Here is a 56628-nt window from a genome sequence, read left to right as displayed (position 1 = left end):
CTCCCTCGACCGCCACCGCACACGCGCCTTCGTCTCGCGCCGCTCTCGTCATGGGGGCGCTGGGCGTGGTGTACGGCGACATCGGCACCAGCCCGCTGTACACGTTGCGCGCCTGCCTGACGGGCCTGAGCGTGCACACCGACCTGGCGCCCCAGCACGTGCTGGGCGTGCTGTCCATCCTGTTCTGGATGCTGATGATCGTGGTGTCGTTCAAGTATGTGACGCTGGTGCTGCGCGCCGACAACCGCGGCGAGGGCGGCACGCTGGCCCTGCTGGAACTCGCGGTGCGCGGGCGGGAAGGCCGGCTGCGCTGGGTGCTGATCGTGCTGGGTATCTTCGGCGCCGCGCTCTTCTATGGCGACAGCATGATTACCCCGGCGATCTCCGTACTCTCGGCGCTGGAGGGCATCGGCATCGTCTCGCACCAGCTCGACCACTGGGTGGTGCCCATCGCGCTGGTGGTGCTGGTGGCGCTTTTCGCCATCCAGTCGCACGGCACGGGCGCCATGGGCAAGCTGTTCGGGCCGGTGATGGCCCTGTGGTTCGGCACCCTGGCGGCCCTGGGCGGCTGGCAGGTCTGGCAGACGCCCGAAGTCCTGGCCGCGCTGAATCCGATATGGGCCGTGCGCTTCGTGCTGGAATCCCCCCTGGTCAGTTTCGTGCTGCTGGGCGCGGTGGTGCTGGCGCTGACGGGCGCCGAGGCGCTGTACGCGGACATGGGGCATTTCGGGCGCGCAGCCATACGCCGCGCCTGGTTCAGCATGGTGCTGCCGGCGCTCACGCTCTGCTATTTCGGGCAGGGCGCGCTGCTGCTGCGCAACCCCGATGCCATCCGCAATCCCTTCTTCATGATGGCGCCGGACTGGGCGCTCGCGCCGCTGGTGGCCCTGGCTACCGTGGCCACCATCGTGGCCTCGCAGGCGGTGATCTCGGGGGCGTACTCGGTCACCCGGCAAGCGGTGCAGCTGGGCTTCTGGCCCCGTATGCAGATCCTGCACACCTCGGCCATCGAGAAAGGGCAGATCTACCTGCCGCAGGTCAATGCGCTGCTGCTGTGCGCGGTGCTGATCCTGGTGCTGATGTTCCGCAACTCCGACAACCTGGCTGCGGCCTACGGCTTTGCCGTCACGGGCACCATGTTCACGACCTCGGTGCTGGCTTTCGCGGTGCTGCCGCGCGGCAGCACGGGCGCCAGACGCCTGCTCTGGCTGGCCGTGCTGGGCCTGCTGCTGCTGTTCGACGTGCTGCTGTTCTCGGCCAACGTGTTCAAGATCCACGAGGGCGGGTGGCTGCCGCTGCTGGTGGCCATCGTGGTGTTCACGCTGATGATGACGTGGCGGCGCGGCCGCCGGCTGCTGGCCGACATGCAGCAGCGCGACCGCCAGCCGCTGGGCGAGTTCATGGAGCAGCTCGAGGCGTTCCCGCCCTCGCGCGTGCCCGGCACCGCGATTTTCATGACCATGAATGCCGGCAACGTGCCGCCGGCGCTGCTGCACAACCTCAAGCACAACAAGGTGCTGCACGAGCACGTGGTGTTTCTCTCGATCCGCGTGGCCGACGTGCCCTACGTATCGGAAGACGAGCGTTTCGAGGTCCACAAGCTCAGCGCGTCGAGCTGGCAGGCCGCCGTGAACTACGGCTTCAAGGAAGACCCCGACGTGCCGGACGCGCTGCGCCAGATCGCCGAGGCCTATCCCGAGATCGACCTGGAACCCATGCGCACCTCGTTCTTCCTGTCGCGCCAGACCGTGGTGGCGGCCAGGAAACCGGCCATGCTGCGCTGGCGCCGGGCGCTGTTCTCGTTCATGGCGCGCAACGCCACGCGCAGCACCAAGTTCTTCAAGATCCCGGCCAACCGCGTGGTGGAAATGGGCATGCAGGTGGAACTCTGAGGCGCGGGCAGAGGCGCTTGCCGCACCGGGCGTCCGGCCGGTTGCCTGCGGGAGCGGTTTCGTCTCCTTGGGGGCCCCAACGATAAAAAAACCCTCGGCGCTTTCGGCGCCGAGGGTTTTTTCGGGATGGCCGCGGGGCGGCTTACTTCTTTTCGTCCTTCAGTTGCGGCAACGAGGTGCCGGACGAGGCCAGCAGGCCCGTCTTCACGTAGGTGAAGAGCTTTTCGCGGGTGTCGGCGATATCGAGGTTGCGCATGGTGAGCTGGCCGATGCGGTCGGCCGGCGTGAACGGGGCGTTTTCGACCTTTTCCATGGACAGACGCTCGGGCGCGTACGTGAGGTTGGGCGACTCGGTGTTCAGCAGCGAGTAGTCGTTGCCGCGGCGCAGTTCGATCGTGACTTCGCCGGTGACGGCGCGCGCCACCCAGCGCTGGGCGGTTTCGCGCAGCATGATGGCCTGCGGGTCGAACCAGCGGCCCTGGTACAGCAGGCGGCCCAGCTTGCGGCCGTTTTCGCGGTACTGCTCGATGGTGTCTTCGTTGTGGATGCCGGTGACCAAGCGCTCATAGGCGATGAAGAGCAGGGCCATGCCCGGGGCTTCGTAGATGCCGCGGCTCTTGGCTTCGATGATGCGGTTTTCGATCTGGTCGCTCATGCCCAGGCCGTGGCGGCCGCCGATGCGGTTGGCTTCCAGCATGAGCTCGACGGGGTCGGAATACTCCACGCCGTTCAGGGCCACGGGCTGGCCTTCCTCGAAGCGCACGCGGACTTCCTCGGCCTTGACGGCCACGTCGTCGCGCCAGAATGCCACGCCCATGATGGGCTTGACGATGCGGATGCCGGAGCTGAGCTGTTCCAGGTCCTTGGCTTCGTGCGTGGCGCCGAGCAGGTTGGAGTCGGTGGAATAGGCCTTCTCGGCCGACATCTTGTAGTCGAAGCCCGCCTGGCGCATGTACTCGGACATTTCGGCGCGGCCGCCCAGCTCGTCGATGAAGCGCTGGTCCAGCCAGGGCTTGTAGATCTTGAGGTCGGGATTGGTGAGCAGGCCGTAGCGGTAGAAGCGCTCGATGTCGTTGCCCTTGAAGGTGCTGCCGTCGCCCCAGATGTTGACGTCGTCTTCCTTCATGGCGGCCACCAGCATGGTGCCGGTGACGGCGCGGCCGATGGGCGTGGTGTTGAAGTAGGTGATGCCGGCGGTCGAGACGTGGAAGGCGCCCGATTGCAGGGCGGCGATGCCCTCGGCCACAAGCTGCGCGCGGCAGTCGATCAGGCGGGCGTTCTCGGCGCCGTAGGCCATGGCCTTGCGGGGAATCTCGTCGTAGTCGGCTTCGTCGGGCTGGCCCAGGTTAGCGGTGTACGCATACGGGATGGCGCCGTTGTTGCGCATCCAGAGCAGCGCGGCGCTGGTGTCGAGGCCGCCGGAAAAGGCGATGCCCACCTTCTGGCCGGTGGGAAGGTTCGGGAGGATAGTGGTCATTGTTCGAGGTGAGACGCCAACAGGACTTTGACAGCGGACTTTGACAACAGCGAGCCGCCAAACAAGAAATGTGACCGGTTAGTTTAACTCTTTTGGCCGGGCGGGCGGCCCGGGCGCGGGCCGCCGCGAGCGCCCGCGGAAGCGGGCGGGGCAAGCAGCCCGGCGATGTCCAGGCCGCGGATCAGCGCGGCGGTGGCCGTGGCCAGGCGGGTGGCCGGCCGGTGGCGGGCGCTGGCCAGCACCAGGTCGTTCAGGATGCGCGGATTGCCGATTTCGCAGAGCGAGAGCGGATGCTCCGCCGCGGGGCCGCGTGCGGCCGAGCGGGGCAGGATGGCGTAGGCGTCGCCCTGGGCGGCCAGTTCCACGATGGTCTGCACGGCGTCGACCTCGGCGGCCACCTGCAGGCGCACGCCGCGGCGGCGGCAGACGCTTTCGACCAGGGTCCGGATGGCGTTGGGCAGGCTGGGCAGCACCAGCGGGTAGCGTCCCAGTTGGCCGACCTCGACCCGGGCGGGCAGGGGAGGCTGGCGGCCGGCCGCCGCCGCCAGCACCAGGTCTTCGCGGTACAGCGATTCGTAGGCGAGCTGCGGCGAGGGGGCCGGATCGTACAGCAGGGCCAGGTCCACCCGTCCGGCGAGCAGCCATTCGCGCACCTGCGCGCTCAGGCCCTCGGCCACGGCGATGGACGCCTCGGGAAAGCCGCGCCGGAACGCCTGCACCAGCGGCGGCGTGAGCACCCGGGCGATGCGGGGCGGCAGCCCCACCACCACCTTGCCGGCCGGCGTGGCGCGCAGGGTCTGCAGGTCTTCGCGGGCACGCTCGGCCAGGGCGAGCAGGGCGCGGGCGTGTTCCAGGAAGCGCAGCCCCGCTTCGGTGGGCTCGGCGCCCCGGCCGTTGCGGTACAGCAGATGCTGGCCCAGCTCGAGTTCCAGCAGCCGCACCTGGCGGCTGAGCGTGGGCTGGGCCACGTCCAGCATTTCGGCCGCGCGCGAAAAGCTGCGGCGCTCGGCCACGCGCACGAAGTACTCGATCTGTTTGAGATCCATGGAATTGATATAGAAAAAATGTATATCTGAAATCAAAGATATAGCATTGGTTGGTGGGCCGCAATCGGCCACCATGCGCTTTTAGCCATACAGGAATGCGCCGTGCCCGATTGCCGTCCTCCCCTCGAAACCCCGTCCCGGCCCCGGCACGGACTGCCGCCGGGCGCCTGCGATGCGCATTGCCACGTCTTCGGCCCGGCCGACCGCTTTCCCTACGCCGAGGGGCGCGCCTACACGCCGCCCGATGCGCCGTTCGAAAAGCTGGCCGCGCTGCATGCCCGCCTGGGCGTGGAACGGGCCGTGATCGTGCAGGCCAATTGCCATGGCGCGGATCACGCGGCGCTGCTCGATGCCCTGGCGCGCGGCCAGGGCCGCTACCGGGGCGTGGCGCTGCTGGGCGCCGACGCGACGTCCGGCGGGGTGCGCGCGCTGCACGAGGCGGGCGTGCGGGCCGCGCGTTTCAACTTCGTGCCGCACCTGGGCGGCGCGCCCGAGGCGGCCGTGTTCGACCACGTCGTGAGCCTGATCGCGCCGCTGGGCTGGCATCTCTGCCTGCACGTGGACGGCGCCATGCTGCCGGGGCTGCTGCCGCGTCTGCGCGCGCTGCCGCTGCCCTTCGTGGTGGACCACATGGGGCGCGTGCGGGCGGCGGAAGGCGTGAGCGCGCCCGCGTTCCGCGCCCTGCTCGACCTGGCCGCGGTGCCGCAGGCATGGGTGAAGGTGTCGGGCATCGACCGCATCGCGTCGGGCCGGCGACCCTACGCCGAGGGCCTGCCCTTCGTGCGGGCCCTGGTGGAGGCGTTGCCCGGGCGCACGCTGTGGGGCACGGACTGGCCGCATCCCAATGTGTCGGGCGACATGCCGGACGACGGCGAGCTGGCGGACCTGTTCTTCCAGTCCTGTCCCGACGCCGGCCTGCGCCGGCGCGTGCTGGTCGACAACCCGGCGCGCCTCTACGGTTTTGCGTAGCGGCTTTCCGAAGGCGGGGCCGGGAACCCGCCCGATTCCACCAGACGAATCATCAAAGCAAAGGAGACATTCATGTTGAGGAAACTGTTTTGCGCCGGGCTGCTGGGCCTGGCGGCGCTGGGAACGGCCCGCGCGGACGGGCCGGTGAGGCTGATCGTGGCCTTTCCGCCCGGCGGCCCGGTAGACCTGGTGGGCCGTGTGCTGGCCGAGCAACTGGGCAAGGAGCTGGGGCAGCAGGTCATCGTCGAGAACAAGGCGGGGGCCAACGGCAATATCGCGGCGGCCTACGTGGCCAAGGCGCCGGCGGACGGCTCGGTGCTGTTTCTGACCAGCGTGGGCGCGGTGTCCATCAGCCCGGCGCTGTACAAGGATCTGCCCTACGATCCGGCGCGCGATTTCGCGCCGGTGTCCCGGGTGGTGAACAACGCCACCGTATTCGTGGTGAACCCATCCAACCCGGCCTCCGACGCGGCGGATTTCGTCAAGCGCACGCAGGCCGCGCCGCAGGCGGTCGCCATCGGCTCCTCCGGCATCGGCAGCATCCCCCACCTGACGCTGGAGATGTTCGCCGACGCCAGCAAGGCCAAGGTGCTGCACGTGCCGTACAAGGGCGCCGCGCCCGTGATCAACGACGTCATGGGCAACCAGGTGGCGGGCTTCTTCGGCGACGTGCCCGGGCTCATCGGCCACATCCAGGGCGGCAAGCTGAAGGCGCTGGGCATAGCCGCCCCGGCGCGCCACCCCTTGCTGCCCGAGGTCCAGACCCTGGCCGAACAGGGCATCGCGGGCGTGGAGTCGAACAACTGGTACGGACTGGTCGCGCCGGCGGCCACGCCGCCCGCCGTCATCGACAGGCTCAACCGGGCCGTGCGCGCGGCGCTGGAAAACGCCACGGTCAAGGCGCGCCTGGAGAAGTTCGGCGCCCAGGCCGCGCCCACCTCGCCGCAGGAACTGGCGGCGCTCATCGCGGCCGACCGCCAGAAATGGACCGCGCTGATCCAGCGCAAGAACATCCGTCCGGAGTGAGCCATGAAGACCTGCCGGGTTTCTCCCGTCGAGCCGGGCACGCGCCCCGAGCTGGCCGGCCTCGAAAGCCGCATCGCCTCGGCCCGGGGGCGCATCTCGCCCCTGTATCAGGTGCTGCTCAACAGTGCGCCGGTGGCGCAGGGCTGGGAAGCCATGCTGACGGCCATCCGCCAGCAGACTTCGCTGCCGCCCCGGCTGCGCGAGCTGATCATCCTGCGCGTGGCCACGCTGAACGGCGCGCCCTATGAATTCGAGGCCCACGTACCGCATGCCCTGGCGGCCGGCATGCCGCGGGCCGTCGTCGAGCGGCTGCGCGCCGGCCCCGGGCCGGACGCGGTCGCGGGCCTGGAGCCGGGCGAAGCCGAGGTGCTGGCGTTCACCGACGCCATGACCCGCGATATCGAGGTGCCGGACGCTGTTTTCGCGCCGCTGCGCGAGCGCTGGAACGATGCGCAATTGGTGGAGCTGGCGGCGACGGCGGCCGCCTACAACATGGTGTCGCGCTTCCTGGTGGCGCTGCGCGTGGGACATTGAACGGAGGACGACGATGCGGCACGAAGCAGTATTGCTGATTTCCCTGGGCGAACGGTTCGACGCGGCGCGGGCCGCCGACCTGGCCGCCCGCCTGGGAGCGGGCCTTTCAGGCGTGACGTTCCGGGCCTATGCGGCGGTGGACGAGCCGCTTTGCTACCTCTATGCGCACGGCCCCGAGGCGGCGCTGCCGGAGGTGCGCGCGCGCGCCGCCGAGCAGCTGGCCGGCGCGCGCGTGCGCGTGCTGCACGCCACGATCGACCGGCCCGGCGCGTCGGCGGGGCAGGACGCGCCCTGGCACTACATCGTGGAAACCGACGTGTTGCCGCAGGCCGAAGCCGATTTCAATGCCTGGTACGACGAGGAGCATCTGCCCGGGCTGGCTGCCGTGCCCGGCACCGTGCGCGCGCGGCGCTACGAATGCCTGCACGAGCCGCCGCGCTATCTCGCGTGCTACGACCTGCGCACGCGCGAAACCTTCGGCAGTCCGCCCTGGCTTGCGGTGCGCGCCACCGACTGGAGCAGCCGGGTGCGGCCTTCGTTCCGGAACACGCGGCGCACCATGTTCGCGCGGATCCTGTAGCCGCAAATGCGAGGGCCGCACCGCGCGCGGCCCTGCGGCGGGCGCCGAGGGGCCGCAGGCGTGCCGGCCGGCCGCGGCTTATTCGATCCGGCCCAGCAGCAGGAACTCCATCAGCGCCTTCTGCACGTGCAGGCGGTTTTCGGCCTCGTCCCAGACCACGCTCTGCGGGCCGTCGATGACTTCGCCGGTGACTTCCTCGCCGCGGTGGGCCGGCAGGCAGTGCATGAAGACGGCCTGAGGGTCGGCGGCCGCCATCATGTCGGCGTCCACGCACCAGTCGGCGAAGGCGGCGCGGCGTTCTTCGTTTTCGGCTTCGTAGCCCATGCTGGTCCAGACGTCGGTGGTGACCAAGTGCGCGCCCTTGCACGCTTCCATGGGGTCCTTGAACTGGCGCAGCACGGCGGCCGGCGGCTGGCCGATGCGGGCGGGCTCGAGCTCGTAGCCGGCCGGCGTGGAAACGTGCAGCGTGAAACCCAGCATTTCAGCCGCCTGCAGCCAGGTGTAGGCCATGTTGTTGGCGTCGCCCACCCAGGCCACGGTCTTGCCCGCGATGGGGCCGCGGTGCTCGATGTAGGTGAAGATGTCGGCCAGGATCTGGCAGGGGTGGAATTCGTTGGTGAGGCCGTTGATGACGGGCACGCGCGAGTGCGAGGCGAAGCGTTCGATGCGGGTCTGCTCGAACGTGCGGATCATGACGATGTCGACCATGCGCGAGATGACGCGCGCCGTGTCTTCGATGGGCTCGGAGCGGCCGAGCTGCGAGTCGTTGGAGGTCAGGTTGATGACCGAGCCGCCCATCTGGTACATGCCCGCCTCGAACGAGACGCGGGTGCGCGTGCTGGCCTTTTCGAACACCATGGCCAGCGTGCGGTCGTGCAGCGGCATGTGGGGTTCGTAGCGCTTGAACTTTTCCTTGATGATGCGGGCGCGGTCCAGCACATAGGCGATCTCGGCGGAGGAGAAGTCCTTGAACTGGAGGAAATGCCGCAGGGGGCCGTTTTGAGTCGTGGGAGGTGTCATGGTTGTGTCGCAGGTCGTTGGGCCCGCCCAGGCTCGTGGCCCGGGCAGGCGTTGATTATGTTTCTTCGGCCAGGAACCGTTTGATGAGGGGCGCGAGCGTGCCGGCGATGAGGTCGGCCTGCGCCGCATCGAGGATGAGGGGCGGCAGCAGCCGGATGACGCGCTCGCGCGTGACGTTGATGAGCAGCCCCGCCTCGAGCGCGCGCAGGGCCAGCGCGCCGCAGGGGCGGGCGAGCTCGATGCCCAGCATCAGGCCGCGGCCGCGCACGTCGAGCACCCCGTTTACGCCGGCGAGCTCGCGGGCCAGGGCGCTCTTCAGGCGCTCGCCCACGGTGCGGGCGTTGTCGAGCAGGTTTTCGGATTCGAGCGCGTCCAGCACCGCCAGGCCGGCCGCGCAGACCAGCGGTCCGCCGCCGAAGGTGGTGCCGTGCGTGCCGGGCGTGAACACGCCCGCGGCCGGGCCGCCGGCCAGCATGGCGCCGATGGGCACGCCGCCCGCCAGGCCCTTGGCCAGCGTCATGACGTCGGGGCGGATGCCGGCCCACTGGTGGGCGAACCACTTGCCCGTGCGCCCGATGCCGGACTGCACCTCGTCGATCATGAGCAGCCAGCCGCGTTCGGTGCAGAGCTGGCGCAGCCCTTGCAGGAATTCGGCGTCGGACGGACGGATGCCGCCTTCGCCCTGCAGGGCTTCCAGCAGCACGGCGGCCACGCGCGGCTCGGCGTCGCCGGCCGCGCGCACGGCGGCCAGGTCGTTGTAGGGCACCTGGATGAAGCCGGTGGGCAGGGGCTCGAAGCCCTTGCGGGCCTTGTCGCTGCCGGTGGCCGCCAGCGTGGCCAGGGTGCGGCCATGCCAGGACGAATCCATGGTGATGATGTGCGCATGGCGGTTGCCGCACTGGTAGGCGTAGTAGCGGGCAAGCTTGATGGCGGCCTCGTTGGCTTCGGAGCCGCTGTTGCCGAAGGCCGCCTCCTGCAGGCCGGACAGCCGCGTCAGGCGCTCGGCCAGCGCGGTTTGCTGGGGAATCTCGTAGATGTTGGAGGTATGGATGACGCGCGCGGCCTGTTCGCTGATGGCGGACACCAGCCTCGGATGGGCATGGCCGAGGCACGACACGCCGATGCCCGACAGGGCGTCGAGATACTTGCGGCCCTGGGCATCCCAAAGCCAGACGCCCTGGCCGTGCGTGAACGATACCGGCAGCCGGGCATAGATGTTTGCCAGAGGCGAGGTCATCGTGGATTCTCCAGGGTGGCCCCCAATGGCGGCCGCGTCGCGAGGGGGCGCCTCGGGCCGCGAGCCGGCGAGTCCGTCCGCGCCAGGCCCGGCGCGCGGCGGCGCATGCGGGCGGGCCGGGAAAAGAAGCCCATTTCAGGCGGCGGACAGCCCTTGGGGAGAGACCAAAGGATCAATAATATACAATTCGCGGCGCAGGGCGCATGTTTGATAACGCCGACACTCCGGCTTTTCGTGGGAAGCGCCCTGTAGTGAAGAACACATGTCAACTCGCGTCAGACAATTCGTTATCCATGGCGTCACCGAAAGCGGCAGCCGTTTCCGCCCCAGCGACTGGGCGGAGCGCCTGGCCGGCGTCATGGCCCAGTTCCGCCCCGCCGGCAGCGCCGGCAACCATCTCACCTATTCCCCCTACGTGCTGCCCGTGGTGATCGACGGCGTGCGGGGCATCGTGGTCGATCAGCGCCTGCGCGAACTGGAACCGCTCGCCTACAAGTTCGTGGTGGATTTCGCCCGCGACAACCACCTCAAGACCGAAGAGCGCGAAGTCTAGCCTCCCTACAGAAGAAAAAGCCCCGCAAGGGGCTTTTTCTTATTTCACTTCGCGTAAACCAGGTCGCGCAGCCCCAGCGAGAGGCCGGGCCAGTAGGTGATGACCAGCAGGCAGAGCAGCACCACCCCCACGAAGGGAAGCAGGGGCCGGATCAGCCGTTCCAGCGGCAGCCTGGCCACGGCGCAGGCCGCGAACAGGTTCACGCCGAACGGCGGGGTGACCATGCCCAGCGCCAGGTTCACCACCATGATGAGGCCGAAGTGCACGGGGTCGACCCCGAACTGCAGCGCCACCGGCAGCAGCAGCGGGGCCAGCACCACGATGGAGGCGGAGGTCTCGACGAACATGCCGATGATGAAGAGCGCCACGTTCACGCCCAGCAGAAAGGTGATCTTGGTGTCGAACACGCCGGCCAGCCAGCTTCCCAGCGCGTCCGGCACGCCGGCCCGGTTGAGCAGGAAGCTGAAGACGCCCGCGTTGGCGATGACGAACATGATGACGGCGGTGGACACCACCGACTTGTGCAGGGTCTCGGAGAGCTGGCGCATGGCCAGCCGGCGGTAGACGAACTTGCCCACCACTACCGCGTAGACCACCGCCACCACCGAGGCCTCGGTGGGCGTGAAGATGCCGCCGTAGATGCCGCCCAGGATGATGACGGGCATCATCAGCGCCAGCGCAGCGCGCCGGAACGACTGCCACAGGGGCAGCCGGCCTTCGCCGTCGCGCGCGCCCAGCCCGTTGCGGCGGGCGTAGAACCACACATAGAGCATCAGCGCCAGGCCGATCAGGATGCCGGGCACCACGCCCGCGATGAACAGTTCGCCGGTGGAGGTGTCGGTGGACACGGCGAACAGGATCATGGGTATGGACGGCGGGATGATGACGCCGAGCTCGGCCGCGCTGGCCTGCAGCGCGGCCGCGAAGGGCGCCGGATAGCCATGGCGGACCATGGCGGGGATCAGGATGGCGCCCACGGCGAAAGTCGTGGCCACGCTGGAGCCCGCCACGGCGGCGAAGATCATGCAGGTCAGCACGCAGGCGCAGGCCAGGCCGCCCTGCACGCCGCCCACCACGCTCTTGGCGAAGTCCACCATGCGCTCGGAAATACCGCCGGCCTCCATGAGATTGCCCGCCAGGATGAAGAACGGAATGGCGACCAGGGGATACTTGTCCAGGGCCGCGAAAAGCTGTTGCGCCACCACCAGCCAGGGCAGGTGGGCCGCGCCGACTCCCGCCAGGCTGGCCAGTCCGATCGACACGGCGACCGGCACCGACAGTCCGAAGAAAATCAGCATCGAGACAATCATTAATTGGGACATGGTGATATCGGTATCTACGATGTTGAGGCAGTGTCGCGCCGAGCCCGCCGCATGAAGCCGCCGCCTCGCGGCGGCAGCCCGCGTTCAGCCCTGGGCGTCATTGCGCACCGGGGCGTCGTTTTCCTGGTGGGCGAACCAGCGAGCCAGCACGCCGATGGCCGCCAGCGTGGCGCCCACCGGGATGGCGAGGTAGATCCAGGAAATGGGAATGTCCAGGCTGGGCACGTTCTGGAAGCGCACGCGATACGTCATCTGGCCGCCGATCCAGGCCACGGCCAGCAGGAAGGCGGCGCACACCACCCCGATGCAGCCTTCCAGCACGCGGCGCGGGCGCCCGCCCAGCAGGTTGCGCAGCATTTCCACGCTGATCATGGCGCCATGGCGAAAGGCCAGGGCCACGCCCAGCAGGACGGTCCAGATGAGGAGGGCCCGGGTCAGCACCTCGCTCCAGTCGGCCGGGGACTGCAGCACGAAACGGGCGATGACCTGGTAGAAGGCGGCGGCGGCCGAGGCCACGAGCAGCAATTGGGCAATGACCGAAACCAGCCTGAAAAGGCCCCGGTCGAAGGCGCAGAGCAAACGCATGATGGAATGGATTCCGCAGAGGGAAAACGCAGGGATGCGCGCATGCGCGGCCCCGCGAAGGGGCCGCGCCGGGCGCTTCTTACTTGGTGTTGCGGATGGCCTCGATGAGATCCTTGCCGAACTTCTTGTTGTATTCGGCGTAGGCGGGCTCCACGGCGGCGGCGAAGGCGGCGCGGTCCACTTCGCTGACCTGCATGCCTTCCTTCTTGAGCTGCTCGACGCCGGTTTTCTCGATGTTGTCCACGTAGGCGCGCATGGCCTGGGCGGACGCCTTGCCGGCCTTGTCGAAGTTGGCCTTGTCCTCTTTCGAGAGTCCTTCGTAGGCGCTGGCCGACATCAGCACCAGGGCCGGGCCGTAGACGTGGCCGGTCAGCGACAGGTACTTCTGCATCTGCGAGAGCTTGGCGGAGGTGATGACCGACAGCGGGTTCTCCTGGCCGTCGATCGTGCCCTGCTGCAGGGCGGTGGCCACTTCCGGCCAGGCCATGGGGGTGGGCAGGATGCCGATCTGGCGGAACGCCGCGATGTGGATGGGGTTTTCCGTGGTGCGGATCTTCAGGCCCTTGGCGTCGGCCGGGGTCTTGACCGGGCGCACGTTGTTGGTCAGGTGGCGAAAGCCCTGTTCGCCCCAGGCCAGGGCCACGATGCCGCGGCTGGGAAACTTGGCCAGCATGTCCTGGCCGATCTTGCCGTCGAGCACCTTGCGGGCGTGGTCCAGGTCGCGCAGCAGGAAGGGAATGTCGAAGACCCCGGTTTCGGGCACGAAATTCAGCGTGGCGCCGGTGGAAACGATGGCCAGGTCGATGGTGCCGATCTGCAGGCCTTCGATGACTTCGCGCTCGCCGCCCAGGGCGCTGTTGGCGAATTGCTGTATTTTGTACCTGCCCGCCGTGGACGCCTCGATGGACTGCGCCATGGCCTGGGCGCCCGCGCCGTAGTGCGAGGACGTGGACAGCGCATAAGCCATCTTGAGCGTGGTTTCGGCCGCGGCGGGCAGGGAGGCGGTGGCGGCGCAAGTGGCCAGGAGGGCTGCGGCGAGCCAGGATTTACGCATTGTCTTCTCCGGTTTTTGGGTATCTTTGACGGCGGCGCTGCGCCGCACTGCGCGCATGATAGCGGGATTCGGCCCCCATTCCGGCCGTTGGACAGGATTGCAGACTGATGGATTTCCCTGATGCCGCCCGGGCTCGCCGCCCCGGCTTGCGGGCCGCGCTGAGGCTCGGCGCCGCCATGAGCGTGCGCGATTGGCGCGCCGGCGAACTGCGTCTGCTGGCGCTGGCGCTGGTGCTGGCGGTGGCCGCGGTGACCAGCGTGGGCTTCCTGGCCGACCGCGTGGGCCGCGCGCTGGAACGCGATGCCGGCCAGATGCTGGGCGCCGACCTTGTGCTGGACGCCGACGAGCCCATTCCCGCGGCCTTCCTGGAAGAAGCCCGCGCGCGGGGCCTGGAAGTCTCGCGCACCTGGCAGTTTCCTTCCATGGCCGGCGGCGCGGGCGGCAGCGCCCAGCTCGCCTCCGTCAAGGCGGTGGAGCCGGGCTACCCCCTGCGCGGCGCGCTGCGAGTGGCCAGCGCGCCGTTCGCCCCCGACGAGCCGGCGCGCGGCGTGCCGCCCAAAGGCACGGTGTGGGTGGATGCGCAATTGCTGGCGCTGCTGGGCCTGCAGGTGGGCGACGCGCTCGCGCTGGGCGATGCGAGTCTGCGTGTGGACCGGATCATTACCTACGAACCCGACCGCGGCATGCAGTTCGTCAACGTCGCGCCCCGCGTGATGCTGCGCGCCAGCGACCTGCCGGCCACGGGCCTGATCGCGCCGGGCAGCCGCATCGGCTATGCGCTGCTGGCCGCCGGCGAGCCGCGCGCGGTGGCGGGCTACGAAACCTGGCTGCGCGAGCGGCTGGGCCGCGGCCAGAAGATCGCCACCCTGGAGTCCGGGCGTCCCGAGGTGCGGCGCACGCTGGACCGGGCGCAGCGCTTCCTGGCGCTCGTGGCGCTGTTGGCCGTGCTGATCTCCGCCGTGGCGGTGGCGCTGGCGGCCGGCCGCTACCTGGACCGTCATCGCGACGGGGTGGCGGTGATGCGCTGCCTGGGCGCGCCGCAGGCGCTGGTGTCGCGCATGCTGGCGGCGGAATTCGCGCTGGTGGGCCTGGCGGCCTGCGGGGCCGGATGCCTGCTGGGCTACGGTGCGCACCAGGCGCTGGTGCTGGCGCTGGGCTCGCTCATCGATACGGCCTTGCCCCCGCCCTCGGCCGTGCCCGCCGCGCAGGGGCTGCTGACGGGCATGCTGCTGCTCCTGGGGTTTGCGCTGCCTTCGCTGGCGCGCCTGCGCCACGTGCCGCCGGCGCGCGTGCTGCGCCGCGAGGCCGACGCGCTGGGGGCGCGCAGCGCCGCGGGCTATGGCCTGGGCGCGGCCGGCTTCGCCCTGCTGATCTGGTGGTTCGCGGGCGACGCGCGCCTGGGGGCGGTAGTGGCCGGCGGCTTCCTGGGCGCCTTCCTGGTCTTCGCCCTGGCGGCCTGGCTCTGCATCCTGGGCCTGGCGCGGCTGCGCGGGCTCGCGCGGCGGCAGCCCGCCCTGCGTTTCGCGCTGGCGGGCGTGGCGAGGCGGCGCGCGGCCACCATTACCCAGGTATGCGCGCTGGCGGTCGGGCTGATGGCGCTGCTGCTGCTCACCATGACGCGCACCGATCTCATCCAGGGCTGGCAGCGCACTTTGCCGCCGGACGCGCCCAACCGCTTTCTCATCAACGTGCAGACGGACCAGCGCGAGGCCGTGGCGCAGGCCCTGCGCCGCGCCGGCCTGGCGCAGGTCGAGCTGTCGCCCATGGTGCGCGGCCGGCTGGTGGCCATCAACGGCCGGCCCGTGGGGCCGGACGACTACGAAGAGCCGCGCGCCAAGCGCCTGGTCGACCGCGAATTCAACCTGTCCTATTCCGATACGCTGCCCGCATCCAACCGCATCGAGCAGGGACGCTGGCTGCGGCCGGGCGCGCCGGAAGTGTCGCTGGAGTCCGGCCTGGCCCGCACGCTGGGCGTCGCGGTGGGCGATACGCTGCGCTTCGACGTGGCCGGCCAGCAGGTCGAGGCCACGGTGTCAGGAACCCGCAGGGTGGATTGGGATACCATGCGCGTGAATTTCTTCGCCATCCTCACGCCCGAAGCGCTAGCCGGCATGCCGCAAAGCTGGATCACCTCGTTTCATCTGCCGCCCGGCAAAGAGGCGGTGCTGCCCGCGCTGGTGCGCGAGTTTCCCAACCTCACGGTCTTCGACGTGGGGGCCATCCTCCGCCAGCTTCAGTCGGTGCTGGACGAAGTGGGCCGCGCGGTGCAGCTGCTGTTCCTGTTCACGCTGGCGGCCGGGGTGCTGGTGCTGGCGGCCGCGCTCACGGCCACGCGCGACGAGCGCGTCCGCGAGGCGGCGGTGCTGCGCGCGCTGGGCGCCACGCGCCGCCAGCTCGCGCGCTCGCAGCGCATCGAACTCTGGGCCGTGGGCGGGCTGGCCGGGCTGCTCGCCGCCGCCGGCGCCAGCGCCGTGGCTTGGGCTTTATCAAGCCTGGTGTTCGATTTCAACATTACCCTCGGCCTTTGGCCGTGGCTGGCCGGCATGGGCGCGGGCGCGCTCGGCGCCTGGGCCGGCGGCGCCCTGGCCCTGCGCGGCGTGCTGCGCACACCGCCCCTGGTCACATTGAGAGAAACCTGATGAATACCCGCGTCCACACCATTTCCGAGCCGGCGCAGACGGCCCGCAGCATTTTCGACCTGCTGGGGGGCGAGCCGGGCGTGCGCGCCCTGGTCGACCGCTTCTACGATCTCATGGACATGGAAGACGACCTGAAGGAACTGCGCGCCGCCCACGGCCCCAGCCTGGACGAGGCGCGCGACAAGCTGTTCTGGTTCCTGTGCGGCTATTTCGGCGGCCCGGACCACTACATCCAGCGCTTCGGCCATCCCCGCCTGCGGGCCCGGCACCTGCCTTTTTCCATCGGCGAGGCCGAGCGCGACCAGTGGGTGGCCTGCATGGGCCGCGCGCTGCAGGACGCGGGAACGGAGCCGGCGCTGGTGGACCGGCTGCTGGAGTCGTTCTACGGCGTGGCCGACTGGATGCGCAACCGTGCGGGCTGAAGCCGGCGTTCTCCCGGCCCGGCGCCAGTCCTGGAACGGACCGGCCCCGGGCGCCATGTTGGCCGACGCGCAGCGCCTGGGCGACTGCGGCCCCGAGATATTCGACCCCGCGGCCTACGGCGCTCGCGCGCGGCCCGTGGACGCGGGCGGCAGGCAGGCGGCCTGGTTCGTCGAGGGCCCGGGCTGGCAGGGCGTGCTGCGCCGCTACCGGCGCGGGGGACTGGTCGCGCGCCTGAGCCGCGACGCCTATGTCTGGACCGGCGAGTCCGCCACGCGCAGCTTCCGCGAGTTCCGCCTGCTGGCGGCCATGCGGGCCTTGGGGCTGGCGGTGCCCGCGCCCCTGGGCGCGGCCTACTGGCGGCACGGGCTCGCTTACCGCGCGGCCATCCTGGTGGAGCGCATCCCCGACGTGCGGCCGCTGGCGCTCTCGCTGGGCGAGCCTCTCTGGGAGGACGTGGCCGGGGCCATCGTCGCCATGCACCGGGCCGGCGTCTGGCACGCCGACCTGAATGCCTACAACATCCTGGCCGGCGCGGACGGCAGGATCTGGCTCATCGACTTCGACCGCGGCGTCCAGGGCCGCCTGTCCGAACGGGGCCGGCGCGACAACCTGGAGCGCCTGCGGCGCTCGCTGCGCAAGGTCGCGGGCGAGGAGGGCGAGCGGTTCTGGATGAAGCTGCGCGACAGCTACTGGGCGGCCTGGGGCGTGGGCTCCCAGCCCTGACGGACGCGGGCCGGAAGCATCCGGCCCCAATTGCTTTCCGTGGGGCGCAAAACGGGCAGTCCCAGGCTAAAAGGCTTTATCATTCGCCCTTTTGGTATCCCTTCAACGCATCTTTCAAACACACGCCTGACGGCAAGGGGCTAGGCAATGAAATACAGGGCGGGAATGCGCTTCGCGATGGGCGCGCTGCTCGCGGCAGCGGCGGTATCGGCCGCGCAGGCGCAAAACAAGGTCGTCAACGTCTACAACTGGGCCGAATACACGGCGCCGGACACCATTCCCGGGTTCGAGAAAGAAACCGGCATCAAGGTGCGCTACGACGTCTACGACAGCAACGACACGCTGCAGGCCAAGCTGCTGGCCGGCAAGTCGGGCTACGACGTCGTCGTTCCGTCCACGCATTATGCCTCCCGCCAGATCGAAGCCGGCCTGTTCCAGAAGCTGGACAAATCCAAGATTCCCAACTGGAAATACCTGGACCCCGACCTGATGGCCCTGGTGGCCGAGGTCGATCCCGGCAACCAGTACGCCATCCCGTGGGGCTACGGCACCAACGGCCTGGGCTACAACGTCACCAAGGTCAAGCAGATCCTGGGCGAGCAGGCCGACCTGGGCAACTGGGACATGCTCTTCAAGCCCGAGAACGCCGCCAAGCTGAAGGAATGCGGCATCTCCATGCTGGACGAGGCCGCGCAGGTGTTTCCGGCCGTGCTCAAGTACCTGGGCAAGGATCCCAACAGCTCCAATCCCGACGACTACAAGGCGGCGCTGGACCTGCTCAAGCAGATCCGCCCCTACATCCGCCAGTTCAGTTCCTCGGGCTACATCGACGAGCTCGCGGTGGGCGACCTCTGCATGGTCTACGGTTTTTCCGGCGACGTGATGATCGCCCGCAAGCGCGCGCAGGAAGCCAAGAAGCCGTACGAAATCAACTACTTCATTCCGAAGGGCGGCGCGCCGGCCTGGTTCGACCTGATGGTCATTCCCAAGGACGCCCCGCATCCGGAAGAGGCCCTGGCGTTCATCAACTACATCGAGACGCCCCAGGTCCACGCCGCCATTACCAACACCATGTTCTATCCCAACGCCAACAAAGAGGCGCGCAAGTACGTGGTGAAAGACGTGGCCGACAACCCCATGATCTACCCGCCGGCCGACGTGGCCAAGACGCTGTACGTCATCAAGGCGCAACCCCTGAACATCCAGCGCATGCAGACCCGCATGTGGGCCGAGCTGAAGTCCGGACGATAAGCATCATGAGCGAAAGCCGTTACTCGGCGCAGCACGCGGCCGATCCGGACGAGTTCGTCCGGGTGGCCGACGTCGTGAAGATATTCGGCGACGTCGTCGCCGTGCGTTCCGTCAACCTCTCCGTGCGCCGCAACGAGATCTTCGCGTTGCTGGGCAGCTCCGGCAGCGGCAAGTCCACGCTGCTGCGCATGCTGGCCGGGTTCGAGGAAGCCACGTCGGGCCAGATCCTGCTCGATGGCGAGGACATCACCAACGTGCCGCCGTACCGGCGGCCGGTGAACATGATGTTCCAGTCGTACGCGCTCTTTCCCCACATGACGGTCGAGGCCAACGTGGCGTTCGGCCTCAAGCAGGAGGGCGTGGACCGCGCCGAGATCCACGACCGCGTCTTCGAGGCGCTGGACCTGGTGCAGATGGCCGGTTATTCGCGCCGCAAGCCGCACCAGCTCTCGGGCGGGCAGCAGCAGCGCGTGGCGCTGGCGCGCAGCCTGGTCAAGCGTCCCAAGCTGCTCCTGCTCGACGAGCCCATGTCGGCGCTGGACAAGCAGATCCGCCAGAAGACCCAGATCGAGCTGGTGAAGATCCTGGAGCAGGTGGGCGTCACCTGCATCATGGTCACGCACGACCAGGAAGAGGCCATGACCATGGCGCACCGGCTGGCCGTCATGACCGAGGGGCAGATCGTCCAGTGCGGCACGCCGCAAGACGTCTACGCGTTCCCCAATTCGCGTTTCGTGGCGAGCTTCATCGGCTCCACGAACCTGTTCACGGGCACTATCGTGGTGGACGAGCCCGACCACGTCGCCATCGAGAGCGCCGAGCTGTCGCGCCCGCTCTACGTGAGCCACGGCGTGAGCGAGCCGCTGGGCATGGAGGTGCACGTGTCGATCCGCCCCGAGCGCATGGTGGTTTCGCGCGGACAGCCGCAGTCCGAATACAACTGGGCGCACGGCATGGTGAGCCACATGGCCTGGATGGGCAGCTACGCGCTCTACCAGATCCGCCTGGATTCCGGAACCATGGTCGAGGCCAGCGTGCCCAGCCTGCAGCTCGCCCAGATGGACGCGCCCGGCATCGACGAGGAAATCTTCGTGAGCTGGGACGCCGACAGCGCCACGGTGCTCGCATCATGAGGCGCTTTCCGCTGCGCGACTGGCTGCCTTCCGGGCGGACGCTGGCCGTGGTGCCGCCGTACGCTTGGCTGGTGGCCTTTCTGCTGGTGCCGTTCCTGCTGGTGTTCAAGATCAGCTTCGCCGAGCTCAAGTTCGGCATTCCGCCTTACACCTCGCTGGCGGAATTCAAGGACGAGGCGGTGCAGTTCAGCCTGCACCTGCGCGGCTACATCCTGCTCTTCACCGACAGCCTGTACTTCGCCACCTACCTCAACTCCGTCAAGATCGCGGCCATCACCACGCTGTGCTGCATCCTGATCGGCTACCCCATCGCCTACTACATCGCGCGTTCATCGCCGTCGGTGCGCAACCTGCTGCTGCTGGGCGTGATCCTGCCTTTCTGGACTTCGCTGCTGCTGCGCGTCTACGCCTGGGTGGGCATCCTGCGCAACGACGGCCTGCTGAACAACCTGCTGCAGGGCCTGGGCATCATCTCCAGCCCGCTCGAGATCTACCGCACCGATCTGGCCGTGTACATCGGCATGGTCTACGCCTACCTGCCGTTTTTCATCCTGCCGCTCTACGCCACGCTGGTGAAAATGGACCTGCGCCTGCTCGAAGCCGCCTACGACCTGGGCGCGCGCCCGTGGCAGGCATTCTGGCAGATCACCGTGCCGCTCTCGCGTCCCGGCGTCATCGCGGGCGCCATGCTGGTGTTCATCCCGGCGGTGGGCGAGTACGTCATCCCCGAGATGCTGGGCGGCGCGAACACGCTCATGATGGGCCGCGTCATGTGGAACGAGTTCTTCAACAATACCGACTGGCCCATGGCTTCGGCCGTGACCTGCGTGATGGTGCTGCTGCTCCTGGTGCCGCTCGTCTACTTCCAGTACAGCCAGGTCAAGCAGCAGGAACAGGCGGGGGGAGGGCGCAAATGAACGGCCCCAACAAGACCCTGCGCGCGGTGGCCCTGGGACTGGGCTACCTGTTCCTGTACGTGCCCATCATCAGCCTGATGGTGTTCTCGTTCAACGCCTCGCCCGCCGTCACGTCCTGGACGGGCTTCTCGCTGCGCTGGTACGACTCGCTGCTGCAGGACGAGGCCCTGCTGCGAGCGGCCTGGCTGTCGTTCCGCATCGCCGCGCTCACGGCCACGGCGGCGGTCATCATCGGCACCTGGGCGGGCTACGTGCTGGCCCGCATGGGACGGTTCCGCGGCTTCGCCCTCTACGTGGGCATGCTGAGCGCGCCGCTCGTCATTCCCGAGGTGGTGCTGGGCATCTCGCTGCTGCTCATGTTCGTGGAGCTGCGCGGCCAGATCGGCTGGCCCGCCGAGAACGGCATGTTCACCATATGGGTGGGGCACGTGACGCTGTGCATGGCTTTCGTGGCCGTCATCATCCAGACCCGCATCCGCGACCTGGACCGCTCGCTGGAAGAGGCTGCGCTCGACCTCGGCGCCACGCCCATGACGGTGTTTTTCCGCATCACGCTGCCGCTGATCGCGCCGGCGCTGGCCTCGGCCTGGCTGCTGTCGTTCACCCTCTCGCTCGATGACGTGGTGCTGGCGTCGTTCCTGTCGGGGCCCAGCTCCAGCACGCTGCCCATGGAAGTCTTTTCGAGGGTGCGCCTGGGCCTCAAGCCCGAGATCAACGCGCTGGCCACCCTGTTCATCCTGGCGGTCGGCACCTGCGTGATCCTCGCCAACCGCCTGCAATGGCGCAAGGAGTCCGAATCCAAATGAAGCACACCACCTTGTACGGCCTGGCCAAATGCAGTACCTGCGTCAAGGCCCGGCAATGGCTCGCCGACCACGGCGTGGAGCACGAGTTCGTGGACTACCGCGACCATCCCGTGCCGGCCGCCACCCTGAAGTCGTGGGCGGGCAAGCTCGGCGGCTGGGAAAAACTGGTGAACCGCGCCTCCATGACCTGGCGCAACCTGCCCGAAGACCGCAAGACCGCCAGCACCGATGCCCAGTGGACGCAACTGATCGCGGAGTATCCCGCGCTGGTGCGCCGCCCCGTGACGGTCACCCCCGATGGCGAGGTCAGCGTTGGCTTTACCGAAAAGCGCTACGGCGAACGCTTCGCCTGAGGAGCAGGCCGGGCGCGCGCTGCCCGACGCCTTTTTCGACCGCGACGCCGCCCAGCTCGCCCGCGACCTGCTGGGCAAGGTGATCCGGCACCGGGTCGACGGTCTGTGGCTGTCGGCCCGCATTATCGAGACCGAAGCCTATTACCTGCACGAAAAGGGCAGCCACGCCTCGCTGGGCTACACCCACAAGCGGCGCGCGCTCTTCATGGACGGCGGCACCGTCTACATGTATTACGCGCGGGGCGGGGACTCGCTGAACTTCAGCGCGCAGGGACCGGGCAACGCGGTGCTCATCAAATCGGGCTACCCCTGGACCGACGCGCTGTCCGGCCCCGACGCGCTGGCGCTCATGCAGCGGCTGAACCCCGACGCGCGCGGCAATCCCCGCCCGCTGGCCGGCCTGTGCGCGGGCCAGACCCTGCTGTGCCGGGCGCTGGGCCTGAAAGTGCCCGACTGGGACGCGCAGCGGTTCGACCCCGGCGCGCTGTTCGTCGAAGATGTGGGCGAGCGGCCCGATCCGCTGGTCCGCACGACGCGGCTGGGCATTCCGGCCGGGCGCGACGAGCATCTCATGAACCGCTATGTGGATCCGGCCTATGCCGCGTTCTGCACGCGCAACCCGCTGCGGCGCGGCCAGATGGAAGGGCGCGACTACGTGTGGGTGAGCCGCCTCGGGGAACCGGCGCAGGCGCCGGGCTGAGGTTCAGCGCGAGGCCGCTTCGCGGGCGATCTCGGCCAGCGAGGCGCGCATGCGCTCGTACTTGCGCCGCATGCGCCGCCGGTTCAGGCGCTTGCTCCACGCATAGAGCGGAATCAGCGGCAGCACGCCGAAGCCGTCCACCAGGTACAGGCCGCGCTTGCCGTCGGCATTGAGGCCGCACACCACGTTGCTGGCCGACACGTCGTGCACTACCACGTGGGCCTCGGCCAGCTGCTCGAAGAACGCGTCCAGCTGCGCGCCGAGCGCGGCGTCGAACCGGCCCTGGCTGGCCAACTGCTTCACGGTGGGCGCCATGTTGCCCGCCTCGTCGGCGATCTTCTCCACCAGCAGGCCCAGGCCCAGCGTGGTCTGGGCCACGCCCACGATGCGCGCCATCGGCACTTGCCACACGCCGGAAGGACGCGTGGTGGTCGTAACGTATTCCGAGATCTCGTTCAGGTATACGCGGTAGGCGCTTTCGCGCTGGTACTGCTTGTACCAGCGCTTGAACGGCCGCGCGTCCAGGTAAACGGCCCGGGCCTCCATGTCCATCACTTTCACCAGCAGCGACGGCACCAGCGGATGCTGGAAGATGTGCCGGTCGCCCCCGGTGGTCAGGGGCTTTGCGGCAGTCAGGTCCAGCGGACCGAAGACGGTCTGGAAGGCGGGCACGGACGATGGGACGAAAGCGGGAGCGGCCAATGAAGGGGCAAACTATGACAATTTTGTAATTTACAGTTTAATGCCCTTCGCGGCGCGGCGTGAGGGAAATCCGCGCCGCGCCTACAATTCCGGGCTTTGGAGTTGCGACGCTTGCTCTACGATTACCTGCTCTGGTGCGCCGCCGGCGGCGCGGTCCTGGCCTTCGCGGCCGCCCTGCTGGCCTGGCTGAGGCCCGCCCCGCGCGATCCCCGGCTGGACGCGCTGCTCGAAGGACTGGAACGCACCGAGCGCGCGCTGCGCGCCGACATCGCCGACGGCCAGCGCGGATTGCGCGGCGAGGTGGCCGAATCGGCCCGGGCCCTGCGCGTCGAACTGGGGCAGGCGCACGGCGATCTGCGCACCGGCCTGGCGCGCGATGCCCAGGCGGCGCGCGCCGAGTCGGCCGATGCGCTGGCCCGGTTCGCCGCCGGCTTCGCCGAGCAGCTCCAGGGGCTCATCGAAATCAACGAACGCCGCCAGGCCGAGCTGCGCGCCACCGTGGACGCCCGGCTGCAGGCCCTGCAGGCCGACAACGGCGCCCGGCTCGAAGAAATGCGGCGCACGGTGGACGAGAAACTGCACGCCACGCTGGAGCAGCGCCTGGGCGAATCGTTCCGGCTGGTGTCCGACCGGCTCGAGGCCGTGCACAAGGGGCTGGGCGAGATGCAGGCGCTCGCCGCCGGCGTGGGCGACCTGAAACGCGTGCTCACCAACGTCAAGTCGCGCGGCACCTGGGGCGAGGTGCAGCTCGCGCGACTCATCGAAGACAACATGACGCCGGACCAGTACGCCGCCAATGTCCGTCCGGTGCCCGGCAGCGACGCGGTGGTGGAATTCGCGATCCGGCTGCCGGGGCGCGGCGAGGGCGGCGCGCCGGTGTGGCTGCCGATCGACGCCAAGTTTCCCAAAGAGGAATACGAGCGCCTGATGGACGCCCAGGACGCCGCCGACGCCGAGGCCGTCAAGGCCGCGGGCGCGGCGCTGGGGCGCGCCGTGGAGATACAGGCCCGCCAGATCGCCGCCAAGTATGTGGCCCCGCCTTACACCACCGACTTCGCCATCATGTTCCTGCCCACCGAGAGCCTGTACGCCGAGGTGCTGCGCCGTCCCGGCCTGCTGGAGCGGCTGCAGGGGCTGAGGGTCAACGTGGCCGGGCCCAGCAATCTCGCGGCGCTGCTCAACAGCCTGCAGATGGGGTTCCGCACCCTGGCCATCGAGCAGCGCTCGTCCGAGGTCTGGCAGGTGCTGCGCGCCGTCAAGACCGAGTTCGGCAAGTTCGGCGAGGCGCTGGCCAGCGTCAAGAAGACATTGGACACCGCCAGCAGCAAAATCGGCCAGACGGAAGTGCGCACCCGCGCCATGCTGCGCAACCTCAAGAACGTGGAGGCGCTGCCCGATTCGGACGCATCCCGCCTGCTGGGCGCGGACGAACCGGGCGAGGGCGCGGGCGCCGGGCCGGACGGGCAGACATCCTAGGAACGGCCCCCCGCCCGCGCGGCTTGGCGGGGGCGGGCCGACCCGATATGCTGGGGCTTGCGGCAATCCGCCGCCTCACGCAGGAGGTCAGACGCCATGAGCAACGCTCAGCGCCCCGGTCGCGCCCATCCCGATGCCACCGCGATGGCGCAGGCCATCATCCGGGGAGAATTCAGCGCGCTCGCCGCCATGGAGCAGGCGCTGGAGCGCGTGGCCCGCCTCAATCCGGAAATCAATGCCGCCTGCGGCGTGCAGGCGGAGCTGGGGTTGCGGCTGGCGCGGGAAACCGACCGGGCCCTGGCCGCCATGGATGCGCAGGCCCGGGCCGGGCTGGAACGCGAGCGCCCCTTCCTGGGCGTGCCCACTCTGCTCAAAGACCTGGGCACCGCCGCGCTGGGGCTGCCCAGCACCATGGGCTCCGTGCTGTACGGCCAGGTGGAATGGAAGCTCGATTGCGAACTGGTGGCGCGCTACCGGCGCGCTGGCCTGATCCCCTTCGGGCGCACCACCACCGCCGAGCTTGGCCTGAGCCCCACCACCGAATCCCCCGTCTACGGCAAGCCCACGCAAAACCCCTGGAAGCGGGGCCATAGCGCGGGCGGCTCCTCGGGCGGGGCCGGGGCGGCCCTGGCCAGCGGCATGGTGCTCATCGCCCACGGCAGCGACGGCGGCGGCTCGATTCGCATCCCGGCCTCGTGCTGCGGCGTGCTCGGGCTCAAGCCCTCGCGCGGTCTGATCCCGCTGGGACCGCTCAAGGGCGACGGCTGGGGCGGGCTGGGCACCGAAAACCTCATGACGCTGTCGGTGCGCGACTGCGCCGCCGCGCTGGACGTAAGCGCGGGGGAAGACATCGGGGCGCCGTACGCCGCGCCGGCGCGGCCGGCGTCCTACCGGGACGTGGCCGCGCGCGTGGCCGCCGACCCGCAGGCCGCGCCGCGGCGCCGCATCGCCTTCGTGTCGGCCACCTTCGAGGGCGATCCCATCCACCCCGAAGTGGCCGAGGTCGCGCGCGAAGCCGCGCGCTTTTTCGCGCGGCTGGGCCACGAACTCACCGAGGCCGCGCCGCCGGTGGGCTCCGAAGAAGTGCTGTCTCCCATGCTGCCGCTGATCGCCAGCGCGGCGGCCAACGCCATCGACAGCTTCGTGCAGGCGCGCGGCCGGCGCCTGGCTGCCGACGAACTGCAGCCCACCACGCTGGGCGCGCGCGAGTACGCGCGCGAGATTTCCGGGCCGCAGTACGTGGCCTGCATGGACACCTGCCACGCGATCACCCGCCGGGTCGGCCGCTTCCTCGACCCTGCCCAGGGCGGGCACCACGTGTTCCTGAGCCCGGTGCTGGCCCAGCCGCCCGCGCCCCTGGGCCGGTACGCCATGGACAACGCCGACTATCTGGCCTACCGTCTGGGCAAGAAAGGCGTGATCGCTTACTCGCCTTTCGCGCCGCTGGCCAATCTGGCCGGCATGCCCGCCATTTCCATTCCGTTCGGCCTGTCGTCGGATGGCCTGCCCATCGGCATCCAGCTCATGGGGCCGCTGGGCAGCGAGGCCATGCTCCTGGAGCTGGCCGCGCAGGTCGAGAGCCTGCGGCCCTGGCCTCCGGGGCCCACGGGCGGGTAGGCCGCGGGCCGCGCCGGCCGCAACCGCCGCATCCAGGGAGCCGCCATGCCTGCCTTCGAGACGCATATCGTGGTCAACCAGGTTCCGCCGCTGGAAGACTATTCGCTGTACGACACCGATCCGGCGCTGCGCGAGGCGGTGCGGCGCGAGGGCGCCGCGGCCTGGGAGGGCGACCTGGCCACGCACGGGGCCTGGCTGGGCCGCGCGGCCACGCTGCAATTGGGTGCGCAGGCCAACCGCAACCCGCCGCGCCTGCATGCCTACGATCCCGCCGGGCACCGCATCGACCGGGTGGAATTCCATCCCGCGTGGGGCGCGCTCATGGCCGGCATCATGGCGCGCGGGCTGCACAGCCGCGCCTGGATGCAGCCCGCGCCGGGGGCGCACGCCGCGCGCGCCGCCGCCTATCTCATGCAGGGACAGGTCGAAGCCGGCACGCTCTGTCCCACCACCATGACCTTCGCCGCCGTGCCCTTGCTGCAGCGCGAGCCGGCGGGCGCGGTCGATTTCGGCGGACAGTGGCTGCCCGCGCTCTACGCGCGCGAATTCGACGGCGCCGACGCGCCGCTGGCCGCCAAGCGCAGCGCGCTGATCGGCATGGGCCTGACCGAAAAGCAGGGCGGCTCCGATCTGCGCGCGGCCGCCACACGCGCCACGCCGCTGGGCGCGGCGGGCCAGGGCTGCGCCTACCGGCTGGTGGGTCACAAATGGTTTTTCTCGGTGCCGCAGGCCGATGCCCATCTCGTGCTGGCCCAGACCGATGAAGGGCCGGGCTGTTTTTTCGTGCCGCGCTGGATTCCCGACGGTCCGCGCAACGCCGTGCGCATCCGCCGCCTGAAGGAAAAGCTGGGCAATTGGAGCAACGCCAGCGCCGAAGTGGAATTCGAGGATGCCTGGGGCGTGCTCATGGGCGAACCCGGGCGCGGCATGGCGCTGCTGCTGGAGATGGCCGCGCTCACGCGCCTGGATTGCGTGCTGGGCAGCGCGGCGCTGCTGCGCCAGGCAGTGGCGCAGGCGGCGCACCATGCGCGCCACCGCCTGGCTTTCGGCAAGCCGCTGGTTGACCAGCCGCTCATGCGCAACGTGCTCGCGGACCTGGCGCTGGAAAGCGAGGCCGCCACCCTGCTGGCGATGCGGCTGGCGCGCGCGGTGGACGAACGCGCGGCGGCGTCCGCCCGCGCCCTGTTGCGGCTGGGCACGCCGGCCGCCAAACTGTGGGTATGCAAGCGCGCCATCGGGGCGGTGGCCGAGTGCATGGAGGTATGGGGCGGCAACGGTTATGTCGAGGAAGGCCCCATGCCCAGGCTTTACCGCGAAACGCCGGTCAACTCCATCTGGGAGGGCTCGGGCAACGTGATGGCGTTGGACGTGCTGCGCGCGCTGTCGCGCGAGCCCGCCGCCCTGCCGGCCCTGGAGGCGGAATTCGCGCCGGCCCGCGGCCGCCATGCGCGCTTCGACCAGGCGCTGGACGAATGGCGAGGGCTGGCCGGCGGGGGCGATGCGGCGGTGTTTCATGCCCGCCGCATCGCCTGCGGCCTGGCCCTGCTGTGGCAGGCCGCGCTCATGATCCGGCACGCGCCGCCGGAGGCCGCGCGCGCGTTCGTGGAGGGCCGCCTGGGCGGGGGCGCGCGCGGCTTCGGCGAGCTGGCGTCCGACGCGGCGGCGCCGGTCATCCTGGCGCGGGCCTGGCCCGCGCTGGAAGGGCGCTGAACCGCGCGATATCTGCTAAATTTCCCGCCTCCGAGACCCTTTTTCGCTTTGCCTACCGCCATGCTCTCCCAGCAAGAACTCAAGCAGCAGGCCGCCGACGCGGCCCTGGAATTCGTTGAACAGGTCGCCGGCCCGGACGTCGTCATCGGCGTGGGCACCGGATCCACCGCCGACCTCTTCATCGACGGGCTGGCCCGCTACAAGGGCCGCATCGGCGGCACGGTGGCCAGCTCCGAACGCAGCGCGGCCCGCCTGGCGAGCCACGGCCTGAAGGTGCTGGACCTGAACGACGTGGCGGGCATGCCCCTCTATGTGGACGGCGCCGACGAAATCGACGCCAACCTGCACATGATCAAGGGCGGGGGCGGCGCGCTCACGCGCGAGAAAATCGTGGCCTCGGTCGCAGAGCGCTTCATCTGCATCGCCGACGAATCCAAGCTCGTGCAGACCCTGGGCAGGTTTCCGCTGCCCGTCGAGGTGATTCCCATGGCGCGCGCCGCCGTGGCCCGGGCGCTGGCCGCGCTGGGCGGCGCGCCGCGCCTGCGCGAAGGGTTCGTCACCGATAACGGCAACATCATCCTGGACGTGGCGGGCCTGTCGATCTCCGACGCGCCCGCGCTCGAAGCCCGTATTAACAACCTGCCGGGCGTGGTCACCGTGGGCCTGTTCGCGCTGGCCGGCGCCGACGTCGCGCTGCTGGCCACGCAGAACGGCATCCGCCGCCTGGATCGCGGGGCCTGAAGCCCGCAGGGGGGGTTCAGGCCCCGGGTTTCCAGCCCGGGTTTCCAGCCCGGACTTCCCGTCCGGGACTGCCCGTCCGGGACTGCCCGTCCGGAACTTCCTTCATAATCCTGTCATACACGAGTCATACGCTTGCCGATTGAGCAAGCCCGCGCCGCAAAATCCACGCATCGGGGCAAAGCCATGAGACCAACCACGCAGGGAACCCGGATGACCGAGCATACAAACAAGCAATTCGACGCCGACCTGGAAAGCGTCCGTTCGCAATTCCTGCGCATGGGCGGCATCGTGGAAGCGATGATCCAGGAGGCCATCGATGCGCTGTCCAGCGGCGACATGTCGCTGGTCGAGAAGGTGCGCGAGCGCGAAAAGGAAGTCAATCGCCACGAGGTGGAGATCGACGACAGCATCAGCCGCATCCTGGCGCGGCACCAGCCCACGGCCATCGACCTGCGCATGCTGATGGCGGTGTCCAAGATGCTGACCGACATGGAGCGCTCGGGCGACGAGGCCGAGAAGGTCGCCGTCGTGGCCCGCCGCATCCACGAGTCGGAATTGCGCTATACCCCCGTCATCGAGCTGCGCCACATGGCGAACAACGTGCGCACCATGCTGCACCAGGCGCTGGACGCCTTCGCCCGCCTCGATCCCATCCAGGCCGCGGCCGTCGTGCGCAGCGACAAGGAAGTGGACAAGGAATGGAAGGGGGCGCTGCGCCACCTCATCACCTACATGATCGAAGACCCGCGCACCATCTCGCGCGCCATCGACATGATCTTCATCGCCCGCGCGCTGGAGCGCATCGGCGACCACGCCAAGAACATGTCCGAGCGGGTCATCTACATGGTCAAGGGCGCGGACGTGCGGCACACCGGGGTGAAGAACGCCGAGCGCCTGGCGCGCGGCGAAGAAGACGACGCCGGCGAAGAATGAGCCGCGGAGGTTTCGCGCGGCCGCTCGCCCGCGCGAAGCTCTTTGGCGTCGGCACGCCCTAGTCCAGCGCGCGGGCGTTGGCCTGCAGGCGTGGATCGGAGAGGCCGGGCCGGGCGCCGTCCAGGCGGCCGGCAAGCCGCCGCAGAAAGCCGCCGGCGCGCACCCGCACGTCGTACCAGCCTGCGAGGCCGGGATGCTCCACTTCCGCCTCGCCGCCGGCCGGCACCCGCACCGTCGCGCGCCAGCCGTCGCCCATTTCCGATTCCAGCTGCACCGTGCGGGGCCCGGCTCCGGGATTGACGAGCCGGATGCGCACCCCGTCCGGGGAAGGAAGGGCGGCGGCTTCCAGCGCGCCGGTTTCGTGCGCATTGCCGCGGAACCGGCGATGAAAGCCGTCGGGCCCCAGCAGCCAGAGGTCGTAATCGCCCCGCGCTCCGAGCCGCCAGGCATCGTCCAGGCGCGCGCCGGCGTCCAGCGTGTAGCGGCGCGGCGCGAGATCCAGGCGCAACAGGTCATAGACGTGCAGCGCCGCGCCCGCCGCACCCGTATTGCGCAGCGCGAGCCGGTAATGCGCGCCGTCGTCCGACAGGCGCCCCGCCGCGTCCAGCGCATAGGGCAGCGCACAGGCGGGGCGTCCCGGGCCGGCGGGCGCGGCGCGGGTTCCGGCGAAGTCGAAGGCCGAGGTCAGGTCGCCGCATACGGTGCGCCGCCAGGCGCTGATGTTCGGCTCGGCCACGCCGAAGCGCGTTTCCAGGAAACGCAGTACCGAGGTGTGGTCGAACACCTGCGAATTCACCCAGCCGCCGCGGCTCCACGGCGAAACGGCCAGCATGGGCACGCGCGGGCCCAGGCCGAATGCGCGTCCGTGCAGCGCCGGAGGATCGTCGACGGTGCCGGCGCTGGGGCCGGTGCGGGCATCGTGGTACTCGCCGTCCAGCTCCACGGTGGACAGCCCGCCCGGGCTGCCGTCGGCCTGGCGCGCGGGCGGCGCCGGGGGCGGCACGTGGTCGAAGAAGCAATCGTTTTCGTCGTAGGTGACGAACAGCACGCAGCGGCTCCACAGGGCCGGGTTGCGTGTCAGGATGTCCAGCACCCGTTCCGTATAGGCGCCGCCCTGGCGTGGGGACGACACCTCGGGATGCTCGGAATCCGCCGCCGGCGCGATGATCCAGGCCACCTGCGGCAGCGCGCCTTGCTCCACGTCGCGCGCAAGCGCGTCCAGGGTGCGGGTGCGCAGCGCCCGGTCGCGCAGCGCCGCCTGCGGGGCGGCGCTTTCGTATTCGCGGCGGTACTGGCGAAAGCCCGCCAGCGGGTTGTCGTGGTAGTTGTCTTCCATGTCCTGGTAGATGCGCCACTGCACGCCCGCGGCCGACAGGCGCTCGGGATAGGTGGTCCAGGCATAGCCTTCGGCGACGGGGCCGAGGCGGTCATGGGTGTTGACCAGCGCCGGCCCGCCCGCCTTGCCGAGCGGGTCCTGCGTGCCGGTCCAGAGAAACAGGCGGTTCGGGTTGGTGCCCGCCTGCATGGAGCAATGGTAGGCGTCGCAAAGCGTGAAAGCCTCGGCCAGCGCCGTCTGGAAAGGGATGTCGTCCGGCCGGTGCATGCCCATGGCGATCCGGCCCTTGGCGGGCAGCCACTGGTCCATGCGGCCGTCGTTCCAGGCGCGCTGCGCATCGTCCCAGGTGTGCGGCGTGAGATAGCCCAGGGGCGTGTCGCTCGGCTGTTCCGGCTGCAGCGGGTAGGGCGTTGTTTCGCCTTCGGGACCGCGCTGCGCCATGACGCTGCCGTCGGCGGTGGGCACGGCCAGCGGGTCGGCCAGCCCACGCACGCCCGGCAGCGCGCCGAAATAATGGTCGAACGAGCGGTTTTCCTGCATGAGGATCACCACGTGCTCCACGTCGCACAGGGTGCCGGTGCGTCGGTCGGGCTCGATGGACAGGGCGCGCCCGATGGCGGCGGGCCAGCGGCGGGGGGAGGTCATGGGAGTGCCTTCGTGCTGCGCTGCGGTATCCGCCCGCGGGCCGGCCTTGCGGGAGCATGCACGGAACGGGAAAGGCGGGAGCGCGGGCTCCCGCCGGGCGGGTCAGGCGGAGGGGGGGACGTAGCCCTGGGCTTCGACGCTGCCATCCTCGAAGAGGAAGCGTTCCATTTGCTGCTGCAGGTATTTGCGTGCGCGGGCGTCGGCCAGGTTGAGGCGGTTTTCGTTGACCAGGCGGGTCTGCACCTGTTTCCACTCCTCCCAGGCTTCCTTGGAGATGCTTTGCCAGATGCGGGTGCCGAGCTCGCCGGGATAGGGCGGGTAATCCAGCCCTTCGGCTTCGCGCTTGAGTTTCACACAGTTGACGGTACGGGCCATGATTCGCTGCCGGAAAATGAAAGAAAAACGTAGTTTACCGGGCTTGGCGCGGCGTGGGCGGCAAGCCCCCGCGCCGCGCAGGGGCGTGCCGGCCCGGGCCGTCTTCAAAGTTTCTTGATGAAGATCAGGCTGTTGCGCGAGCGGTTGTAGTTGGCCTGCTTTTCGCGCGGCAGGTCGGCAATGCCGCCGGGCACGAAGCCGCGCTTCATGAACCAGTGCGAGGTGCGCGTGGTGAGCACGAACAGCCGCTTGGCGCCCGCGGCGCGCGCGCGCGCCTCCATATGGCGCAGCAGGATCTCGCCTTCGCCCGAGCCCTGCCATTCGGGGTGCACGATGAGGCAGGCCATTTCGGCCATCTGCTCCTCGGGGAAATTGTGCAGCGTGGCGCAGCCGTAGATGACGCCGTCGTGCTCCAGCACGGTGAAGTTCTCCACGTCGCGTTCGACCACGCTGCGCGGGCGCGGCACCAGCGTGCCGTCGGCCTCCAGCGGCTCGATCAGGCTCAGGATGGCGCCCACGTCGTCCAGCGTGGCCGGCCGCAGGTCGTCGAGCGTGTCTTCGACCACCATGGTGCCCACGCCGTCGTGGGTGAAGATCTCCAGCAGCACGCTGCCGTCCAGCGCGAATGGCACGATATGCGCGCGCGCCACGCCGCGCTTGACGGCCAGCGAGGCGTATTGCAGGAAGGCCGCGGTTTCCTCGTCCAGCCCGCCCTTGGCGAGCAGGGCGTCGGCGTCGACCCGCGCCAGCTCGGTGTCCACCGAGCCGTCTTCCTGCAGCACGCCCTGCGAGCTGGAGAGAAAGATGAGCTTTTCCGCGCGCAGCGCCACGGCCACGCTGGTGGCCAGGTCTTCCATGGCCAGGTTGAACGCGTCGCCCGTGGGCGAGAAGCCCAGCGGCGAGAGCAGCACCATCGACGAGGCCTTCTCGATGGCGAACTTGAGCGCCTCGACGTCGATCTTGCGCACCAGGCCGGTGTGGCGGTAGTCCACGCCGTCGATCACGCCGGCCGGTCGCGCGGTGACGAAATTGCCCGAGATGACGCGGATGTGCGAATGCGACATCGGCGTGTTGGGCAGCCCCTGGCTGAAGGCGGCCTCGATGTCCAGGCGGATCTCTCCGGCGGCCTCTTTGGCGCATTCCAGCGCCGCCGCATCGGTGGGCGACATGCCGCGGTCGAATTGCTGGGTATAGCCCTTGAGCCGCAGCTGCTCGTTGACCTGGGGCCGCGAGCCGTGCACCAGCACCAGCCGGATGCCCAGCGAGGACAGCAGCGACAGGTCCTGCACCAGCGCGTTCAGCGCGCCCGCCTGCACCAGTTCGCCGCCGAACGCCACCACGAAGGTCTTGCCTCGGAACGCGTGCACGTAGGGCGCCACTTCGCGGAACCATCGGACGAATTGGGCGGGCGCGAATTCCGGGGCTTCCAGGGCGGAGACGGTGTCGGGTTCCAGGTCGGGCATGATGGAAAGAAGGATTCCTTGGAGTGGTCGAATGCGCGGCCGGCCGCGTTATCGCGCCGCGCCGCGTGGCGAAATTATAGGGCGGTCCGTCCCGCGGCACGGCGGAGAATCGGGGCCGCCGGGGGGGGCTTTTTCCACCCGTTGCCCGGCCGGGACGGCTCGCGGCCGCCCGAAAATTTATAATGCCCGGCTAACCGGATAATCGATACATGCCTGAATCCTCCCGTCCGCGCGCGCCATGCCGGGGCGCAGCCGCCGCGTCCCGAGCGCCCGATTCCCGCGGTCAGCTATCCCGAAGACCTGCCCGTCAGCGCGCGGCGCGAGGAGATCGCGCGCGCCATCTCGGCCAACCAGGTGGTCATCGTCAGCGGCGAGACGGGTTCGGGCAAGACCACGCAGCTGCCCAAGATCTGCCTGGAGCTGGGGCGGGGCCGTCAGCGCATGATCGGCCACACCCAGCCGCGCCGCCTGGCGGCGACTTCGGTGGCCAAGCGCATCGCCGAAGAGCTGCACACGCCTATGGGCGAGGTCGTGGGCTACCAGGTGCGCTTCAACGACCGCACCGGCCCGAATGCGTCCATCAAGCTGATGACCGACGGCATCTTGCTGGCCGAGTCCCAGCGCGATCCGCTGCTGCGCCGCTACGACACCATCATCATCGACGAGGCGCACGAGCGCAGCCTGAACATCGATTTCCTGCTGGGCTATCTCAAGCAGCTGCTGCCGCGCCGGCCCGACCTCAAGGTCATCATCACCTCGGCCACCATCGACGCGGAACGCTTCGCCCGGCATTTCGCGGCCGCCGACGGCCGTCCCGCGCCGGTGATTGAAGTGTCGGGCCGGCTTTATCCGGTGGAAATCCGCTACCGTCCCGTGCGCCAGGAGGCCCAGGGCGACGAGGCCGCGGCGGCCAGGCCCGGACGCGAGCGCATGTCCGGCGACGAGGAGCGCGATCTCATCGACGCCATCGTGGATGCCGTGGACGAGTGCGCGCGCCACGGCCCGGGCGACGTGCTGGTCTTCCTGCCCGGCGAGCGCGAGATCCGCGAGGCGGCCGAGGCACTGCGCAAGCATCATCCCGCGGCCACCGACGTGCTGCCGCTCTACGCCCGGCTGTCGCAGGCCGAGCAGGAGCAGATTTTCCACCCCCGCGGCAACGCGCGGCGCATCGTGCTGGCCACCAACGTGGCCGAAACCTCGCTCACGGTGCCGGGCATCCGCTTCGTGGTCGACAGCGGCCTGGCCCGCATTAAGCGGTATTCGTGGCGCAACAAGGTGGAGCAGCTGCGCATCGAGCCGATCAGCCGCGCCTCGGCCAACCAGCGCGCCGGCCGCTGCGGCCGCGTGGGGCCGGGCGTGTGCATCCGGCTGTACGACGAGCAGGACTTCAACGCCCGCGCCCCGTTCACCGATCCGGAAGTGCTGCGCTCCTCGCTGGCCTCGGTGATCCTGCGCATGAAGTCGCTCAAGCTGGACGACATCGAGCAGTTCCCCTTCGTGGAGGCGCCGCCCGGGCGCGCCGTGGCCGACGGCTACCACCTGCTGCAGGAACTGGGCGCCATCGAGCGGGCCGACGGCCACGAAGGCGAGGACGGCGGCCAGGGCGGCGCGGGCCTGGTGCTGACCCGCACCGGGCACGAACTGGCCAAGCTGCCGGTGGACCCGCGCATCGGCCGCATGATCCTCGCGGCGCGCGAACAGCAATGCCTGGCCGAAATGCTCGTCATCGCCTCGGCCCTGTCCGTGCAGGACCCGCGCGACCGCCCCATGCAGGAGCGCGAGGCGGCCGAGGCCGCGCACGCCAAGTTCGCCGATGACAAGTCCGAATTCATTTCTTTCCTGAAGCTGTGGCGCTGGTACGGCGAACAGGTGCAGCACAAGGCTTCGCAACGCAAGCTGGTGGCGCTGCTGCGCCAGAACTTCCTCTCTCCCGTCCGGCTGCGCGAATGGCACGACGTGCACTCCCAACTCGCCGCGCTGGTGGGCGAACAGGGCTGGCGGCTGAACCAGACCGAGGCCACCTACGAGCAGCTGCACATGGCGCTGCTGGCCGGCCTGCTGGGCAATATCGGTTTCAAGAGCGAGGAGGGCGGCCAGTACCAGGGCGCGCGCGACATCCGCTTCCACATCCATCCCGGTTCGCGCCTGGCCAAGAAAGCCGGACGCTGGATCGTGGCGGCCGAACTGGTCGAGACTACCCGCCTGTACGCCCGCTGCGTGGCGCGCATCGAGCCCGCCTGGCTGGAGCGGGCGGCCGCCCACCTGCTGCGGCGCAACTGGTCCGATCCCCGCTGGGAAAAGAAGGCGGGCCAAGTCGTGGCCAACGAGCGCGCCACCCTGTACGGCCTGACGGTCTATTCCGGCCGCCGCGTGCACTACGGCCGCGTCAATCCCGGGCATGCGCGCGAGCTGTTCATCCGCCAGGCGCTGGTGCCGGGCGAGATCGACACGCGCCTGCCCTTCGTGGCGCACAACCGCAAGCTCATCGCGGGCATCGAGAAGCTGGAGCACCAGACGCGCCGCCCGGACATCCTGGTCGACGACGAGCTGATCTACGCCTTCTACGACCGCCAGCTTCCGGCGGGCATTTCCCAGACCGCGACGCTGGAGAAGTGGGTGGGCGGGCTGGACAAGGCCGAGGCCGCCCGGCTGCTGCTCACCCGCGACGAGCTCATGCGGCATGAAGCGGCCGGCGTCACCACCGACGTTTTTCCCAAGAAGGTCGAGTGGCAGGGCGTCTCCATGGCGCTGGACTACCATTTCGAGCCCGGCTCGCCGCGCGACGGCGTGACTCTCTCGGTGCCGCTCTTCGCCCTCAACCAGATCGACCCGGCGCGCTGCGAATGGCTCGTGCCCGGCATGCTCAAAGAAAAGGTGCACCTGCTGTTGAAGTCGCTGCCGCAGAAGCTGCGCCGGCATTGCGTGCCGCTGCCGGACTACGCCGCCGGCTTCTACGACCGCTGGTTCGAGCGGCTGGCCGACCCCGGCCAGGGGCTGGTCGAGGCGATCATCGCAGACATGTGGGAACAGGTGCAGGTGCGCCCGGCGGCGGCCGACTTCAAGCTCGAAACCCTGCCGCCCCATCTTTTCATGAATTTCCGCGTGATCGACGAGCACGGCCGGATGCTGGCCGCCGGGCGCAACCTGGCGCAGTTGCGGGCCGAATTCGGCAAGCAGGCCCAGGCCACGTTCCAGCAACTGGCCGCGCGCGATGCCGACGTGGCGCAGGCGCTCGCGCACGAGAACCTCACCGGCTGGACGTTCGGCCCGCTGCCCGAAATCATGGAGATCAGGCGGGGCGGGCAGTCGGTGATCGGCTATCCCGCCCTGGTCGACCGCGGCGGCCATTGCGACCTGGACGTGTTCGACGATCCGGAAGAGGCGCGCAAGCACCACCGGGCCGGCCTGCTGCGGCTGTTCCGCCTGGGCCTGCGCGAGCAGGTCAAGTTCCTGGAAAAGAACCTGGCCGATCTCACCCGGATCAGCATGCTCTACATGACGCTGGGCACGCAAGAGGAACTGCGCGACCAGATCATCGACTGCGCGCTCGGCCAGGCTTGCCTGGCCGAGCCCTGGCCCGTGAACGAAACCGAATTCGAGGCGCGCCGCGCCGAGGGCAAGGGACGCCTGGGCCTGCTGGCGCAGGAAGTCGCGCGCCTGGCGGGCGCTATCCTCGCCGAATACGGGGCCGTGCAGCGCAAGCTGCCCCAGGCCAAGCCGCACGCGGCCGCGCATGCCGACATCCAGCAGCAGTTGGGCGCGCTCATGCCCAAGTGGTTCATCCGCGACACGCCCTACGCGCAGCTCGCGCATTTTCCGCGCTACCTGAAGGCGGTCGCCGCCCGCATCGACAAGCTGCGCGCCGACCCCGCGCGCGACGCCCGTCTGGTGGGCGAAATGGCCCCGCTGCTGACGCAGTACCAGCGCGCCCGGGCCGCCCTGAAGGGGGCGCCCGACCCGCGCCTGGACGAGTTCCGCTGGCTGCTGGAGGAGCTGCGCGTGGCGCTGTTCGCGCAGGAGCTGCGCACCCCCATGCCGGTGTCGGTCAAGCGGCTGATGAAAAGCTGGGAGTCGCTGCGGCGCTAGCCCCGGCGGCGCCGCGCCGGGGCCGGGCGCTTGCCGGGGCCGTCAGATCGCCAGGAATCCCGCGATCACCAGGATGATGAGGCCGAACTTGGTCGCCTTGTAGACGGTCTTGTTCCAGGCCTTGAAAGCCTTGCGCTTCTGGTCGATGACCCAGTGCGCATGCGTGAGCTTGTTGATGGCGCCGGTCTGGTCGCCGCCGTCGTTGGGCGAGCTGGCGGCCGACATGACCACGCGGCCGAACCAGCGGTTGAACGCCTCGGCCCAGCGCCACTTCAGCGGGCGCTCCACGTCGCAGAAGAGAATGATGCGGTTGCGGTCCGTGCGGTTGTAGGCTTCGTGCACGTAGGTTTCGTCGAAGACCACGCTTTCGCCGTCGCGCCAGCTGTAGGCGTCGCCGTCGACGATGATGTGGCAGCCGTCGTCGTTGGGGGTGGACAGCCCCAGGTGATAGCGCAGCGAACCGGCGAACGGGTCGCGGTGCGGGTTGAGCTTCCCGCCCGGCGGCAGCTCGGCGAACATGGCGGCCTTCACCTTGGGCAGCGTCTTCAGGATGGCGACGGTCTTGGGGCAGAGCTCTTCGGCCGAGGGGTGGCGGGCCTCATACCACTTGAGGTAGAAGCGCTTCCAGCCGTACTTGAAGAAGGAATTGAAGCCGATGTCGTTGTGCGCCTCGGCGGCCTTGATGCGCCGCATCTCCGCCATGCGCAGGGCTTCCTCGCGGATGGTTTCCCAGTTGTCGTCCAGCACCTTCAGCTCGGCGATTTCGCTGGTGGTCAGGTAGGGCGTGGTGGGCACGCGGGACGCGAGCACCATGAAGGCATTGACGGGCGCGAGCAGCACCGAATGATCCAGCAACTGCCTGCCCAGCGGCAGCCTGACGCGGCCGCGGAAGTGGGCGAAGAGGATGGCGGCCAGCCATATTCCGGGGATCAGCCATTTCATACGTCAATCTCGTGGTGCAGCGGGGTGGAGCCAGCGCATATTGTGGCACACGCCGTGCGGGCGGGCCCTGCTTGGAAAGCCGCCGACTGGGTACAATTCCAGCTATGTCCGAAGCCGTAACGAACCCGTCCCCCTTTGTCCACCTGCGCGTCCATTCCGAGTTCTCGGTGGTGGACGGCATCGTCCGGATTCCCGATCTCATCAAGCGGGTCGCCAGGCTGGGCCAGCCCGCCGTGGCGCTCACCGACCTCGCCAACCTGTTCGGGCTCATCAAGTTCTACAAGGGCGCCCGCGGCGCCGGCCTCAAGCCCATCGCCGGGTGCGACGTCTGGATCACCAACGACGAAGACCGCGAGAAGCCGTTCCGCCTGCTGCTGCTGGTGCGCAACCACCAGGGCTATCTGAACCTCTGCGAGCTGCTGACCCGGGCTTTCCTCACCAACCAGGGCAAGGGCCGGGCCGAGATCCGGCGCGAATGGCTGCAAGGCCAGGAGGGCCTGATCGTGCTGTCGGGCGCACGCGCCGGCGACGTGGGCCAGGCGCTGGACGCGGGCAATGCGGTGTCGGCGCTGGCCCTGGCGCGCCAATGGGCGCACATGTTCCCGGGCTGCTACTACATCGAGCTGCAGCGCGCCGGTTTCGACGGCGACGAAGCCTACACCCAGGCGGCCATGCGGCTGGCGGCCGAGGCCGGCCTGCCCGTGGTGGCCACGCATCCGGTGCAGTTCCTGGACCCGGAGGAATTCCAGGCCCACGAGGCCCGCGTCTGCATCGCCGAGGGCGAGATCCTGGCCAACCCCCGGCGGGTGCGCCGTTTCACCAAGGAGCAGTACCTGCTCAGTTCCGAGGAAATGGCGCGCCGCTTCGCCGACGTGCCGTCGGCGCTGGCCAACACGGTGGAGATCGCCAAGCGGTGCAACCTCAGCCTGGTGCTGGGCAAGCCGCGCCTGCCCAACTTTCCCACGCCCGACGGCGTCTCGCTGGACGACTACCTGGTGCAGCTCTCCGAGCAAGGGCTGGAAAAGCGCCTGGCGTTCCTGTTTCCCGACGAGACCGAGCGCGCCGCCCGGCGCGACCAGTACTACGAGCGGCTGCGCATGGAGTGCAAGACCATCATCCAGATGGGCTTTCCCGGCTACTTTCTCATCGTGCAGGACTTCATCAACTGGGGCAAGAAGAATGGCGTGCCCGTGGGCCCGGGCCGGGGCTCGGGCGCGGGCTCGCTGGTGGCCTACGCGCTGGGCATCACCGACCTGGACCCCATCCGCTACGACCTGCTGTTCGAACGCTTCCTGAATCCGGAGCGGGTGTCCATGCCCGACTTCGATATCGACTTCTGCCAGGACAACCGCGAACGCGTCATCGACTACGTCAAGTCGAAATACGGGCGCGACGCGGTGAGCCAGATCGCCACCTTCGGCACCCTGGGCGCCAAGGCCGTGGTGCGCGACGCCGGGCGGGTGCTGGACATGCCCTATATGTTCTGCGACGGCCTGTCCAAGCTGATCCCGTTCAACCCCATGGATCCGTGGTCGCTGGAGCGCACGCTGAAGGAAGAGCCCGCCTTCAAGGAGCGCTACGAGCAGGAAGAGGAAGTGCGCGCGCTGGTCGACCTGGCCAAGCCGCTCGAAGGACTGACCCGCAACATCGGCATGCACGCCGGCGGCGTGCTCATCGCCCCGGGCAAGCTCACCGACTTCTGCCCGCTGTACTGCCAGCCCGGCCAGGAGAACAGCGCCGTCTCGCAATTCGACAAAGACGACGTGGAAGCGGCTGGCCTGGTGAAGTTCGACTTCCTGGGGCTGCGCAACCTCACCATCCTGGACTGGGCCGTGCGCTACGTGCGCCAGTTCAATGCCGACAAGCGCGACTTCGACGTGATGGCGCTGCCGCTGGACGACCCGGCGGCCTACAAGATCCTGTGCGACGCGAACACCACGGCCGTGTTCCAGCTCGAATCGCGCGGCATGAAAGAGCTGCTCAAGAAGCTGCGCCCCAATACCTTCGAAGACATCATCGCCATGCTGGCCCTGTACCGCCCGGGGCCGCTCGAATCCGGCATGGTGGACGACTTCGTCAACCGCAAGCACGGCCGCGCGGCGGTGGACTACTTCCACCCCGACCTGGAAAGCACGCTCAAGAGCACCTACGGGGTCATCGTCTACCAGGAACAGGTGATGCTGATCTCGCAGATCATCGGCGGCTATTCGCTGGGCGGCGCCGACCTGCTGCGGCGGGCGATGGGCAAGAAAAAGCCCGAGGAAATGGCCAAGCACCGCGAGCTGTTCGAGAAGGGCGCCAAGGAGAAGGGGCACGACCCCGACCTCGCGGTCAAGCTCTTCGACCTCATGGAAAAGTTCGCGGGCTACGGCTTCAACAAGTCGCACTCGGCGGCCTATGCGCTCATTTCCTACCAGACCGCGTGGCTCAAGGCCTACCATCCCACCGAATTCCTGGCCGCCACCATGTCGTCCGACATGGACGACACCGACAAGGTGCAGACCTTCTGCCGCGACGCCCAGGAAAACGGCGTGGAGGTGCTGCCGCCCGACGTGAACCACTCCGGCTACCGCTTCGAGCCGGTGGCCGACAAGTACACCGAGCAGGGCAAGCCGCCGCGCACCATGCGCTACGGCCTGGGGGCGGTCAAGGGCACCGGCCAGGGCGCGGTCGAGGACATCCTGCGTGCGCGCAAGGAAGGCGGCCCCTTCCTCAACCTGTTCGATTTCTGCCGCCGGGTCAGCAAGCACGCCGTCAACCGGCGCACCATCGAGGCCCTCATCAAGGCTGGGGCATTCGATTCCATCGAGCCGAACCGCGCCGCCATGCTGGCTTCCGTGCCCACGGCCATGGAAGCCGCGGAGCAGGCCGCGCGCAGCGCCAACCAGGCTTCGCTCTTCGGCGACGACAGCGGCGACGTGGTGGCCCAGGAGCTGGCCAAGGTGCCGCCCTGGGACCTGCACGCCAAGCTCACCGAGGAAAAAGCCGCGCTGGGCTACTACTTCAGCGGCCACCTGTTCGACCACTGGCGCGACGAGGTGCGGCGCATCGTGCCCATGCAGCTCGCGCGCATCGAGCCGCAGCGCGACCTGCAATGGATGTGCGGCGTGCTGGCCAGCGTGCGCACCATGATGACGCGGCGCGGCAAGATGGTGTTCGCCGTGCTCGACGACGGCACCGCGCAGGTGGAAATCTCGGTTTTCAACGAACTGTACGAAAAACACCGCAACCGGCTGCGTGAAGACCAGCTCCTCATCGTGCAGGGCAAGGTCAGCAACGACGAGTATTCCGGCGGCATGCGCATCGTGGCCGAGCAGCTCTACGACCTGCAGCTCGCGCGCGAGGCCCGGGCCCGCTCGCTGCGCATCAAGCTCAACGGCACGGCCGACGCCGTCCGCCTGCGGCAGATGCTCAATCCCTTCCGCGCCGAGCCCGAGAACGGCATCCCCGGCGTGCCGGTGGACGTGGTCTACACGCGCGACAACTTTCTCTGCACGGTCCGGCTCGGCGAGGAATGGCGCGTGCGCATGGCCGACGCGCTGCTGGAGAACCTCAATGCCTGGACCCGGCCCGAGCTCGTGGAGGTCACTTACTGATGCATCCGCTGCGCATCGTGCATTCCGAGGCGGCCACCAGCTTCGGCGGCCAGGAAGGCCGCATTTTCAAGGAAATGACGGCCATGCGCGCGCGCGGCCATCACATGGAGGCCATTTGCCAGCCCCAGGCGCTGCTGGCCCAGCGCCTGTCCGACGCAGGCTTCACCGTGCACACCCTCGACATGGACGGCCCGCTCAACTATCTGCGCGGCGTGGCCGCCGTCCGGCGCATCCTCAGGCAAGGCCGTTTCGACGTGCTCAACACGCATAGCCGGCGCGACACCGTCATCGCGGCGGCGGCCGGGCGGCTGGCGGGCACCCCGCTCATCGTGCGCACGCGCCACCTGTCCAACAGAGTGGGCTCGCTCTGGTCATACACCTGGCTGCCGCATCGCATCACCACCGTGAGCGACCACGTGCGTCAGCATCTCATCGACCGCGGCGTTCCGCCCGACCGCGTCGCCACGGTGTATTCGCCGGTGGTGCTGCCCGCGCCCGTGGAGCATTCCACCCTGCGCCGGGAACTGGGGCTGTCGCCCGACGACGTGGTGGTGGGCTGCGTGGCCGTGATGCGCGCCACCAAGGGCCATAAAGACCTCATCGACGCCATCGCCCCGCTGATGGCCGAGCGCCCGCACCTGCACCTGGTGTTCGTGGGCGGGGGCTCGCCGGTGTTCGAGCAGACCCAGGCCTACGTGGCCCAGCGCGGCCTGGAAAACCGCATCCATCTGTTGGGCACGCGGCGCGACGTGCCCAACCTGCTGGCCGGCTTCGACCTGTTCGCGCTGGCCACGCAGCAGGAAGCCTCGGGCACCGTCTACGTCGAGGCGCAGGCCAGCGGCCTGCCGGTCATCGGCACCGACGTGGGCGGCGTGTCCGAAATGTTCCGCGACGGCGTCACGGGCATCCTGGTGCCGCCCCGGAATCCGGCGGCCCTGACCGACGCCCTGCGGCGCCTCATCGACGATCCCGGCCTGCGCCGGCGCATGGGCGAAGCGGGCCGCAAGAGGGTCTGGGAAGAGGGCGTGTTCTCGCCCGCCCGCCTGGCCGAAACCACCGAGGCCGTCTACCTCAAGTGGCTCGCGGAGCGGCGCGCATGAACGCCCCGAACATCCCGGTGCTGATGTACCACCACGTCACGCCCGCCGGCGGCATGATCGCGGCCACGCCCCAGGTTTTCGAAGACCAGATTGCCCGGCTCGCGCGCGCGGGCTACCAGTCATTGGGCACCGACGAGTTTTCCCTGTTCCTGGCAGGCGGCAGCGTGCCCGAGCGGTCCGTGCTCATCACCTTCGACGACGGCTACCTCAACAACTGGATATACGCGCATCCGGTCCTGCAGCGCTACGGCATGCGCGCCGTGCTGTTCACCATTACCGGGTGGATCGGCGACGGCCCGGCGCGCCCGCACGCGGGGCAGGGCGGCGTGCTGCCGCCCACGCCCGACCACCATGCCTGCAAGCAGCTCATTGCCGAGGGCCGCACCGACGAGGTGATGCTGCGCTGGAGCGAAATCGAGGCCATGCGCGCGGCGGGCACCTTCGAATTCCATTCGCACACGCATACCCACACGCGCTGGGACCGGGTCTGCGGCCAGGACGCGGCGGCCAAGCGCGGGCACATCGAAGAGGAGCTGCGCGTGTCGCGCGACACCCTGGCCAGGCGCCTGGGCCAGGCCAGCGACCACCTGTGCTGGCCCCAGGGCTATTTCGACGCCGACTACCTCGAGGCCGCCCGCGAAGCCGGGTTCCGCCACCTGTACACTACCGACCCTTTCGGCCAGAACCGGCCGGGGGCAGACCCGGAGCACATCTACCGCTTCGCGGTGCGCAACCAGGGCGGCGCGTGGCTGAACCGGCGCATCTGGCTTTCGCGCCATCCCTTCTGGGGGCCCCGTTATCACGCCTGGAAGGCATGGAAAAAGCGTCTTAGGAATCGCGGATGAAGCTATCGGTCATCATCATCACCAAGAACGAGGCGGCCAACATCGCCGAATGTCTGAAATCCGTGTCGTTCGCTGACGAATTCATCGTGGTGGACTCGGGCAGCACCGACGGCACCGTGGAGCTGGCGCGGGCGCTGGGCGCGCGCGTGGAAATCACCCCCGACTGGCCCGGGTTCGGCCCGCAGAAGAACCGCGCGCTCGACCTGGCCACCGGCGACTGGGTGCTGTCCATCGACGCCGACGAACGCGTCACGCCCGAACTGGCCCGCGAAATCCAGGACACGCTGCGCGCGCCCGCCGCCGATTGCTACGAGATCGCGCGCCTGTCGAACTTCTGCGGCCGCGACATCCGCCACAGCGGCTGGTGGCCCGACTACGTGCTGCGCCTCTTCAGGCGCGGGTCCGCCCGCTTCACCGATGCCGCCGTGCACGAGCGCGTGGTGCCGGCCCGCGGCCGGCCGCTGCGCCTTGCCGGCTATTTCCGCCACTATCCCTACGACAACCTCGACGCGCTCATCAACAAGGTCAACCGCTATTCGTCCGACGCCGCCGCCATGATGTACGCCAAGGGCCGGCGCACGGGTGTGCTGGGGGCGCTGGGCCACGGTTTCTGGACTTTCGTGCGTATCTACCTGATACGCCGCGGCTTCCTGGACGGCCGCCACGGGCTGGTGCTGGCCGTCACCGCGGCGGCCGGCAGTTTCTTCCGCTATGCCAAGCTGATGTTCCTGGCCGGAAAGAAGCCGTGAGAATCCTGTACACCAATTTCCATGGCCGCAACGGCGGCGGCCATGTGACCTACATCATCAACCTGGCCAAGGCGCTGGCGGGCAGCCACCAGATCACCGTCGCCACGCCCGAAACCAGCCGGCTCTACCGCTACGCCAAGGCCATTCCGGGCGTGACGGCGGTGCCCATGCAGTATTCGTCGCGTCCCGCCGCGCTGCTGGGCGAGCGCGCGCAACTGCGCCGGCTGATCCGCCAGGGCGGCTACGACCTCATTCACTGCAACGGCTCGGCCGACCACAAGCAGGTAATGTTCGCCACGCTGGCCCTGGCCGAGCGTCCGCGCATCGTCTTCACCAAGCACAACGACCACCCGGTGACCAGCCTGGGCAACTGGCTGCGCGCCCGCCTGGCCACCGACCACAGCATCGCGGTCAGCGATTACGTGCGCCGCCTGATGGAAAATTCGCCCTACAAGCGCCGCCCCATCACGACCATCCGCCACGGCATCGACACGAACTTCTTCGCGCCGCCGCCGCCCGAAAGCCTGGACAAGCTGCGCGAGATCTTCTTCGGCCCCGACTGGCGCGGCAAGCTGCTGCTGGGCAGCGCCGGCGGCACCGACTACGACAAGGGCTGGCTCGACCTGGTGGCCGCCGCGGCGGCGCTCCCCCCGGCGGACAAGGCGCGCGTGCGGCTGCTGGTGGCGGGCGACCCGCCCTCCGAGGCCAAGCTGGCCCGCGTGCGCGAGCTCGGCATGATCGACCAGGTCGTCTTTCCCGGGCTGCTCGACGACGTTCGCGCCGCGCTGGCGTCGTGCCATGCGGGCTTCGTGCTGTCCTACCGCGAGGCCCTGTCATTCGCATGCCGCGAGATCATGGGGCTGGGCCTGCCCGCCCTGGTGTCGGACGCGGGCGGCCTGCCCGAGAACGTCACCGACGGCGTGGACGGCTGGATCGTGCCGGCGCGCGACGTGGCCGCCATGACCGCCAGGCTGCGCAACATGCTGGACGATCCCGAGCGCGTCCGCCAGATGGGCATGCAGGCCCGCGCCACCGCGGTGCGCGATTTCAACCTCGAGCGTTTCGCCCGCGCCACGATGGAGGTGTACCAGCGTACGCTGGACGGACACTGAGCCCTTATAATTCGGGCCATGTCTATTCCTATCCTCATGTATCACCAGATCGGCGAGCCCAACCCCAAGGGCACGCCGTATCGGGGCCTGACGGTGCACCCGGACAGCTTCGCCCGCCAGATGCGCTGGATGCGCCGCCTGGGCTATCGAGGCCTGTCCATGCGCGACCTCATGCCGTACGTGCGGGGCGAACGCCAGGGGAGGGTCTTCGGCATCACCTTCGATGACGGCTACCGCAACGTGCACCGCAATGCCATGCCGATACTGAGCGAAATGGGCTTTACCGCCACCAATTATTTCGTGGCGCACCAGTTCGACGGCGGCAACGTCTGGGATCTGGAAAAAGGCATCCCGTTCTCGCCGCTCATGTCGGTGCAGGAAATGCGCGAATGGGCGCAGGCGGGCAACGAGGTAGGCTCGCACACGCTGGACCACGTCCACCTGCCGGAACTGCCGCCCGACGAGGCGCGCCGCCAGATCGCGCAGTCGAAAGACGAGCTCGAGCAGGCCCTCGGCGGACCCGTCACGGCTTTCTGCTATCCCTACGGCGATCACGGTCCCGAGCACCGCGTCATGGCCCGCGAGGCTGGCTACGACAACGCCACCCTCACCCGGCGCGGGCTGGCCGCCGCCACGGACGATCCCTACGGCCTGCCGCGGGTCACGGTGTCGCGTTCGACCAACATCGTCCGGTTCCTGCAGAAATGCCTCACCCGCTATGAAGACTCCCGCCGCAATGGTTGAGCGGCGGCTGCGCATCGCGCTGCTGGTGGACCGTTTCGGCAATCGTTTCGGCGGCGCCGAAGCCTATGGCGTCGAACTCATGCGCGTGCTGGGCGAGCGTCACGACATCACCGTCGTGGCGCGCGACTACGACAGCGATCTTCCCTTCGCCCGCCGGCTGCTCCGCTTTCCCGGCTGGCTGCCGAGCTGGATGCGGGTGGCCTGCTTCGCGTGGCGCGCCCATCGCCTCACCCGCGGCCGGTTCGACATCGTGCACTCGCACATGAACGGCTGGGCGGGCGAAATCCAGGTCATGCACGTCACGCCGGTGCGCTACGGCCGCGTCATCCGGGCCAAGCCCTTCAAGCGGCTGCGCGCCTGGGTCAACCCGCGCCTGCTCACCTACCTGCTGCTGGAACGGGCCCGGGTCCGCAGCGGCCCGGGGCGGCGCATCGTCGCCGTCTCCGGCCTCATCCAGGACCAGCTGCATCGCAGCTACGGCCCCGAGCTGCCGGTGGACATCATCGCGCCGGGCGTGAAGCTGCCCCCGCCTGTCGATCCGTCGCGCCGGCGCGAAGTGCGCGAATCCCTGGGCTGGAACGACGACACCATCGGCTGCCTGCTGGTGGCGCGCAATCCCCTGCGCAAAGGCCTGCCCGCCTTGCTGGACGCCCTGGCCCAGTTGCCCGACAACTACCGCCTGCTGGTGGTCGGCGCCGACGGGGCCGCGCGCGAGCGCGTGCGCGCCAAGGGCGCGCTGGCCGGCCGCGTCAGCCTGGTGGATCCCACCCCGGAGGTGGCGCGTTATTTCGGCGCCGCCGACCTCTACGCCCATCCCACGCTCAACGACAGCTACGGCATGGCGCCGCTCGAGGCCATGTCCCACGGGCTGCCCGTGGTGGTCAGCTCGCCCGACTATTGCGGCTTCGCCCAGTACCTGTCGGCCGGCCGCGACGCGCTCATCCTGCAAGACCCGCGCGACGGCAGCCAGCTGGCCCAGGCCCTGCTGCGCCTGGGTTCCGAGCCCGAACTGCGGGCCGCGCTGGCCGAACGCGGCCTGGCCATCGCCCGCGCCCAGAGCTGGGAAAACGTCGCCCTGCGCTACGAAGCGCTATACGGGGCCGTGCTGGCCGAGCGCGGCGCCTGAACCCGCGCGCGGCGCGTTCATGCTTGCGGCGCGGTGGCGCGCTCCAGCTCATCCAGCCAGGCTATCGCGTGTTCGCGGCTGTGCCCGCACATGTCGCGCTGCGGCCGGAGGCCGCCGCAGAAGTCCGGCCGCTCGGGGCGGCCGAACACCGCGCAGCGCATGTCCGGCAGCAGTTGCGCGCAGGGCACGCCGGCCGGCTTGCCTTGCGGCATGCCGGGCAGGGGCCGCGTAATGGAAGGGGCGATGCAGCAGGCTCCGCAGCCCGGCCGGCAGGAGACGGGCGCCGGCGGCGGACCGGCCGGATCGCCCGCGGGGCGGACCGCCGCGTTCATACCCACCCGCGCAGCCAGTAGACGAACAGGCCGGCGTACTCCTTGATGATGGAGCGGCTGGCGTCGAAGGCGCGCTGGTTGGGCAGCCAGGGCCAGAACGGGTCGCGGCTCTCGGCTTCGGGCACCACGATCTGCGGCGGCGTGGGCGCCGCGATGGCCTGCACGCCCTGCTTGGAAAACGCCGCCATCGCGCGCGGCATGTGCAGGGATGAGGTAACGAGCAGGATCGTGTGTATGCCGCGCGCCTTGAGCTTGTCTTCCGTCAGGGCGGCGTTTTCGTAGGTGGTGCGGCTGGAGTTCTCGAGGATCAGCGCGGCGTCGGGCACGCCCTGCTGGCGCAGCGTGTAGGCCATGCCCTTGGCTTCGCTCACGTCGCCCTCCAGCGCACCGCCGGACAGCAGCACCCGCGGCGCGCGACCGGCCCGGTAGAGCTCCATCGCGGTGTCCACGCGGACGACGGCGGTCTGCCTGTCGTAGGGCAGGAACCAGTTGGCGCGGCCGTTGGCCGTATTGCCGCCCAGCACCACGATGGCGTCGGCGGTGGGCGACTCCGCGGCCGGCAAGTGGGGATAGCGGTGTTCGAGCGCCCCGCCCAGCCAGAGCGAAGTGGCCGGCAGCGACCAGGCCAGGGCCCAGATCAGGCCGGCGGCCATCAGCGCCGCGCCCGTTTTGCGCAAGCGGAACAGACCCAGCACCAGACCGGCGACGACCAACGTGATACAGAGATTTAGCGGGATGATCAGATTCGTCAGGTAAGTGGCTATGGTCATGTCAAACAATCCGGTGACTGCCTCGCCTCGAGGCCTTGCCGGGGCCAGGAAGGCATATCCTGGGTTTACGCCGCGCCGAGCAGTTGCCGGGCCCGCGCGTCGACTTCCTGCACGGACGGCCAGGATCCGTCCGCGCCCATGCACACCGCCCGGGGCGACCATGGGCCGGTCCGCGACGGACTCGTCACGCCGAACAGGGTGAGTTCGGGCGCGAGCGCGGCGGCGGCCACATGGGAAACGCCGGAATCGTTGCAGATGACCAGCCGGGCGCGCGCGGTCAGGGCGGCGAAAGCCCCCAGGGACAGCGGCGGCAGCAGTTGCGCGCTGGGCGCGTTGCGGCGGGCCTCGTCGATTTCGGACGGCGGTGGGCACATTACCACGATATGGCCGGCAGACTGTAACGAACGGCTAAGGGCGTCGAATCCCGGCCACACCTTGATCCTGCCCTTGTGCAGCCCGGTGGCGGTAGGGGCGATCAGCACGAAGGGCCGGCCGGCCAGCCCGGCGTCGCGCAGCGCGTCTTCCGCAGCCTGCCGGTGCGCCGGCGTGAGGGGCAGGTCCAGCGTGGGGGAGGGGGCGGCCGGGCCGGCCGGCAGCCCCCAGCGCGCCAGCGCCTCGCGGGTAAGGCAATGCCAGGACTGTACGGCGTGCATGGGCCGGGAAGGCTTGGACACCGGCCAGCGCAGCAGGAAGCTGCGTCCGTCGTCGCGGTAGCCGGCCGAGGGCAGCCCCGCCAGCCGGAACACCAGGGCGCTGGACAGCGAGTCGGGCAGCAGCAGGCCGCGCGCGCGCCGGCCGGCCGCGCCCAGGCTGCGCCGGTGCGCCGCCACGGCGGCGCGGTCCGCACCCACCTTGCCCCGCATGGGAATGAAATCCTGCTTGGGCAGGCCGTCCAGCAGATCGCGCGCCCAGGGGCGGGCGCAGATCACCAGGGGCAGGCCGGCCGCCGCCAGGGCGCGCAGGCTGGGAAGACTCATGCAGACGTCGCCCACCCAGTTGGGCAGGCGCACATACAGGCAGCTGATTTCGGACATGAACGGGCGCGTGTCGCGCGGTAAGGGCCGGCGGCGAGCCGGGAAGGGCCGATGCGGCCCGCCAGGGGAAAAGGCGGCGGCGCGGACGCCGGTAGCCGGTACAATTCCGGGCACAATTGTATAAAAGCGAGTGTTCCCTTTGAATTCAGCCGCACGCAACACGCCCGCGGGCTCACAGCCCGTCAAAGCCGAACTCTGGAGCCGCATCTACAGCCGGGTGGGTTCCTACTGGAAGGGCCTGCTGCTTGCCATCCTGCTCATGGCGGGAGCGGCGGCCACCCAGCCCACGCTGGCGGTCATCATGAAGCCGCTGCTCGACGAGGGCTTCTCCGGCACCAAGCCTTATTACGTGTGGGCGCTCCCGCTGGCGGTGGTGGGCCTGATCCTGTTGCGCGGCATCTGCAATTTCTTCAGCGACTACCTGCTGGCCTGGGTCGCCAACAATGTGCTGCTGGGCATGCGGCGCGACATGTTCGAACGGCTGCTGGGCCTGCCCGATGCCGACTTCAAGCGCGGCGATACCGGCCGGCTGCTCAACCGCTTCACCATCGACGCCGGCAACGTCACGGGCTACGCCACCGACGTCATCACCGTGCTGGTGCGCGAAACCCTGGTGGTCATCGCGCTCATCTGCGTGCTGCTGTACATGTCCTGGGTGCTGACCCTCATCATCCTCATCATGCTGCCAGTCTCGGTCATGATCGCCCGGGTCTTCATCAAGCGCCTGCGGCGCATCAACCGCGAAACCGTCAACATGAACGCCGAGCTTACCCGGGTGGTCAGCGAAGGCATCGACGGCCAGCGGGTCATCAAGCTCTTCGACGGCTACGAGGCCGAGCGAGGCCGCTTCGCCTTCGTGAGCGGCAAGCTGCGCCGCTTCGCCATGCGCACCGCCACCGCCGACGCGGCGCTCACCCCGCTCACCCAGGTCTGCATTTCCATTTCGGTGGGTGCGGTCATCGCCGTGGCCCTCAGCCAGGCCAACAGCGGCTCGCTCACCGTGGGCAGCTTCGCCTCGTTCATGGCGGCGCTGGCCCAGATCTTCGATCCCATCAAGCGCCTGACCAACCTGGCCGCGCGCATGCAGAAGATGCTGGTTTCGGCCGAGAGCGTCTTCACCCTCATCGACCAGCCGTCCGAAACCGATACCGGCACGCGCCTGCTTCCCGAGCCGGTGCGCGGCAAGGTGGAGTTCCGCAACGTCAGCCACCGCTTCCACGACGCCGATTCCGACACCGTCAGCGACGTCTCCTTCATCGCCCAGCCCGGCCAGACGGTGGCGCTGGTGGGCCGCTCCGGCAGCGGCAAGACCACGCTGGTCAATATGCTGCCCCGCTTCGTGCTGCCCACCAGCGGCCAGATCCTGGTCGACGACGTGCCCGTCGAAGACCTCACGCTGCGCAGCCTGCGCTCGCACCTGTCGCTGGTCAGCCAGGACGTGGTGCTGTTCGACGACACCATCGCCGCCAACGTGGGCTACGGCGCCCTGGGCGAGGCCGACGAGCAGCAGGTGCGCGACGCCCTCGCGGCGGCCAACCTGCTCGATTTCGTCGAGAGCCTGCCGCAGGGCATCCATTCGCCCGTGGGCGAAAACGCCGCCCGTCTTTCCGGCGGCCAGCGCCAGCGCCTGGCCATCGCGCGCGCGCTCATCAAGAACGCGCCCATCCTCATCCTGGACGAGGCCACCTCGGCGCTGGACAACGAGTCCGAGCGCCAGGTGCAGGCCTCGCTGGAGCGTCTGATGCGCGGCCGCACCACGCTGGTCATCGCCCACCGCCTGTCCACCGTGCAGAACGCCGACCGCATCATCGTGCTGGATGCGGGCCGCATCATGGAAGAGGGCACCCACGCCGAACTGCTGGCCGCCAACGGCCTGTACGCGTCCCTCTACCGGATGCAGTTCCGCGAAGAATGAGCCTGCGTCCGCCGCCCCGGCGGACGGCTTGCCGCCAGCCCGGATCGCGCCGCCCGGGGCCGCACCGCCGGCTCCCGCCACGGAGCCGGCCCAGCTGAGGGAGAGTCCCATGTCCGTGCCCGCCGAAAGCCATCAACTCGTCAATGCCGTGGTGCTGCTCGGGGCCGCGGTCATCGGGGTACCGCTCTTCAAGCGCCTCGGCCTGGGCTCGGTCCTGGGCTATCTCGCGGGCGGACTGGCCATCGGGCCGTTCGGCCTGGGCTTTTTCTCCGATCCGCGAGCCATTCTCCACGTGGCCGAACTGGGCGTGGTGATGTTCCTCTTCATCATCGGGCTCGAAATGCAGCCCTCGCGCCTCTGGAAACTGCGCGGCGAGATCTTCGGCCTGGGCGTGGCGCAGGTGCTGGCCTGCGGCGCGCTGCTCACCGGCGTGGGCGTGCTGGCGGGGCTGGCGCCCGCGGCCGCTTTCATGGCCGCCATGGGCTTCGTGCTCTCGTCCACCGCCATCGTCATGCAGATCCTGGGCGAACGCGACGACACCGCCAGCGCCCAGGGACAGCGCATCGTTTCCATCCTGCTGCTCGAAGACCTGGCCATCGTGCCGCTGCTGGCCCTGGTCGCGCTGCTCGCTCCAGCCGGCGCGGGCAGGCATGGCGGCGATCCCTGGGCGCAGGCCGCGATCGCCGCGGGCTGCGTGCTGGCGCTGCTGGCCGCCGGCCGGTGGCTGCTCAACCCGCTGTTCCGGCTGCTGGCCGCGGCCCGCGCGCGCGAAGTCATGACCGCGGCGGCGCTGCTGGTCGTGCTCGGCGCCGCGCTGCTGATGGAGCTGGGCGGACTGTCCGCCGCCATGGGGGCGTTCCTGGCCGGCGTACTGCTGTCCGAATCCACGTTCCGGCACCAGCTCGAAGCCGAGATCGAGCCTTTTCGCGGCATTCTCCTGGGCCTGTTCTTCCTCGGCGTCGGCATGTCGCTGGACCTCTCGGCCGTGGCGCGCGAGTGGCCGCTCATCCTGGCCGGCGTGTTTGTCTTCATGGCGGTCAAGGCGGCGGGCGTCTACGGCATAGCCAGGCTGCTGCGGGCGCCCCGCCGCGAAGCCCTCACGCGCGCGGCCCTGCTGGCGCAAGGCGGCGAATTCGCCTTCGTGCTGTACTCGGCGGCGGCCGCCGCGGGCATCTTCGACGCGCACCTGGCGGCCGTCCTCACCGCCGTGGTCATCATTTCCATGGCGCTGACACCCGTCTGCGTGCTGGCGCTGCGGCTGCTGCCGCCGCCCGAACCCTCCATGGACGGCGTGGAAGCGGCGCAAGACCTGGATGGCTGCGCGCTCATCATCGGCTTCGGCCGTTTCGGCCAGATCGTCACCCAGGCCATGCTCGCGCGCGGCATGAACGTCTCCATACTCGACCTTGACACCGACGCCATCCGCGCCGCCGAAAAATGGGGAGTGAAGGTCTATTACGGCGACGGCACCCGGGCCGACATGCTGCGCAATGCCGGGGCGGAAACGGCCAAGGCCATCCTGATCTGCATCGACGATCCCAAGGACGCCACACGCATCGTCAGGCTGGCCAAGGCCGAGTTTCCGCTGGTGAAACTGGTGGTGCGCGCCTATGACCGCATCCACGCCCTGGCCCTGCTCAAGGAAGGCGTCGATTTCCAGGTGCGCGAAACCCTGGAGTCGGCGCTGGCCTTCAGCGCCGGCGCCCTGGCCGAAATGGGGGTGCCGGCGGAGGAGGCCGCCGATGTGGTGGCCGATGTGCGCAAGCGCGATCTGGTCCGTCTTGATCTCGAAGTGGCGGGCGGCCTGTTCGCGGGCCGGTCGCTGCTGTACGGCAACATGAAAGCGCCGGCGGACGGCCGCAACGACCGCGCCGACCGCGAAGCGCTGGACGAAGCCGCCGGCAATCCGCCCGGCGTCCCCGGATAGGACGAATTTTTCCTATCTTTTCATTGCTTTACGTATCATTTCACGCCAAAAACCGCCAGGCTGAGGTAGATTTATTCCTACGATCTCCGCGACATATCGGAGGCGAGTGCCAGGGGGTTGCCATGCTGCATCCGGAACGGAATTCCACCATGCCGCACGCCGTGGGCGTCGAATTGGCCAGGCGGCAGGCCGCGACGTTGGGCTGCGGGTTTTCCGCCGCCGTCACACGCCGCCTCGTGCAGAACATCCAGGGCGCGGGCGCGGCCTGGGCCATCAGCGCGCACCGCGAAACCGGCAAGGCGCGCGGCGCGCGGGCGTTTCCGTTCCGCATCGCCGCGATGGCTTCCTGAGCCCGGCCGCGCCGGGCAGCCGGATCAGCGGCCGATCATCACCGCCTGCAGGCGGGTCTGCGCCTGCTGCATGTTGCGCGCCTGGGCGTTCAGATCCTGCAAGAGCTGGTTCAACTGCTGTTGCACCGCCGGGTCGCTCACCTTCACGACCGGCCCGGACACGTCGATCTGCGCCTGGTGCGCGCTGACGTAATCGGCCACGTTCAGGCTCGCGTCCAGCGTCGCGCTCAGCTGGGGCAGCACGTCCGCGAAGGTGTCGGCGGGCAGGGTCACTGTCTTCTCGTAAGCCTGGTCATATACGGTCTTCAGGTCGTCGGGTTGCTGCAGCTTGGCGCGCGCCGCGTCCGCCTTGCTGCGCTCTTCCTTCAGCGCGGCGCCCATCTCGCCCAGCGCGGATTGCACGGTCTTCAGTTCGTCGCGGCGGCCCATGATGTCGCCCAGGGAGCGCATCGACGTCTTCTGCATCATGCCGCCCAGCGGCTTGACCGACGCGTCCATGCCGGCATGGAAATCCGTGATCACCTGGTAATGCGAGGCGTAATCGCCAAACGACTCGGTTTCCTCGTTCGTCGGCTGCGGCACGTGGATGCCGGGCTTGTCCACGATGCGGGTCTTCAGGAACTGCGCAAAAGCCGCGCGCTGTTCGGGCTCCTTGCTGCCGCATGCTCCCAGGGCCAGCGGCAACGCAACGGCCAGCAACGCGATCGGACGGAACAGGGACTTCATCAATCAAAAATCTCCGGTATGCCAAAAACAAAAGACCTGGCGCCGGCGGGCGCCGGCTGCCAGATCGACCGCCCGGGAGCTTATCGGCAACCGGCCCGGCGCGCCCGCGGTTTCAGATTTGATTGCACTCGTATCCGGATGACACACCCGCGCTACATTCCGTCGCGCATGCGACGGGTTTCTCTGTTATGGAACGGGGCCGAGAGCTTCGCGGCAGGCGTCAGATCAGGATGATGTCGTACTGTTCCTGCGTATAGCCGCCCTCGACTTCGAGCGATATCCGCTTGCCGACGAAATCGCCCAGCATGGCCAGATGCTGGCTTTCTTCTTCCAGGAACAGGTCCACCACCTGCTGCGACGCCAGGATGCGGAATTCCTTGGGGTTGAACTGGCGCGCCTCGCGCAGGATCTCCCGCAGGATTTCATAGCAGACGGTGCGCGGCGTGCGCACCGTGCCGCGCGCTTCGCACATGGGGCAGGGCTCGCAGAGCTGGTGCGCGAGCGAATCGCGCGTGCGCTTGCGCGTCATTTCCACCAGGCCGAGCTGCGTGAACCCGTTGACCGTCATGCGCGTGCGGTCGCGCGCGAGCGCCTTCTTCAGCTCTCCCAGCACGGTTTCCCGGTGTTCGGGATCTTCCATGTCGATGAAATCGAGAATGACGATGCCGCCCAGGTTGCGCAGCCGCAGTTGCCGCGCAATGGCCTGCGCGGCTTCCAGATTGGTCTTGAAGATCGTGTCGTCGAAATTCCGGCCGCCCACGAAGCCCCCCGTGTTCACGTCCACGGTGGTCAGCGCCTCGGTCTGGTCGATGATGAGATATCCGCCGGACTTGAGGTCCACGCGCCGCGACAGCGCGCGCGCGATCTCCTCGTCCACGTTGGCGGTATCGAACAGCGGCCGCTCGCCGCTGTAGTGCTCGATGCGGTCCACGACCGAAGGCGTGTACAGGCGCGCCCATTCGCGCAAGGCGGTGGTGGTGGTGCGCGAGTCCACCAGAATGGAGTTCGTGTTGGGGCCGACCATGTCGCGCAGCACGCGCTGCGCCAGCGTCAGGTCGCGGTGCAGCAGCGCCGGCGCGGGCTGGGTGCGGGCGGCCGCCTGCACGCTGGCCCACAGTTTGCGCAGATACTCCAGGTCGGCCGTCAGTTCCTCGTCCGTCGCGCCCTCGGCCTGGGTCCGCACGATGAAGCCGCCTTTTTCCTCGGGCGGCACCAGCGCCTGCAGGCGCTCGCGCAACTGGATGCGCTCGGCCTCCGAATCGATCTTCTGCGAAATGCCGATGTGCGGATCGTGCGGCAGATACACCAGCATGCGTCCCGCCATGCTGATCTGCGTCGACAGCCGGGCGCCCTTGGTGCCCAGTGGATCCTTCACCACCTGCACCATCAGGGTCTGGCCCTCGAACAACAGCTTTTCGATGGGCGTGGGCGGCAGGCCCTGGCTGCGCTCGCCGCGGTTCTCGCGCAAGTCGGCAATGTGGATGAACGCCGCCCGTTCCAGCCCGATATCGATGAATGCGCTCTGCATGCCGGGCAGCACGCGCACGACCCGCCCCAGGTAAATATTGCCCACGTGGCCGCGCTGGATACTGCGTTCCACATGCAGCTCCTGCACCGCTCCCTGCTCCACCAGGGCGACGCGCGTCTCGAACGGGGTCACGTTGATCAGGATGTCTTCGCTCTGGGCGATCACGGCGGGGGGCATGGGGGCATCATCTCCTGGCAGGGAAGGCGAATGGTAAACGCAAGGGCCGGGCAACGCCCGGCCGCTACGTATATATATAGATACCTGGCCCCCGAGGGAAGGGCCGCGGCAAAAAAACAGGGTGCGATCCCACCATGATCTCTGTATCTGTTTGCCGGCATTTAATGGCTTTTCATGAAACCGGCATGACAAGTCCGAAATCTGTGCTATAGTCTCGCTCCCTTGCCGCTGGGCCCGGAAATTGAAGCGGGGCGGTGCGGCAGGGCAAGGCGAGGCGCGGGGTTCTGCGGTGCAGGGGGCCACGTGATTTTTGCAAGGCAGTGCGCAATTC

Annotated in this window: 48 protein-coding genes (1 of these 48 only partly in view); 31 read left to right on the top strand and 17 right to left on the bottom strand. The window is 69.1% G+C overall.

Features of this window, described 5'->3' with window-relative positions; genetic code table 11:
- Positions 1-1892: the 3' portion of a potassium transporter Kup gene (locus tag NGJ44_RS03165; protein ID WP_053245721.1), read on the top strand. The gene continues 25 nt to the left of window position 1, outside the view; only the last 1892 of its 1917 coding nucleotides appear in the window; its start codon lies beyond the left edge, outside the window; its stop codon occupies positions 1890-1892.
- A 142-nt stretch (positions 1893-2034) separates the two neighbouring features.
- On the opposite strand, the gene argG is transcribed toward NGJ44_RS03165, so the two are convergent.
- Both argG and NGJ44_RS03155 read right to left on the bottom strand, forming a co-directional pair.
- Positions 2035-3369, bottom strand: a complete 1335-nt coding sequence (gene argG, locus NGJ44_RS03160; RefSeq protein WP_053245722.1) for an argininosuccinate synthase — start codon at positions 3367-3369, stop codon at positions 2035-2037.
- A gap of 83 nt (positions 3370-3452) precedes the next feature.
- The gene (locus NGJ44_RS03155; RefSeq protein ID WP_251863095.1) at positions 3453-4415 is read right to left on the bottom strand and encodes a LysR substrate-binding domain-containing protein; all 963 of its coding nucleotides are present in this window, start codon (positions 4413-4415) and stop codon (positions 3453-3455) included.
- 102 nt (positions 4416-4517) lie between these two features.
- On the opposite strand from NGJ44_RS03155, the gene NGJ44_RS03150 reads away from it, so the two are divergent.
- The 4 genes from NGJ44_RS03150 to NGJ44_RS03135 all read left to right on the top strand — a co-directional run bounded on the left by NGJ44_RS03150 (position 4518) and on the right by NGJ44_RS03135 (position 7524).
- On the top strand, positions 4518-5384 hold the full coding sequence (locus NGJ44_RS03150; RefSeq protein WP_082308432.1) for an amidohydrolase family protein: 867 nt from the start codon (positions 4518-4520) through the stop codon (positions 5382-5384).
- A gap of 72 nt (positions 5385-5456) precedes the next feature.
- Positions 5457-6410, top strand: coding sequence for a Bug family tripartite tricarboxylate transporter substrate binding protein (locus NGJ44_RS03145; RefSeq protein ID WP_251863094.1), 954 nt, complete (start codon positions 5457-5459; stop codon positions 6408-6410).
- A gap of 3 nt (positions 6411-6413) precedes the next feature.
- The gene (locus NGJ44_RS03140; protein WP_053245724.1) at positions 6414-6944 is read left to right on the top strand and encodes a carboxymuconolactone decarboxylase family protein; all 531 of its coding nucleotides are present in this window, start codon (positions 6414-6416) and stop codon (positions 6942-6944) included.
- Between the two features lie 13 nt (positions 6945-6957).
- Entirely contained in the window at positions 6958-7524 is a 567-nt protein-coding gene (locus NGJ44_RS03135; RefSeq protein ID WP_251863093.1) for a DUF4286 family protein, read from the top strand.
- A gap of 78 nt (positions 7525-7602) precedes the next feature.
- Here the strand turns inward: NGJ44_RS03135 and argF are convergent, their stop codons facing one another.
- Together argF and NGJ44_RS03125 are read right to left on the bottom strand one after the other, a co-directional pair.
- Positions 7603-8544, bottom strand: a complete 942-nt coding sequence (argF, locus tag NGJ44_RS03130; protein ID WP_053245727.1) for an ornithine carbamoyltransferase — start codon at positions 8542-8544, stop codon at positions 7603-7605.
- Positions 8545-8599: 55 nt separating this feature from the next.
- Positions 8600-9781, bottom strand: a complete 1182-nt coding sequence (locus tag NGJ44_RS03125) for an aspartate aminotransferase family protein (RefSeq protein ID WP_251863092.1) — start codon at positions 9779-9781, stop codon at positions 8600-8602.
- Between the two features lie 262 nt (positions 9782-10043).
- On the opposite strand from NGJ44_RS03125, the gene NGJ44_RS03120 reads away from it, so the two are divergent.
- Complete coding sequence (locus tag NGJ44_RS03120; RefSeq protein ID WP_053246474.1) at positions 10044-10334, top strand: DUF3579 domain-containing protein; 291 nt, start codon at positions 10044-10046, stop codon at positions 10332-10334.
- Positions 10335-10378: 44 nt separating this feature from the next.
- Here NGJ44_RS03120 and NGJ44_RS03115 read toward each other — a convergent pair whose 3' ends face one another.
- The 3 genes from NGJ44_RS03115 to NGJ44_RS03105 all read right to left on the bottom strand — a co-directional run bounded on the left by NGJ44_RS03115 (position 10379) and on the right by NGJ44_RS03105 (position 13295).
- Complete coding sequence (locus NGJ44_RS03115; RefSeq protein ID WP_251863091.1) at positions 10379-11656, bottom strand: TRAP transporter large permease; 1278 nt, start codon at positions 11654-11656, stop codon at positions 10379-10381.
- An 84-nt stretch (positions 11657-11740) separates the two neighbouring features.
- On the bottom strand, positions 11741-12241 hold the full coding sequence (locus tag NGJ44_RS03110; RefSeq protein ID WP_053246476.1) for a TRAP transporter small permease: 501 nt from the start codon (positions 12239-12241) through the stop codon (positions 11741-11743).
- A gap of 79 nt (positions 12242-12320) precedes the next feature.
- Entirely contained in the window at positions 12321-13295 is a 975-nt protein-coding gene (locus tag NGJ44_RS03105; protein ID WP_053246477.1) for a TRAP transporter substrate-binding protein, read from the bottom strand.
- 104 nt (positions 13296-13399) lie between these two features.
- On the opposite strand from NGJ44_RS03105, the gene NGJ44_RS03100 reads away from it, so the two are divergent.
- The 9 genes from NGJ44_RS03100 to NGJ44_RS03060 all read left to right on the top strand — a co-directional run bounded on the left by NGJ44_RS03100 (position 13400) and on the right by NGJ44_RS03060 (position 22240).
- Positions 13400-15934, top strand: coding sequence for an ABC transporter permease (locus NGJ44_RS03100; protein WP_251863177.1), 2535 nt, complete (start codon positions 13400-13402; stop codon positions 15932-15934).
- Entirely contained in the window at positions 15934-16356 is a 423-nt protein-coding gene (locus NGJ44_RS03095) for a group II truncated hemoglobin (RefSeq protein WP_251863090.1), read from the top strand. The genes NGJ44_RS03100 and NGJ44_RS03095 overlap by 1 nt, the downstream gene beginning before the upstream one ends.
- 55 nt (positions 16357-16411) lie before the next feature.
- Positions 16412-17080 (top strand): 3-deoxy-D-manno-octulosonic acid kinase, encoded by a 669-nt coding sequence (locus NGJ44_RS03090; RefSeq protein WP_251863089.1) that lies wholly within the window; start codon positions 16412-16414, stop codon positions 17078-17080.
- 147 nt (positions 17081-17227) lie between these two features.
- Positions 17228-18331 (top strand): polyamine ABC transporter substrate-binding protein, encoded by a 1104-nt coding sequence (locus NGJ44_RS03085; protein ID WP_053246473.1) that lies wholly within the window; start codon positions 17228-17230, stop codon positions 18329-18331.
- 5 nt (positions 18332-18336) lie between these two features.
- Positions 18337-19464, top strand: a complete 1128-nt coding sequence (locus NGJ44_RS03080) for an ABC transporter ATP-binding protein (protein ID WP_251863088.1) — start codon at positions 18337-18339, stop codon at positions 19462-19464.
- The gene (locus tag NGJ44_RS03075; protein WP_053246472.1) at positions 19461-20381 is read left to right on the top strand and encodes an ABC transporter permease subunit; all 921 of its coding nucleotides are present in this window, start codon (positions 19461-19463) and stop codon (positions 20379-20381) included. Before NGJ44_RS03080 ends, NGJ44_RS03075 begins: the two co-directional genes overlap by 4 nt.
- Positions 20378-21187, top strand: coding sequence for an ABC transporter permease subunit (locus NGJ44_RS03070; RefSeq protein WP_053246471.1), 810 nt, complete (start codon positions 20378-20380; stop codon positions 21185-21187). Before NGJ44_RS03075 ends, NGJ44_RS03070 begins: the two co-directional genes overlap by 4 nt.
- Positions 21184-21540 (top strand): arsenate reductase, encoded by a 357-nt coding sequence (locus NGJ44_RS03065; protein WP_251863087.1) that lies wholly within the window; start codon positions 21184-21186, stop codon positions 21538-21540. Before NGJ44_RS03070 ends, NGJ44_RS03065 begins: the two co-directional genes overlap by 4 nt.
- On the top strand, positions 21485-22240 hold the full coding sequence (locus NGJ44_RS03060; protein WP_053246469.1) for a DNA-3-methyladenine glycosylase: 756 nt from the start codon (positions 21485-21487) through the stop codon (positions 22238-22240). The genes NGJ44_RS03065 and NGJ44_RS03060 overlap by 56 nt, the downstream gene beginning before the upstream one ends.
- Positions 22241-22243: 3 nt before the next feature.
- On the opposite strand, the gene NGJ44_RS03055 is transcribed toward NGJ44_RS03060, so the two are convergent.
- The gene (locus NGJ44_RS03055) at positions 22244-22912 is read right to left on the bottom strand and encodes a YrbL family protein (RefSeq protein WP_251863086.1); all 669 of its coding nucleotides are present in this window, start codon (positions 22910-22912) and stop codon (positions 22244-22246) included.
- Between the two features lie 141 nt (positions 22913-23053).
- Here NGJ44_RS03055 and NGJ44_RS03050 point away from each other — a divergent pair, with 141 nt between their 5' ends.
- The 5 genes from NGJ44_RS03050 (at position 23054) to phoU (ending at position 29419) form a co-directional block, all read left to right on the top strand.
- A complete protein-coding gene (locus NGJ44_RS03050; RefSeq protein ID WP_251863085.1) occupies positions 23054-24418 on the top strand; it encodes a DNA recombination protein RmuC in 1365 nt (454 codons plus the stop codon).
- Positions 24419-24514: 96 nt separating this feature from the next.
- The gene (locus NGJ44_RS03045; RefSeq protein WP_251863084.1) at positions 24515-26035 is read left to right on the top strand and encodes an amidase; all 1521 of its coding nucleotides are present in this window, start codon (positions 24515-24517) and stop codon (positions 26033-26035) included.
- A 45-nt stretch (positions 26036-26080) separates the two neighbouring features.
- Positions 26081-27745 (top strand): isovaleryl-CoA dehydrogenase, encoded by a 1665-nt coding sequence (locus tag NGJ44_RS03040; RefSeq protein ID WP_251863083.1) that lies wholly within the window; start codon positions 26081-26083, stop codon positions 27743-27745.
- Positions 27746-27805: 60 nt separating this feature from the next.
- A complete protein-coding gene (gene rpiA / locus NGJ44_RS03035; RefSeq protein WP_053245071.1) occupies positions 27806-28486 on the top strand; it encodes a ribose-5-phosphate isomerase RpiA in 681 nt (226 codons plus the stop codon).
- 210 nt (positions 28487-28696) lie between these two features.
- Positions 28697-29419, top strand: coding sequence for a phosphate signaling complex protein PhoU (phoU, locus tag NGJ44_RS03030; protein ID WP_053245070.1), 723 nt, complete (start codon positions 28697-28699; stop codon positions 29417-29419).
- A gap of 58 nt (positions 29420-29477) precedes the next feature.
- Here phoU and NGJ44_RS03025 read toward each other — a convergent pair whose 3' ends face one another.
- The 3 genes from NGJ44_RS03025 to argA all read right to left on the bottom strand — a co-directional run bounded on the left by NGJ44_RS03025 (position 29478) and on the right by argA (position 33238).
- Complete coding sequence (locus NGJ44_RS03025; RefSeq protein ID WP_251863082.1) at positions 29478-31400, bottom strand: phosphocholine-specific phospholipase C; 1923 nt, start codon at positions 31398-31400, stop codon at positions 29478-29480.
- 102 nt (positions 31401-31502) lie between these two features.
- Entirely contained in the window at positions 31503-31775 is a 273-nt protein-coding gene (locus tag NGJ44_RS03020; RefSeq protein ID WP_053245069.1) for an oxidative damage protection protein, read from the bottom strand.
- A gap of 104 nt (positions 31776-31879) precedes the next feature.
- The gene (gene argA / locus NGJ44_RS03015; RefSeq protein ID WP_053245068.1) at positions 31880-33238 is read right to left on the bottom strand and encodes an amino-acid N-acetyltransferase; all 1359 of its coding nucleotides are present in this window, start codon (positions 33236-33238) and stop codon (positions 31880-31882) included.
- 198 nt (positions 33239-33436) lie between these two features.
- On the opposite strand from argA, the gene hrpA reads away from it, so the two are divergent.
- Positions 33437-37324: an ATP-dependent RNA helicase HrpA gene (hrpA, locus tag NGJ44_RS03010; RefSeq protein WP_502802102.1), complete on the top strand. Its 3888-nt coding sequence runs from the start codon at positions 33437-33439 to the stop codon at positions 37322-37324.
- 42 nt (positions 37325-37366) lie between these two features.
- Here the strand turns inward: hrpA and lpxO are convergent, their stop codons facing one another.
- The gene (lpxO, locus tag NGJ44_RS03005) at positions 37367-38266 is read right to left on the bottom strand and encodes a lipid A hydroxylase LpxO (protein WP_053245072.1); all 900 of its coding nucleotides are present in this window, start codon (positions 38264-38266) and stop codon (positions 37367-37369) included.
- Positions 38267-38370: 104 nt separating this feature from the next.
- Between lpxO and dnaE the strand changes: the two genes are divergently transcribed.
- Genes dnaE through NGJ44_RS02970 form a run of 7 tightly spaced genes read left to right on the top strand, consistent with a single transcriptional unit; the run spans position 38371 to position 47538 of the window.
- Positions 38371-41862, top strand: a complete 3492-nt coding sequence (gene dnaE, locus NGJ44_RS03000) for a DNA polymerase III subunit alpha (RefSeq protein ID WP_251863081.1) — start codon at positions 38371-38373, stop codon at positions 41860-41862.
- Positions 41862-42962, top strand: a complete 1101-nt coding sequence (locus NGJ44_RS02995; RefSeq protein WP_251863080.1) for a glycosyltransferase family 4 protein — start codon at positions 41862-41864, stop codon at positions 42960-42962. The genes dnaE and NGJ44_RS02995 overlap by 1 nt, the downstream gene beginning before the upstream one ends.
- A complete protein-coding gene (locus NGJ44_RS02990; protein ID WP_053245075.1) occupies positions 42959-43807 on the top strand; it encodes a polysaccharide deacetylase family protein in 849 nt (282 codons plus the stop codon). The genes NGJ44_RS02995 and NGJ44_RS02990 overlap by 4 nt, the downstream gene beginning before the upstream one ends.
- Entirely contained in the window at positions 43804-44556 is a 753-nt protein-coding gene (locus tag NGJ44_RS02985; RefSeq protein WP_053245076.1) for a glycosyltransferase family 2 protein, read from the top strand. The genes NGJ44_RS02990 and NGJ44_RS02985 overlap by 4 nt, the downstream gene beginning before the upstream one ends.
- Positions 44553-45668, top strand: a complete 1116-nt coding sequence (locus NGJ44_RS02980; RefSeq protein ID WP_251863079.1) for a glycosyltransferase — start codon at positions 44553-44555, stop codon at positions 45666-45668. The genes NGJ44_RS02985 and NGJ44_RS02980 overlap by 4 nt, the downstream gene beginning before the upstream one ends.
- An 18-nt stretch (positions 45669-45686) precedes the next feature.
- A complete protein-coding gene (locus NGJ44_RS02975) occupies positions 45687-46412 on the top strand; it encodes a polysaccharide deacetylase family protein (protein ID WP_251863078.1) in 726 nt (241 codons plus the stop codon).
- A complete protein-coding gene (locus NGJ44_RS02970) occupies positions 46387-47538 on the top strand; it encodes a glycosyltransferase family 4 protein (RefSeq protein WP_082308350.1) in 1152 nt (383 codons plus the stop codon). Before NGJ44_RS02975 ends, NGJ44_RS02970 begins: the two co-directional genes overlap by 26 nt.
- A 17-nt stretch (positions 47539-47555) precedes the next feature.
- Here NGJ44_RS02970 and NGJ44_RS02965 read toward each other — a convergent pair whose 3' ends face one another.
- The 3 genes from NGJ44_RS02965 to NGJ44_RS02955 form a co-directional block, all read right to left on the bottom strand.
- The gene (locus NGJ44_RS02965) at positions 47556-47870 is read right to left on the bottom strand and encodes a YkgJ family cysteine cluster protein (RefSeq protein ID WP_251863077.1); all 315 of its coding nucleotides are present in this window, start codon (positions 47868-47870) and stop codon (positions 47556-47558) included.
- Positions 47867-48640 (bottom strand): YdcF family protein, encoded by a 774-nt coding sequence (locus NGJ44_RS02960; RefSeq protein WP_053245079.1) that lies wholly within the window; start codon positions 48638-48640, stop codon positions 47867-47869. The genes NGJ44_RS02965 and NGJ44_RS02960 overlap by 4 nt, the downstream gene beginning before the upstream one ends.
- 65 nt (positions 48641-48705) lie before the next feature.
- Positions 48706-49674: a glycosyltransferase family 9 protein gene (locus tag NGJ44_RS02955; RefSeq protein WP_251863076.1), complete on the bottom strand. Its 969-nt coding sequence runs from the start codon at positions 49672-49674 to the stop codon at positions 48706-48708.
- Positions 49675-49813: 139 nt separating this feature from the next.
- Here NGJ44_RS02955 and msbA point away from each other — a divergent pair, with 139 nt between their 5' ends.
- From msbA to NGJ44_RS02940, 3 genes are all read left to right on the top strand, one after another.
- Positions 49814-51589, top strand: coding sequence for a lipid A export permease/ATP-binding protein MsbA (gene msbA / locus NGJ44_RS02950; RefSeq protein ID WP_251863075.1), 1776 nt, complete (start codon positions 49814-49816; stop codon positions 51587-51589).
- Positions 51590-51698: 109 nt separating this feature from the next.
- Entirely contained in the window at positions 51699-53516 is a 1818-nt protein-coding gene (locus NGJ44_RS02945; RefSeq protein WP_251863074.1) for a monovalent cation:proton antiporter-2 (CPA2) family protein, read from the top strand.
- Between the two features lie 122 nt (positions 53517-53638).
- Complete coding sequence (locus tag NGJ44_RS02940; RefSeq protein ID WP_053244102.1) at positions 53639-53866, top strand: hypothetical protein; 228 nt, start codon at positions 53639-53641, stop codon at positions 53864-53866.
- Positions 53867-53890: 24 nt separating this feature from the next.
- Here NGJ44_RS02940 and NGJ44_RS02935 read toward each other — a convergent pair whose 3' ends face one another.
- Entirely contained in the window at positions 53891-54592 is a 702-nt protein-coding gene (locus NGJ44_RS02935) for a DUF3053 family protein (RefSeq protein WP_053244101.1), read from the bottom strand.
- Positions 54593-54812: 220 nt separating this feature from the next.
- Positions 54813-56297 carry a ribonuclease G gene (rng, locus tag NGJ44_RS02930; RefSeq protein ID WP_053243756.1) on the bottom strand — a complete coding sequence of 495 codons (1485 nt, stop codon included), beginning with the start codon at positions 56295-56297 and terminating at the stop codon, positions 54813-54815.
- Positions 56298-56628 lie beyond the last annotated feature (331 nt).

Origin of the sequence: Achromobacter sp. Marseille-Q4962, assembly GCF_943737005.1 — a bacterium.
In the GTDB taxonomy this organism is placed as follows: Bacteria; Pseudomonadota; Gammaproteobacteria; order Burkholderiales; family Burkholderiaceae_B; genus Achromobacter.
Note: the sequence above shows the minus strand (reverse complement) of the source record. Positions and strands in the feature narration are given on the sequence as shown.

What these genes read in the sequence shown, in the direction of transcription:
- NGJ44_RS03075 (WP_053246472.1), top strand. Translation starts at nt 19,461, where the DNA reads ATGAGGCGCTTTCCGCTGCGCGACTGGCTGCCTTCCGGGCGGACGCTG.
- NGJ44_RS02935 (WP_053244101.1), bottom strand. Translation starts at nt 54,592, where the DNA reads ATGAAGTCCCTGTTCCGTCCGATCGCGTTGCTGGCCGTTGCGTTGCCG.
- argF (WP_053245727.1), bottom strand. Translation starts at nt 8,544, where the DNA reads ATGACACCTCCCACGACTCAAAACGGCCCCCTGCGGCATTTCCTCCAG.
- argA (WP_053245068.1), bottom strand. Translation starts at nt 33,238, where the DNA reads ATGCCCGACCTGGAACCCGACACCGTCTCCGCCCTGGAAGCCCCGGAA.
- NGJ44_RS03040 (WP_251863083.1), top strand. Translation starts at nt 26,081, where the DNA reads ATGCCTGCCTTCGAGACGCATATCGTGGTCAACCAGGTTCCGCCGCTG.
- NGJ44_RS03090 (WP_251863089.1), top strand. Translation starts at nt 16,412, where the DNA reads ATGTTGGCCGACGCGCAGCGCCTGGGCGACTGCGGCCCCGAGATATTC.
- NGJ44_RS03060 (WP_053246469.1), top strand. Translation starts at nt 21,485, where the DNA reads ATGGCGAGGTCAGCGTTGGCTTTACCGAAAAGCGCTACGGCGAACGCT.
- NGJ44_RS03080 (WP_251863088.1), top strand. Translation starts at nt 18,337, where the DNA reads ATGAGCGAAAGCCGTTACTCGGCGCAGCACGCGGCCGATCCGGACGAG.
- NGJ44_RS03115 (WP_251863091.1), bottom strand. Translation starts at nt 11,656, where the DNA reads ATGTCCCAATTAATGATTGTCTCGATGCTGATTTTCTTCGGACTGTCG.
- lpxO (WP_053245072.1), bottom strand. Translation starts at nt 38,266, where the DNA reads ATGAAATGGCTGATCCCCGGAATATGGCTGGCCGCCATCCTCTTCGCC.
- NGJ44_RS03155 (WP_251863095.1), bottom strand. Translation starts at nt 4,415, where the DNA reads ATGGATCTCAAACAGATCGAGTACTTCGTGCGCGTGGCCGAGCGCCGC.
- NGJ44_RS03025 (WP_251863082.1), bottom strand. Translation starts at nt 31,400, where the DNA reads ATGACCTCCCCCCGCCGCTGGCCCGCCGCCATCGGGCGCGCCCTGTCC.
- argG (WP_053245722.1), bottom strand. Translation starts at nt 3,369, where the DNA reads ATGACCACTATCCTCCCGAACCTTCCCACCGGCCAGAAGGTGGGCATC.
- NGJ44_RS02990 (WP_053245075.1), top strand. Translation starts at nt 42,959, where the DNA reads ATGAACGCCCCGAACATCCCGGTGCTGATGTACCACCACGTCACGCCC.
- NGJ44_RS03045 (WP_251863084.1), top strand. Translation starts at nt 24,515, where the DNA reads ATGAGCAACGCTCAGCGCCCCGGTCGCGCCCATCCCGATGCCACCGCG.
- NGJ44_RS02965 (WP_251863077.1), bottom strand. Translation starts at nt 47,870, where the DNA reads ATGAACGCGGCGGTCCGCCCCGCGGGCGATCCGGCCGGTCCGCCGCCG.
- NGJ44_RS02970 (WP_082308350.1), top strand. Translation starts at nt 46,387, where the DNA reads ATGAAGACTCCCGCCGCAATGGTTGAGCGGCGGCTGCGCATCGCGCTG.
- NGJ44_RS03020 (WP_053245069.1), bottom strand. Translation starts at nt 31,775, where the DNA reads ATGGCCCGTACCGTCAACTGTGTGAAACTCAAGCGCGAAGCCGAAGGG.
- NGJ44_RS03120 (WP_053246474.1), top strand. Translation starts at nt 10,044, where the DNA reads ATGTCAACTCGCGTCAGACAATTCGTTATCCATGGCGTCACCGAAAGC.
- NGJ44_RS03140 (WP_053245724.1), top strand. Translation starts at nt 6,414, where the DNA reads ATGAAGACCTGCCGGGTTTCTCCCGTCGAGCCGGGCACGCGCCCCGAG.
- NGJ44_RS03110 (WP_053246476.1), bottom strand. Translation starts at nt 12,241, where the DNA reads ATGCGTTTGCTCTGCGCCTTCGACCGGGGCCTTTTCAGGCTGGTTTCG.
- NGJ44_RS03065 (WP_251863087.1), top strand. Translation starts at nt 21,184, where the DNA reads ATGAAGCACACCACCTTGTACGGCCTGGCCAAATGCAGTACCTGCGTC.
- rpiA (WP_053245071.1), top strand. Translation starts at nt 27,806, where the DNA reads ATGCTCTCCCAGCAAGAACTCAAGCAGCAGGCCGCCGACGCGGCCCTG.
- NGJ44_RS02995 (WP_251863080.1), top strand. Translation starts at nt 41,862, where the DNA reads ATGCATCCGCTGCGCATCGTGCATTCCGAGGCGGCCACCAGCTTCGGC.
- NGJ44_RS03070 (WP_053246471.1), top strand. Translation starts at nt 20,378, where the DNA reads ATGAACGGCCCCAACAAGACCCTGCGCGCGGTGGCCCTGGGACTGGGC.
- NGJ44_RS02940 (WP_053244102.1), top strand. Translation starts at nt 53,639, where the DNA reads ATGCTGCATCCGGAACGGAATTCCACCATGCCGCACGCCGTGGGCGTC.
- NGJ44_RS03125 (WP_251863092.1), bottom strand. Translation starts at nt 9,781, where the DNA reads ATGACCTCGCCTCTGGCAAACATCTATGCCCGGCTGCCGGTATCGTTC.
- NGJ44_RS03105 (WP_053246477.1), bottom strand. Translation starts at nt 13,295, where the DNA reads ATGCGTAAATCCTGGCTCGCCGCAGCCCTCCTGGCCACTTGCGCCGCC.
- dnaE (WP_251863081.1), top strand. Translation starts at nt 38,371, where the DNA reads ATGTCCGAAGCCGTAACGAACCCGTCCCCCTTTGTCCACCTGCGCGTC.
- NGJ44_RS02985 (WP_053245076.1), top strand. Translation starts at nt 43,804, where the DNA reads ATGAAGCTATCGGTCATCATCATCACCAAGAACGAGGCGGCCAACATC.
- NGJ44_RS02945 (WP_251863074.1), top strand. Translation starts at nt 51,699, where the DNA reads ATGTCCGTGCCCGCCGAAAGCCATCAACTCGTCAATGCCGTGGTGCTG.
- NGJ44_RS03145 (WP_251863094.1), top strand. Translation starts at nt 5,457, where the DNA reads ATGTTGAGGAAACTGTTTTGCGCCGGGCTGCTGGGCCTGGCGGCGCTG.
- NGJ44_RS03085 (WP_053246473.1), top strand. Translation starts at nt 17,228, where the DNA reads ATGAAATACAGGGCGGGAATGCGCTTCGCGATGGGCGCGCTGCTCGCG.
- NGJ44_RS03135 (WP_251863093.1), top strand. Translation starts at nt 6,958, where the DNA reads ATGCGGCACGAAGCAGTATTGCTGATTTCCCTGGGCGAACGGTTCGAC.
- rng (WP_053243756.1), bottom strand. Translation starts at nt 56,297, where the DNA reads ATGCCCCCCGCCGTGATCGCCCAGAGCGAAGACATCCTGATCAACGTG.
- phoU (WP_053245070.1), top strand. Translation starts at nt 28,697, where the DNA reads ATGACCGAGCATACAAACAAGCAATTCGACGCCGACCTGGAAAGCGTC.
- NGJ44_RS03095 (WP_251863090.1), top strand. Translation starts at nt 15,934, where the DNA reads ATGAATACCCGCGTCCACACCATTTCCGAGCCGGCGCAGACGGCCCGC.
- NGJ44_RS02955 (WP_251863076.1), bottom strand. Translation starts at nt 49,674, where the DNA reads ATGTCCGAAATCAGCTGCCTGTATGTGCGCCTGCCCAACTGGGTGGGC.
- NGJ44_RS02975 (WP_251863078.1), top strand. Translation starts at nt 45,687, where the DNA reads ATGTCTATTCCTATCCTCATGTATCACCAGATCGGCGAGCCCAACCCC.
- NGJ44_RS02960 (WP_053245079.1), bottom strand. Translation starts at nt 48,640, where the DNA reads ATGACCATAGCCACTTACCTGACGAATCTGATCATCCCGCTAAATCTC.